The 57,671-nt window shown below is 50.6% G+C and carries 58 protein-coding genes and 7 pseudogenes (2 of these 65 cut by a window edge); 34 read left to right on the forward strand and 31 right to left on the reverse strand.

Annotated elements, in window-relative coordinates; translation table 11 throughout:
* The 27 genes and pseudogenes from mutS to RJD28_09565 form a co-directional block, all read left to right on the forward strand.
* Window positions 1-397 carry the 3' end of a DNA mismatch repair protein MutS gene (gene mutS / locus RJD28_09435; protein WNV59591.1) on the forward strand. It extends 2,234 nt beyond the left edge of the window, so the window shows 397 of its 2,631 coding nt (coding positions 2,235-2,631); its start codon lies beyond the left edge, outside the window; it ends in the stop codon at window positions 395-397.
* A gap of 95 nt (window positions 398-492) precedes the next feature.
* Window positions 493-2,854 (forward strand): annotated as a pseudogene (gene mutL / locus RJD28_09440) (DNA mismatch repair endonuclease MutL).
* Window positions 2,855-2,892: 38 nt separating this feature from the next.
* Entirely contained in the window at window positions 2,893-3,903 is a 1,011-nt protein-coding gene (miaA, locus tag RJD28_09445) for a tRNA (adenosine(37)-N6)-dimethylallyltransferase MiaA (GenBank protein WNV56586.1), read from the forward strand.
* A gap of 151 nt (window positions 3,904-4,054) precedes the next feature.
* Complete coding sequence (locus RJD28_09450; protein WNV59592.1) at window positions 4,055-5,341, forward strand: methionine gamma-lyase family protein; 1,287 nt, start codon at window positions 4,055-4,057, stop codon at window positions 5,339-5,341.
* 120 nt (window positions 5,342-5,461) lie between these two features.
* On the forward strand, window positions 5,462-6,676 hold the full coding sequence (locus tag RJD28_09455) for an NAD(P)/FAD-dependent oxidoreductase (GenBank protein ID WNV56587.1): 1,215 nt from the start codon (window positions 5,462-5,464) through the stop codon (window positions 6,674-6,676).
* A gap of 181 nt (window positions 6,677-6,857) precedes the next feature.
* Window positions 6,858-8,456, forward strand: a complete 1,599-nt coding sequence (locus tag RJD28_09460; protein ID WNV59593.1) for an FAD-dependent oxidoreductase — start codon at window positions 6,858-6,860, stop codon at window positions 8,454-8,456.
* 170 nt (window positions 8,457-8,626) lie between these two features.
* The gene (locus RJD28_09465) at window positions 8,627-8,875 is read left to right on the forward strand and encodes a DUF4321 domain-containing protein (protein WNV56588.1); all 249 of its coding nucleotides are present in this window, start codon (window positions 8,627-8,629) and stop codon (window positions 8,873-8,875) included.
* 120 nt (window positions 8,876-8,995) lie between these two features.
* Complete coding sequence (gene radC, locus RJD28_09470) at window positions 8,996-9,724, forward strand: DNA repair protein RadC (protein WNV56589.1); 729 nt, start codon at window positions 8,996-8,998, stop codon at window positions 9,722-9,724.
* A 15-nt stretch (window positions 9,725-9,739) separates the two neighbouring features.
* On the forward strand, window positions 9,740-10,741 hold the full coding sequence (locus RJD28_09475; protein WNV56590.1) for a rod shape-determining protein: 1,002 nt from the start codon (window positions 9,740-9,742) through the stop codon (window positions 10,739-10,741).
* Window positions 10,742-10,780: 39 nt separating this feature from the next.
* On the forward strand, window positions 10,781-11,638 hold the full coding sequence (gene mreC / locus RJD28_09480) for a rod shape-determining protein MreC (GenBank protein ID WNV56591.1): 858 nt from the start codon (window positions 10,781-10,783) through the stop codon (window positions 11,636-11,638).
* A gap of 50 nt (window positions 11,639-11,688) precedes the next feature.
* Window positions 11,689-12,171: a rod shape-determining protein MreD gene (gene mreD, locus RJD28_09485; protein WNV59594.1), complete on the forward strand. Its 483-nt coding sequence runs from the start codon at window positions 11,689-11,691 to the stop codon at window positions 12,169-12,171.
* Window positions 12,172-12,174: 3 nt separating this feature from the next.
* Window positions 12,175-13,047: a hypothetical protein gene (locus RJD28_09490; protein WNV56592.1), complete on the forward strand. Its 873-nt coding sequence runs from the start codon at window positions 12,175-12,177 to the stop codon at window positions 13,045-13,047.
* Window positions 12,959-15,073, forward strand: a complete 2,115-nt coding sequence (locus tag RJD28_09495) for a penicillin-binding transpeptidase domain-containing protein (protein WNV56593.1) — start codon at window positions 12,959-12,961, stop codon at window positions 15,071-15,073. Before RJD28_09490 ends, RJD28_09495 begins: the two co-directional genes overlap by 89 nt.
* A gap of 253 nt (window positions 15,074-15,326) precedes the next feature.
* Window positions 15,327-15,734: a septum site-determining protein MinC gene (locus tag RJD28_09500; protein ID WNV56594.1), complete on the forward strand. Its 408-nt coding sequence runs from the start codon at window positions 15,327-15,329 to the stop codon at window positions 15,732-15,734.
* 2 nt (window positions 15,735-15,736) lie between these two features.
* Window positions 15,737-16,547 (forward strand): annotated as a pseudogene (gene minD / locus RJD28_09505) (septum site-determining protein MinD).
* Window positions 16,544-16,813 (forward strand): cell division topological specificity factor MinE, encoded by a 270-nt coding sequence (gene minE, locus RJD28_09510; protein WNV56595.1) that lies wholly within the window; start codon window positions 16,544-16,546, stop codon window positions 16,811-16,813. Before minD ends, minE begins: the two are co-directional and overlap by 4 nt.
* A 9-nt stretch (window positions 16,814-16,822) precedes the next feature.
* Window positions 16,823-17,951 (forward strand): annotated as a pseudogene (locus tag RJD28_09515) (FtsW/RodA/SpoVE family cell cycle protein).
* 2 nt (window positions 17,952-17,953) lie between these two features.
* The gene (locus RJD28_09520; GenBank protein ID WNV56596.1) at window positions 17,954-18,349 is read left to right on the forward strand and encodes a methylglyoxal synthase; all 396 of its coding nucleotides are present in this window, start codon (window positions 17,954-17,956) and stop codon (window positions 18,347-18,349) included.
* 28 nt (window positions 18,350-18,377) lie between these two features.
* Window positions 18,378-19,319, forward strand: a complete 942-nt coding sequence (locus RJD28_09525) for a serine hydrolase (GenBank protein WNV56597.1) — start codon at window positions 18,378-18,380, stop codon at window positions 19,317-19,319.
* A gap of 100 nt (window positions 19,320-19,419) precedes the next feature.
* Complete coding sequence (locus RJD28_09530; protein WNV56598.1) at window positions 19,420-19,842, forward strand: twitching motility protein PilT; 423 nt, start codon at window positions 19,420-19,422, stop codon at window positions 19,840-19,842.
* 394 nt (window positions 19,843-20,236) lie between these two features.
* Window positions 20,237-22,009, forward strand: a complete 1,773-nt coding sequence (locus RJD28_09535; protein WNV56599.1) for an HlyD family efflux transporter periplasmic adaptor subunit — start codon at window positions 20,237-20,239, stop codon at window positions 22,007-22,009.
* 34 nt (window positions 22,010-22,043) lie between these two features.
* Window positions 22,044-22,718, forward strand: coding sequence for a YggS family pyridoxal phosphate-dependent enzyme (locus RJD28_09540; GenBank protein ID WNV56600.1), 675 nt, complete (start codon window positions 22,044-22,046; stop codon window positions 22,716-22,718).
* Between the two features lie 37 nt (window positions 22,719-22,755).
* The gene (locus RJD28_09545; GenBank protein ID WNV56601.1) at window positions 22,756-23,358 is read left to right on the forward strand and encodes a cell division protein SepF; all 603 of its coding nucleotides are present in this window, start codon (window positions 22,756-22,758) and stop codon (window positions 23,356-23,358) included.
* Window positions 23,359-23,469: 111 nt separating this feature from the next.
* Window positions 23,470-24,573 carry a 3-dehydroquinate synthase gene (aroB, locus tag RJD28_09550; protein ID WNV56602.1) on the forward strand — a complete coding sequence of 368 codons (1,104 nt, stop codon included), beginning with the start codon at window positions 23,470-23,472 and terminating at the stop codon, window positions 24,571-24,573.
* Window positions 24,574-24,579: 6 nt separating this feature from the next.
* Window positions 24,580-25,095 (forward strand): signal peptidase II, encoded by a 516-nt coding sequence (gene lspA, locus RJD28_09555; GenBank protein WNV56603.1) that lies wholly within the window; start codon window positions 24,580-24,582, stop codon window positions 25,093-25,095.
* Window positions 25,096-26,017: pseudogene (locus RJD28_09560) on the forward strand (RluA family pseudouridine synthase). It begins immediately after the preceding gene.
* Between the two features lie 74 nt (window positions 26,018-26,091).
* Window positions 26,092-26,724 carry a cytidylate kinase-like family protein gene (locus RJD28_09565; protein ID WNV56604.1) on the forward strand — a complete coding sequence of 211 codons (633 nt, stop codon included), beginning with the start codon at window positions 26,092-26,094 and terminating at the stop codon, window positions 26,722-26,724.
* 118 nt (window positions 26,725-26,842) lie between these two features.
* Here RJD28_09565 and RJD28_09570 read toward each other — a convergent pair whose 3' ends face one another.
* Window positions 26,843-27,598 carry an ATP-binding protein gene (locus RJD28_09570; GenBank protein ID WNV56605.1) on the reverse strand — a complete coding sequence of 252 codons (756 nt, stop codon included), beginning with the start codon at window positions 27,596-27,598 and terminating at the stop codon, window positions 26,843-26,845.
* Window positions 27,599-27,728: 130 nt separating this feature from the next.
* Here RJD28_09570 and RJD28_09575 point away from each other — a divergent pair, with 130 nt between their 5' ends.
* Window positions 27,729-29,039, forward strand: coding sequence for an AI-2E family transporter (locus RJD28_09575; GenBank protein ID WNV56606.1), 1,311 nt, complete (start codon window positions 27,729-27,731; stop codon window positions 29,037-29,039).
* A complete protein-coding gene (gene dtd / locus RJD28_09580) occupies window positions 29,036-29,491 on the forward strand; it encodes a D-aminoacyl-tRNA deacylase (protein ID WNV56607.1) in 456 nt (151 codons plus the stop codon). The genes RJD28_09575 and dtd overlap by 4 nt, the downstream gene beginning before the upstream one ends.
* 17 nt (window positions 29,492-29,508) lie before the next feature.
* Here the strand turns inward: dtd and RJD28_09585 are convergent, their stop codons facing one another.
* Window positions 29,509-30,330 (reverse strand): MerR family transcriptional regulator, encoded by an 822-nt coding sequence (locus tag RJD28_09585; protein ID WNV56608.1) that lies wholly within the window; start codon window positions 30,328-30,330, stop codon window positions 29,509-29,511.
* An 86-nt stretch (window positions 30,331-30,416) separates the two neighbouring features.
* On the opposite strand from RJD28_09585, the gene RJD28_09590 reads away from it, so the two are divergent.
* Window positions 30,417-31,322, forward strand: coding sequence for an MATE family efflux transporter (locus RJD28_09590; protein WNV56609.1), 906 nt, complete (start codon window positions 30,417-30,419; stop codon window positions 31,320-31,322).
* 102 nt (window positions 31,323-31,424) lie between these two features.
* Here RJD28_09590 and RJD28_09595 read toward each other — a convergent pair whose 3' ends face one another.
* From RJD28_09595 to RJD28_09605, 3 genes and pseudogenes are all read right to left on the reverse strand, one after another.
* Window positions 31,425-31,694, reverse strand: a complete 270-nt coding sequence (locus tag RJD28_09595) for a hypothetical protein (protein WNV56610.1) — start codon at window positions 31,692-31,694, stop codon at window positions 31,425-31,427.
* 67 nt (window positions 31,695-31,761) lie between these two features.
* Window positions 31,762-32,812 (reverse strand): annotated as a pseudogene (locus tag RJD28_09600) (tyrosine-type recombinase/integrase).
* 401 nt (window positions 32,813-33,213) lie between these two features.
* Entirely contained in the window at window positions 33,214-33,741 is a 528-nt protein-coding gene (locus tag RJD28_09605) for a LysM peptidoglycan-binding domain-containing protein (GenBank protein WNV56611.1), read from the reverse strand.
* Window positions 33,742-33,934: 193 nt separating this feature from the next.
* On the opposite strand from RJD28_09605, the gene lexA reads away from it, so the two are divergent.
* Window positions 33,935-34,552, forward strand: coding sequence for a transcriptional repressor LexA (lexA, locus tag RJD28_09610; GenBank protein ID WNV56612.1), 618 nt, complete (start codon window positions 33,935-33,937; stop codon window positions 34,550-34,552).
* Between the two features lie 177 nt (window positions 34,553-34,729).
* Here lexA and RJD28_09615 read toward each other — a convergent pair whose 3' ends face one another.
* Together RJD28_09615 and RJD28_09620 are read right to left on the reverse strand one after the other, a co-directional pair.
* Entirely contained in the window at window positions 34,730-35,623 is an 894-nt protein-coding gene (locus RJD28_09615; protein WNV56613.1) for an AraC family transcriptional regulator, read from the reverse strand.
* A 515-nt stretch (window positions 35,624-36,138) separates the two neighbouring features.
* Complete coding sequence (locus tag RJD28_09620) at window positions 36,139-37,575, reverse strand: glycoside hydrolase family 3 N-terminal domain-containing protein (protein WNV56614.1); 1,437 nt, start codon at window positions 37,573-37,575, stop codon at window positions 36,139-36,141.
* 95 nt (window positions 37,576-37,670) lie between these two features.
* Between RJD28_09620 and RJD28_09625 the strand changes: the two are divergent.
* The 3 genes and pseudogenes from RJD28_09625 (at window position 37,671) to RJD28_09635 (ending at window position 39,775) form a co-directional block, all read left to right on the forward strand.
* Window positions 37,671-38,501: pseudogene (locus RJD28_09625) on the forward strand (zinc ribbon domain-containing protein).
* A 369-nt stretch (window positions 38,502-38,870) separates the two neighbouring features.
* Window positions 38,871-39,548: a DMT family transporter gene (locus tag RJD28_09630; protein WNV56615.1), complete on the forward strand. Its 678-nt coding sequence runs from the start codon at window positions 38,871-38,873 to the stop codon at window positions 39,546-39,548.
* Entirely contained in the window at window positions 39,464-39,775 is a 312-nt protein-coding gene (locus tag RJD28_09635) for a DMT family transporter (GenBank protein WNV56616.1), read from the forward strand. The genes RJD28_09630 and RJD28_09635 overlap by 85 nt, the downstream gene beginning before the upstream one ends.
* On the opposite strand, the gene RJD28_09640 is transcribed toward RJD28_09635, so the two are convergent.
* From RJD28_09640 to hisZ, 24 genes and pseudogenes are all read right to left on the reverse strand, one after another.
* Window positions 39,776-40,111, reverse strand: a complete 336-nt coding sequence (locus tag RJD28_09640; protein ID WNV59595.1) for a PadR family transcriptional regulator — start codon at window positions 40,109-40,111, stop codon at window positions 39,776-39,778. It lies immediately after the preceding gene.
* A gap of 243 nt (window positions 40,112-40,354) precedes the next feature.
* Window positions 40,355-40,714 (reverse strand): ribosome silencing factor, encoded by a 360-nt coding sequence (rsfS, locus tag RJD28_09645; protein ID WNV56617.1) that lies wholly within the window; start codon window positions 40,712-40,714, stop codon window positions 40,355-40,357.
* Window positions 40,711-41,298, reverse strand: coding sequence for a bis(5'-nucleosyl)-tetraphosphatase (symmetrical) YqeK (gene yqeK, locus RJD28_09650; GenBank protein WNV56618.1), 588 nt, complete (start codon window positions 41,296-41,298; stop codon window positions 40,711-40,713). Before yqeK ends, rsfS begins: the two co-directional genes overlap by 4 nt.
* Window positions 41,291-41,959 carry a nicotinate (nicotinamide) nucleotide adenylyltransferase gene (gene nadD, locus RJD28_09655; protein WNV56619.1) on the reverse strand — a complete coding sequence of 223 codons (669 nt, stop codon included), beginning with the start codon at window positions 41,957-41,959 and terminating at the stop codon, window positions 41,291-41,293. The genes yqeK and nadD overlap by 8 nt, the downstream gene beginning before the upstream one ends.
* 40 nt (window positions 41,960-41,999) lie before the next feature.
* Complete coding sequence (gene yhbY, locus RJD28_09660; protein WNV56620.1) at window positions 42,000-42,290, reverse strand: ribosome assembly RNA-binding protein YhbY; 291 nt, start codon at window positions 42,288-42,290, stop codon at window positions 42,000-42,002.
* Window positions 42,291-42,302: 12 nt separating this feature from the next.
* Window positions 42,303-43,595, reverse strand: a complete 1,293-nt coding sequence (gene obgE, locus RJD28_09665; GenBank protein ID WNV56621.1) for a GTPase ObgE — start codon at window positions 43,593-43,595, stop codon at window positions 42,303-42,305.
* A gap of 115 nt (window positions 43,596-43,710) precedes the next feature.
* Entirely contained in the window at window positions 43,711-43,995 is a 285-nt protein-coding gene (rpmA, locus tag RJD28_09670; GenBank protein WNV56622.1) for a 50S ribosomal protein L27, read from the reverse strand.
* 4 nt (window positions 43,996-43,999) lie between these two features.
* Window positions 44,000-44,329: a ribosomal-processing cysteine protease Prp gene (locus RJD28_09675; GenBank protein WNV56623.1), complete on the reverse strand. Its 330-nt coding sequence runs from the start codon at window positions 44,327-44,329 to the stop codon at window positions 44,000-44,002.
* 13 nt (window positions 44,330-44,342) lie between these two features.
* Window positions 44,343-44,648: a 50S ribosomal protein L21 gene (rplU, locus tag RJD28_09680; GenBank protein WNV56624.1), complete on the reverse strand. Its 306-nt coding sequence runs from the start codon at window positions 44,646-44,648 to the stop codon at window positions 44,343-44,345.
* A gap of 153 nt (window positions 44,649-44,801) precedes the next feature.
* Window positions 44,802-45,062, reverse strand: a complete 261-nt coding sequence (locus tag RJD28_09685; protein ID WNV59596.1) for a ribonuclease E/G — start codon at window positions 45,060-45,062, stop codon at window positions 44,802-44,804.
* Window positions 45,052-46,005: a ribonuclease E/G gene (locus RJD28_09690; protein ID WNV56625.1), complete on the reverse strand. Its 954-nt coding sequence runs from the start codon at window positions 46,003-46,005 to the stop codon at window positions 45,052-45,054. Before RJD28_09690 ends, RJD28_09685 begins: the two co-directional genes overlap by 11 nt.
* 28 nt (window positions 46,006-46,033) lie before the next feature.
* A complete protein-coding gene (locus RJD28_09695) occupies window positions 46,034-46,744 on the reverse strand; it encodes a TIGR03936 family radical SAM-associated protein (protein WNV56626.1) in 711 nt (236 codons plus the stop codon).
* A pseudogene (locus RJD28_09700) lies at window positions 46,734-48,597 on the reverse strand (TIGR03960 family B12-binding radical SAM protein). Before RJD28_09700 ends, RJD28_09695 begins: the two are co-directional and overlap by 11 nt.
* A gap of 94 nt (window positions 48,598-48,691) precedes the next feature.
* Window positions 48,692-48,895 (reverse strand): hypothetical protein, encoded by a 204-nt coding sequence (locus RJD28_09705; protein WNV56627.1) that lies wholly within the window; start codon window positions 48,893-48,895, stop codon window positions 48,692-48,694.
* Window positions 48,896-49,062: 167 nt separating this feature from the next.
* Window positions 49,063-49,635 carry a phosphatase PAP2 family protein gene (locus tag RJD28_09710; protein ID WNV56628.1) on the reverse strand — a complete coding sequence of 191 codons (573 nt, stop codon included), beginning with the start codon at window positions 49,633-49,635 and terminating at the stop codon, window positions 49,063-49,065.
* Window positions 49,595-50,092 (reverse strand): DUF368 domain-containing protein, encoded by a 498-nt coding sequence (locus tag RJD28_09715; protein WNV56629.1) that lies wholly within the window; start codon window positions 50,090-50,092, stop codon window positions 49,595-49,597. Before RJD28_09715 ends, RJD28_09710 begins: the two co-directional genes overlap by 41 nt.
* 78 nt (window positions 50,093-50,170) lie before the next feature.
* Complete coding sequence (locus RJD28_09720; protein ID WNV56630.1) at window positions 50,171-50,482, reverse strand: hypothetical protein; 312 nt, start codon at window positions 50,480-50,482, stop codon at window positions 50,171-50,173.
* 173 nt (window positions 50,483-50,655) lie between these two features.
* A complete protein-coding gene (locus tag RJD28_09725; GenBank protein WNV56631.1) occupies window positions 50,656-51,831 on the reverse strand; it encodes an ABC transporter substrate-binding protein in 1,176 nt (391 codons plus the stop codon).
* A 246-nt stretch (window positions 51,832-52,077) separates the two neighbouring features.
* A complete protein-coding gene (locus RJD28_09730; protein WNV59597.1) occupies window positions 52,078-52,557 on the reverse strand; it encodes a small multi-drug export protein in 480 nt (159 codons plus the stop codon).
* 46 nt (window positions 52,558-52,603) lie between these two features.
* The gene (hisIE, locus tag RJD28_09735; protein WNV56632.1) at window positions 52,604-53,851 is read right to left on the reverse strand and encodes a bifunctional phosphoribosyl-AMP cyclohydrolase/phosphoribosyl-ATP diphosphatase HisIE; all 1,248 of its coding nucleotides are present in this window, start codon (window positions 53,849-53,851) and stop codon (window positions 52,604-52,606) included.
* A 4-nt stretch (window positions 53,852-53,855) separates the two neighbouring features.
* The gene (gene hisB / locus RJD28_09740; GenBank protein ID WNV56633.1) at window positions 53,856-54,467 is read right to left on the reverse strand and encodes an imidazoleglycerol-phosphate dehydratase HisB; all 612 of its coding nucleotides are present in this window, start codon (window positions 54,465-54,467) and stop codon (window positions 53,856-53,858) included.
* Entirely contained in the window at window positions 54,454-55,773 is a 1,320-nt protein-coding gene (gene hisD / locus RJD28_09745; GenBank protein WNV56634.1) for a histidinol dehydrogenase, read from the reverse strand. The genes hisB and hisD overlap by 14 nt, the downstream gene beginning before the upstream one ends.
* A gap of 79 nt (window positions 55,774-55,852) precedes the next feature.
* Window positions 55,853-56,488: an ATP phosphoribosyltransferase gene (hisG, locus tag RJD28_09750; protein WNV56635.1), complete on the reverse strand. Its 636-nt coding sequence runs from the start codon at window positions 56,486-56,488 to the stop codon at window positions 55,853-55,855.
* Window positions 56,485-57,671, reverse strand: the 3' portion of a protein-coding gene (gene hisZ, locus RJD28_09755; GenBank protein WNV56636.1) for an ATP phosphoribosyltransferase regulatory subunit. The gene runs 25 nt beyond the window's last position; the window shows 1,187 of its 1,212 coding nt (coding positions 26-1,212); its start codon lies beyond the right edge, outside the window; the stop codon is at window positions 56,485-56,487. The genes hisG and hisZ overlap by 4 nt, the downstream gene beginning before the upstream one ends.

Raw genomic sequence — 57,671 nt, forward strand, 5'->3', positions numbered from 1 at the left:
CAATTACTGTATCGCCGTAAAAGAAAAGGGCGACGATATCGTTTTCCTGCGAAAGATTGTCAAAGGCGGCGCAGATAAGAGCTACGGCATTCAGGTTGCCAAGCTGGCCGGGGTGCCCGACAACGTGATCCAGCGGGCCAAGGAGATCATCCATCAGCTGGTGGATGCGGACATCACCCAGCGGGTACACGAGATCGAAGTGGTACAGGGCAGCGCGGTGAAGAAAAAGCCCGTCACCTACGATGAGGTGGACATGGAGCAGATGTCCCTGTTTGATACGGTAAAAGATGACGATATTCTCAAGGAGTTAAAAGAACTGGATATTTCCAATCTGACGCCGCTGGATGCGCTGAACACGCTGAACCGGCTGCAGAGCAAGCTGCGCAACCGGTGGTAAAAAAGAATGAAAATGCCTGACAGGTACTGGTAAGAAATACTTGGCGAGCTGTAAAGGGAAAGATGGTTGAAAAAGGGAGAAAGGACGGGAAGTCTTTGGCAAAGATTCAGGTACTGGACAGAAATACGATTGACAAGATTGCGGCGGGCGAGGTCATTGAGCGCCCGTCGTCCGTCGTCAAAGAGCTGACGGAAAATGCAGTGGACGCAGGTGCCTCTTCTGTCACGGTGGAAATTCGGGACGGCGGCACCACCTTTTTACGTGTAACGGACAATGGCAGCGGGATTGCGGCCGACCAGGTGGCGGATGCGTTTCTGCGCCATTCCACCAGCAAGATCCGCAAAGTAGAAGATCTTGCCCATATTTCTTCCCTGGGGTTTCGAGGCGAGGCACTTTCCAGTATTGCCTCTGTGGCTCAGGTGGAGCTCATCACCAAGACGGCAGACAGCGACACCGGCGTCAGCTACCGCATTGAGGGCGGGGAGGAAAAGAGCCTGGAAGAGATCGGGGCGCCGGAAGGAACCACCTTCCTCATCCGCAACCTGTTTTATAATGTACCGGCCAGACGGAAATTTCTGAAGTCCCCCCATGACGGAGGCGGGATACATCGGTACCCTCATGGAGCGGCTGGCTCTTTCCCATCCGGACATTTCCTTTAAATTCATTGCCAACCATCAGACGAAGCTGCAGACGTCGGGCAACACCAACCTGAAGGATATCATTTACAATATCTACGGCCGGGAGGTGGCCTCCGAGCTGCTGCCGGTGAACCGGGAGGGCCGCTGTGTGTCCGTGACCGGGTATATCGGCAAGCCGGTGGTTTCCCGGGGCAACCGCAATTACGAGAATTATTTTGTCAATGGCCGCTACGTGAAGAATCCGACCATCACCAAGGCCATTGAGGACGCCTATAAATCCTTTATGATGCAGCACCGGTATCCGTTCACGGCGCTCCTGTTCCAGGTGGACGGGGAAAAGGTGGACGTCAACGTCCATCCCGCCAAGCTGGAAGTGCGGTTTTCTGATAATAATACGGTATATCAGGATATTTTCCAGGCGGTGCATGATGCCCTGGCCGGAAAAGAATTCATCCCGGAGATCGTGCTGACGCCGGAGGAAGAGCAGATGTTTGCGCCGGAGCAGAAGCGGACGCCTGCTGGACAGGCATTGAATGGTCAGGCTGTGAGTCAAACAGCCAGTGCATTGATAGCGGATACACAGATGCCGTCTCAGGTGCAGACGGGAGACCGGACTGTGATCGGACAGACATCGCAGACGTCTGTACCGCCGAATTCCTCCATGGTAAGAGAGACATCTGCTTATGGGACGGAACATTTCACGCAGCAAGGGCAGGCTGCCGATACATCGACGCTGTCGCAGCCCCAGTCACCCCAAAGTGCAATGACACCGGAAGAAGCCGCCCGGCAGCGGAACCTGCAGTACTTCATGGAGAAGATGAAAGAGCGGGTGACGAAGGAATTCGCCCAGCAGGCATCGAAGGATCAGGAATCCCAGACGGAGCAGACGGCAACTGGAATTCCATTGCCGGAAGATACGCAGATGGGAGCTGGATATCTTGGCCATTTGGAGAAATCACAGGAAAACGGTCATGGGCAGAGCGCTGTAACAAACGGGATGGAGTCAGGTTATGGAACGGCAGCCAGTCAAAGTTCGATCGTGCAGCCGGAAAATGTGTTAGGTACTGCGGATGGGCGATATGCAGGACAGGAAAAGTCTGGCGCTGGTGAACGGACAGTTTCATCCGGCGCAATAGTAGCGATAGATGAAGCGTCGCAAGGACAGTCACCCATCCAGTCACCGGAGAAACCCGAGCAGCTGGATCTGTTTGAGCACCGTTTTCTGGACCAGAAGTCCCGGGCCAATTATCGGATCATCGGCCAGCTGTTTGACACGTACTGGCTCATCCAGTTTGAGGATAAACTATATATCATCGACCAGCATGCCGCCCATGAAAAGGTGCTGTATGAACGCACCATGCGGGCGCTGCGGACAAAGGAATACACGTCCCAGCTGCTTAGCCCGCCCATCATCCTGACGCTGAATATGCAGGAGGAAGAGCTGCTGCACACGTATATGGACAATTTTACAGCGCTGGGTTTTGAGATCGAGGCGTTCGGCGGCAGGGAATATGCGGTGCGGGCAGTGCCGGACAATCTGTTTTCTGTGGCATCCCGGGAGGTGCTGACAGAGATGCTGGACGGCTTAAGCAGCGCAGGCGGCAACCGGGTGGAGGCAGAGAGCATCAACGACAGGATCGCCACCATGTCCTGTAAGGCGGCGGTGAAGGGCAACAACCGGCTGTCGGCCAGAGAAGCGGAAGCCCTCATTGACGAGCTTCTGAATCTGGAAAACCCATACAACTGTCCCCATGGACGGCCCACCATCGTGTCCATGTCCCAGTACGAACTGGAAAAGAAATTTAAACGGATCGTGTAAAGTCGATCGCAGGAAGCAACATATACAGGAGGAACCCCGTGAAACCACTTATTATCTTAACAGGCCCCACAGCCGTGGGAAAAACAGCCCTCTCCATTTCTCTGGCAAAAGCCGTGGGCGGAGAGATCATATCTGCGGATTCCATGCAGGTGTACCGGCACATGGACATCGGCTCGGCCAAGATCCGGCCGGAGGAAATGGACGGCGTTCCCCATCACCTCATTGACGTGCTGGAGCCCTGGGAGGAGTTTCATGTGGTGCGCTTCCAGCAGCTGGTGAAGGAGGCCATGGCAGGTATTTATGAACGGGGGCACATCCCCATCCTCACCGGCGGCACCGGTTTTTATATCCAGGCCATTGTCAAAGACATTGATTTCACGGAGAACGGAGAGGACAGCAGTTACCGGGAAAACTTGGAACGGCGGGCTCGGGAGGAAGGCTGCGAAGCCCTGCACCGGGAGCTGGCGGCGGTGGATCCGGAAAGCGCAGCCCAGATCCATCCCAACAATGTGAAACGGATCATCCGGGCGCTGGAATATTACGAACAGACGGGACAGCCCATCTTTGCTCATAACGAAGAGCAAAAGGAAAAGCCGTCTCCGTACAATTATGCTTACTTTGTGCTGACCGATGATCGGGAAGTGCTCTATGAGCGGATCGCCCGGCGGGTGGATCAGATGCTCTCCGACGGGCTGGTGGAGGAAGTAAAACGCCTGCGGGAAATGGGCTGCAGCCGGGAGCTGGTGTCCATGCAGGGACTGGGGTATAAAGAAATCCTTGCCTATCTGGAGGGAGAAATGTCCCTGGACGAAGCCGTCTATGTGCTGAAACGGGACACAAGACATTTTGCCAAGCGGCAGCTCACCTGGTTTCGCCGGGAAAAAGAAGTCATCTGGCTGGATAAACGGGAGTTTGACCGGCAGGAAGAACGAATTCTGGAAAAAATGCTGGATATCTGCCATGCGAAGAACATCCTTCCCATTTCCGAAATATCAAATTCTATGAATACAGACTGCATGACAGGTGACAAGCAGTCTTTCAAATCTTAAAAAGATTTGTTGATATGGAGCATGGAAGCGTGCGGGATGCTGCCAATACGTTTGTTAATCGTTGAAGTTAGGGGAAATCATTGCACATTGCGGATGTAGAGATAGAATGATTACTATAAATAAAACAAGAAAATACGAGGATAAAACAGAAATGAACGAAGAGATCAAAAATATGTACGCCGCCCTGGGTATCCAACCGGATGTGCTGGCGTTCGGCGAGGACATTTTGAAAAATCTGGAAAGCCGTTTTCAGGAGATCGATACGGTGGCGGAATACAATCAGTTAAAGGTGCTCAAAGCCATGCAGGACCATAAGGTCAGCGATATCCATTTCGCGGCCACCAGCGGTTACGGCTACAATGATATGGGCCGGGATACGCTGGAGGAGGTGTATGCATCTGCGTTTCATGCGGAGGCGGCACTGGTGCGTCCCCAGATCACCTGCGGCACCCATGCGCTGGCCATTGCGCTGCACGGCAATCTGCGCCCCGGGGATGAGCTGCTGAGCATTTCCGGCAAGCCCTATGATACGCTGGAGGAGGTCATCGGCATCCGGCCCTCCATCGGTTCTCTGGCAGAGTATGGCGTTACTTACCGCCAGGTAGACCTGCTGCCCGATGGCAATTTTGATTTCGAGGGCATCCGCGCAGCCATCGGTCCGAAGACGAAGCTGGTGGAGATCCAGCGCTCCAAGGGCTACCAGACCCGGCCGACGTTGAGTGTGAAAAAGATCGGAGAGGCCATTGCTTTTGTGAAAAGCATCCGCTCCGACATCATCTGTATGGTAGATAACTGTTACGGGGAATTTGTGGAAACCATCGAACCTACAGACGTGGGTGCGGATATGGCAGTCGGCTCCCTGATCAAAAATCCCGGCGGCGGCCTGGCCCCCATCGGCGGCTATATCGTGGGCAGCCGTGCCTGCGTGGAGCAGGCGGCATACCGGACAACCTGCCCGGGCCTGGGACAGGAGGTTGGCGCCAACTTAGGCATCATCCAGTCCTTTTATCAGGGCTTTTTCCTGGCACCTACCGTGGTGGCCAGTGCCCTGAAAGGCGCGATTTTTGCAGCCAATGTGTATGAGAAATTAGGTTTTCCTGTGGTGCCAAACGGCACGGAGAGCCGCCACGACATCATTCAGGCGGTGGAATTTGGCACACCGGAGGGCGTCATTGCTTTCTGTAAGGGCGTGCAGAGCGCCGCACCGGTGGATGCCCATGTGACGCCGGAGCCCTGGGCCATGCCCGGTTACGACAGCGATGTGATCATGGCCGCGGGCGCGTTTGTGCAGGGTTCCTCCATCGAATTGTCCGCAGATGGCCCCATCAAACCGCCCTATGCGGTTTATTTCCAGGGCGGCCTGACCTGGCCCCACGCTAAGCTGGGTATTCTCATGTCCCTGCAGAAATGTAAGGAAGCAGGCGTGGTAAAGCTGTAGGCAACGGTGGAAGTCTACTGTATTTCTATCAGATAAAATTTGCGGGAATGACAGGAAATTGATGTCAGAAAATTGATTTCAGAAAACAGGGATGGAAACTGTTGGAAAGGAGGAAAAGAAATGGATGTATTGGTGATCGGTGCGGGTGCATCGGGCCTGATGGCAGCCATCACGGCAGCCAAAAACGGGGCGAAGGTGACGCTTCTGGAAAAGGGCGCGAAAGCCGGGCGGAAGCTGGCGATAACCGGCAACGGCAGATGCAATCTGACGAACACGAAGATCGACGAAGAGAGCTTTCGGGGGGAACACCCGGACTTTGCTTTTGGTGCTTTCGGGCAGTTTGACGTGCAGGACACGGTCCGTTTCTTTTCCTCCATCGGTATCTATACGAAAAACCGGGATCACGGCCTGTATCCCTACTCTGACCAGGCGCCCCAGGTGGTGCAGCTTCTCATGGAGGAGGCACAGCGCCGGAAGGTAAAATGCAAATGTTCTACGGAGATCACGAAGCTGGAAAAGAAAGATGGCCGTTTTCTGGCCCACACAGACGGGTGGACGTACGAGGCGGACGCCTGCATTCTGGCCTGCGGTTCCAAAGCCGCGCCGGAGACCGGGGCGGACGGCAGCGGATATGACCTGGCAGCAGGATTTGGACATACGATGGTTCCTGTGCTCCCGGCACTCACCGGGCTGAAAGCGGAGAAAAGCCGGTATCCGAAGCTTGCCGGGCTTCGCTGTGACGGACGGGTGACGGTTCGCTGCGGGGACGTGTGCACCTCCTCCCGGGGCGAATTGCAGTTTACTTCCTATGGCATTTCCGGTATCCCCACCTTTCAGGTGAGCCATCAGGCGGTGCGATGCTGGGCCGAGGGAAAGCTGGTGGAGCTGTCCGTGAATTTCCTGCCGGATTTTACAGAAGCGCAGCAGCGAGCCTTTCTGGATGCAAGATTGCAGCAGGCTCCTGACCGGTCGGCAGGCAGTTTTCTGGCAGGCCTGTTTCATCAGAAGCTCATCGAGGTGCTGCTTCTGGAAGCCGGCATCAAGACGGGAACGGCAATGGCGGCTGTCCCTGCAGAGAAAAAAGAGAAGCTGTACGGACTGATCCAGGCGATGCCGGCAAAGATGACCGGATACATGGATTTTTCCCATGCCCAGGTGTGCAGCGGCGGTGTCAGCACGGAAGAAATCGACAGAGAGACGATGGAATCCAGGCTGGTGCCCGGACTTTATTTTGCCGGGGAACTGGTGGACATTGACGGCGCCTGCGGCGGCTACAATCTGCAGTGGGCCTGGTCCAGCGGGCACTGCGCAGGGCTTCACGCAGTAACGAAGTAATATTGATCAGAACAACACAATAGCAATATACAAGCTGCACATACAAATGCTGCTATAGAACAGAGACAGTCAGATATACGGGAAAAGAATCGTACAGAACATTCGCATGGTGATCTGTACGACATACATGAACGGCATATGACACGATGAAAGTAAGGAGAATCGAGGAAGCATGGGCCAGATTTATCAGATCAATCAGGTGAAGGTTCCTTATGGAGCCACCGGGGAACAACTGAAAAAAGCAGCGGCAAAGCAGGCGGGATTGGACGGGAGCGTTTTTTCTTCTTTTCGAATCGTGAAGGAATCACTGGATGCCAGAAAAAAGCCTCAGATTTTCCGGGTGTGCAACGTGCAGGTCACACTGACATCAGAGAAAAAAGCGGCAGCAGCCCTGAAAAAAGGGAAGCTCTTAAAGGTACAGGAGAAACCCTACACATTGCCTGCCGCCGGAACAGAAACCTTAAAGCACCGGCCGGTGATCATCGGCAGCGGCCCGGCAGGACTGTTCTGCGGCCTGCTGCTGGCAAAAGCCGGGTATGCGCCGTTGCTTCTGGAGCGGGGCGCATCGGCACCGGAGCGGAAGGAACGGCTGGAGCAGTTCTGGGCAGGTGGCATATTGGATGTGCGGGCCAATGCCCAGTTCGGAGAAGGCGGCGCCGGGACGTTTTCTGACGGAAAGCTGAACACACTGGTGAAGGATCCCTTTGGCCGGAACCGGGAAGTACTGCGGATCTTTGCCGAAGCGGGAGCGCCGGAGGAGATTCTGTACATGAACAAGCCCCATATCGGCACCGACATTCTCATCGAGGTGATCCAGAATCTGCGAAAAGAAATCTGCGCCCTGGGCGGTGAGGTGCGCTTTTTCAGCCAGGTGACAGATCTGGACATCACGGACGGGAAGTTGACCGGCCTTACGATTAACAATGAGGAAAAAACAGCGGCGGATGTGGTGGTGCTGGCCATCGGCCACAGTGCCCGGGATACCTTTGAAATGCTGCGGGAAAAGCCGCTGCATATGGAGGCCAAGGCGTTCGCCGTGGGCGTGCGCATCGAGCATCCCCAGGCCATGATCCAGGCATCCCAGTACGGGGCCAATTGCCCATACGAGCTTCCTGCGGCCAGCTACAAGCTGACCCATACGGCAGAAAACGGCAGGGGTGTGTATAGTTTTTGTATGTGTCCCGGCGGCTATGTGGTCAATGCGTCCTCGGAGGAAGGTCGGCTGGCCGTCAACGGTATGAGCTATCATGACCGGGATTCCGCCAACGCCAACAGCGCCATGATCGTCACGGTGACGCCGGAGGATTTTCCGTCGCAGGATCCGCTGGGCGGTGTGGCTTTTCAGCGGGCACTGGAAGAGAAAGCCTTTGCCTTAGGAGCGGGCCGGATCCCCCAGCAGCTGTTCGGGGATTTCTGTGCAGGAAAGGTGTCCGAAGCATACGGGGATTTTGCAAGCTGTACCAAGGGCGCGACTGCCTTTGCCAATCTGCGGGAGCTGTTTCCCGAGGCGGTCAATGCGGCACTGGAAGAGGGGATTCAGGCCAGTGGCCGGAAGATCAGAGGCTTTGACCGGGCTGATGCGATCCTATCTGGCGTGGAGAGCCGGACGTCATCGCCGGTGCGGATCAGCCGGGATGAGAGGTGCCAGTCACCGGTGCAGGGCATCTATCCCTGCGGGGAAGGCGCCGGATATGCCGGGGGAATCACGTCTGCAGCCATGGACGGCATGAAAGTGGCGGAGGAGATTATTAAGAGATATGCGCCTCCGCGCCATTGTTAAAGAAAAATTAAGAACAAAAATTCTATACAATGAAATAACTGTGTGGTAGAATAAACAATGTATGTAAGCAGAACTGATGTTTACATAATATTTTTATGACAACCACAGGAACCGGAATTCTGTTTTTGTGGGATTCCGGTTTTGTTACTTAGGATGGAGGTATGACACAAATGAAGAAGAACTCCTGGGCCCTGTTCCTGCTCATTCTTGCCGGCATTGTACTGGGTGGATTTATCGGCTCGCTGGCATCGGATGCAGGGGTGTTTGGCTGGCTTGGCTACGGCCAGAGCTTCGGGATGGACAGTCCGCTTGTGCTGAATCTGGGTGTGCTTGTCATAACGTTCGGACTGTCGATTCATATTACCATGGCCAGTATCATTGGCGTGGTCATTGCCATTATCATTTATCGGCTGCTGTAGGCAGACGGTGCAGCTGTTTTCGGCATTTAGTGAAAAGTGCCTGACAGCTGCAAGAAACGAAAGCTGGCGAACCTGTTGTGTGACGATAGAAGAGAGTCATGAGAAACAGGAGGAATCGCTATGAAAAGAATGGAACAACGAGAACAGACGGCATCGGAGGAACGAAAGGGCATCTTAAGCCTGCCTCCGGAGGAGCGCCCCTATGAGAAATGCCTGGAGCAGGGCTGCCAGGCGCTGTCGGATGCAGAGCTTCTGGCCGTGATCATCCGCACAGGGGCAGTGGGAGATACGTCTGTGGAGCTGGCCAGAAGGGTACTGGATCTGGGCGGCAGACAGGGGAATCTGGCAGGCCTTTGCGGGCTGTCCGTGCAGGAGCTGACTTCTGTGAAGGGCATCGGTAGGGTGAAAGCCATACAGATTCAGTGTATTGCGGAGCTTTCCAGGCGCATGGCCAAGAGCCGGGCGCGGGACGGCTTATGCTTTCATGATCCCGCCAGCATCGCGGATTTCTATATGGAAGATCTGCGGCACGAGGAGCGGGAGCAGTGCAGAGTGATGATGCTGAATACGAGAAGCATGCTGCTGGCAGAAAAGCAGCTGTCCGTGGGCACGGTCAATGCTTCTCTCATATCTGCCAGAGAAATTTTTCTCGAGGCACTCAAATGCCAGGCAGTATATATTATTCTGATACACAATCACCCCAGCGGAGATCCGCATCCCAGCAGGGAAGACATTCTGCTGACCAAGCGGGTATGGGAAGCCGGGGAGCTGATTGGGATTTCGCTTCTGGATCATATCATTATCGGAGACAGAAGCTATGTAAGTTTACGGGAAGAGAATTTAATGTAGGAAAGGAAGAACGATATGACCGCATTTGGTATCGATCTTGGAACAAGTAATATTAAAATTTATAATTCGGCGACAGATAAGATCATGAATCAGAAAAATATTGTTGCCATTGCCAACCGCAACCAGCTGTTTTCTTTGGGAAATGAGGCGTTTGAGGCGTATGAGAAGGCACCGGCCAACATCCGGGTGTCTTTTCCCATGAGCTACGGTGTGATCGCGGATTTCAACAACATGCAGACGATTTTGCAGGTGTTCATCGAGCACAGCGGCAAGGGCAACCTGCGCGGCTCGGAATATTACATGGCAGTTCCTACCGATATCACAGATGTGGAGAAGCGTGCGTTCTTTGACCTGGTGGAGAGCTCCGGCCTTCGGGCCAGAAGGGTATTTCTGGTGGAAAAAGCGCTGGCAGACGGACTGGGCGTAGGTCTTGACATCCGCAGTGCCAGAGGAACGATGATGGTCAACATGGGCGCGGATACGACAGAGATTTCCATCATCAATCTGGGCGGTATCGTTCTGAGCAAGCTCATCAAGATCGGCGGCAACAAGTTTGACGAGGCCATCCAGACGAACATCCGCCGGGAATATAATCTGGTCATCGGCAGCAAGACGTCTGAGGCCATCAAAAAACAGCTGGCCTATGCGACGGAGCCGGACGAGGGCAGCGGTTTTGTGTACGGCAGAGACATTGTGACCGGTCTGCCTGCGGAGCTGCAGGTGTCCTCTGACTTCATCTATGATGCCATCAAGGAGCATATCCACTCTATCATTGATACGATCCGCGTCATTCTAGAGCGGACACCGCCGGAACTGGCAGCAGATATCATCCGGGACGGCATTTACCTCACCGGTGGTTCCTCTAACATCCGCAACATCCCGGAGCTGATCACCAAGGAGACGAAGCTGAAGGTCAATACCTTCGACTCCCCGGCAGAGAGCGTGGCAAGAGGACTGTCCCGCCTGATCAAGGAAGGGCAGTACCGGAGCCTGGCCTACACCAACAACGGTAAATAATGAAAAAGCAAGTGCAGATAGGAAATGTGAGTATACAATATGAGACGAAAATCAAAATTTTCTCTTCCAAGTAAATATATGCTTCTTCTGCTGACCATTCTCTGTGTCGGCATGATGTTTGTCACCTTTGTGACCAACGTCAACCTGGAGCCGGTGCAGACCGTGTCCGGCTATGTGATCGTGCCGATCCAGAAGGGCATCAACAACATCGGCCTGTGGCTCAGCGACAAGGTGGATTACCGGCAGACGCTGCAGGAACTGCAGGCGGAGAACCAGCAGCTGAAGGAGAAGGTCAACGAGCTGACCATTGAAAACAGTGAGCTGGTACAGGACACGTACGAGCTGGGACGGCTGCGGGATATGTATCAGCTGGATGCCAAATATCCGGGCTATACGAAAGTGGCGGCCCGCGTCATCGGCAAGGATGCCGGCAACTGGTTTTCCACGTTTATGATCGACAAGGGCACCGATGACGGCATCAACATCGACTGCAACGTGATCGCAGACGGCGGCCTGGTGGGCATCGTCACCCGGGTGGGAAAGGACTGGGCATCTGTCCGTTCCATCATTGATGATTCCAGCAACGTGAGCGCCATGACGCTTTCCACGTCGGATACGTGTATTGTCAAGGGCGATCTGGAGCTGATGAGCGACGGCCATATCCAGCTGATGCAGCTTTTGGATGAGGCAGATAAGATCCAGGTGGGAGAGGAGATCGTCACCTCCAACATCAGCGTCAAGTATCTGGAGGGCATTCCCATCGGCTACGTCAGCGAGCTTTCCTATGATGCCAATAAGCTGACGAAATCCGGCACGATCACGCCCATCGCAGATTTTCAGCATCTGCAGGAGGTGCTGGTCATCACAGACCGCAAGGAAATGCCTGCGGCAGAATAAAGATACGGAAAGGCGGTACAAGGGTGCTTCGCGTTTTAGCTGATTTTTTGATGATCATCATATGTTTTATTCTGCAGAACACGGTGTTCCAGGCGCTGGCTCTGGCTTCCATCAGTCCGAACCTGCTGGTCATTCTCACGTCCAGCATGGGCCTGATGCGGGGCAAGAAGGAAGGCATGCTGGTGGGATTTTTCTGCGGATTTCTGGTGGATATTTTTTATGGGGATCTGTTCGGGTTCTATGCACTGGTGTACATGTATATCGGCTATGTGAACGGATTTTTCAATAAGATTTTTTATGACGACGATATCAAGCTTCCCATGCTGGTCATTTCTGCCAGTGAATTTCTGTACAGCCTGATCGTCTATGTCTTTTTGTTCCTGATCCGGACAAGATTTAATTTCGGGTATTATTTTATCCATATCATCATTCCGGAGCTTGTATATACGATTGTTGTGACGCTGTTCCTGTACCGTCTGATCAACGGTGTCAACCGGAAGCTGGAACAGCCGGAAAAAAGAAGGAGTGCTTAGCTTTTGCTTGAAAATATCAAAGAAGCCCTGAAATCTGTTTTTCAATCGAGAATGTTCGTCCTTGTCGTTGTGTTCGGCATCCTGCTGGCGGTGCTGATCCAGCGGATGTTTGCGCTGCAGATCGTCAAGGGTGAGGAATATATGGATACGTTTCAGCTGAAGATCGAGAAGCAGCGGACACTTCTGGGTACCCGCGGCACGATCTATGACCGGAACGGGGTGCCGCTGGCTTACAACAAGCTGGCGTATTCCGTGACCATTGAGGATAATGGCACGTATGAGACCACAAGGGAAAAGAATGAAACGCTGAACCAGACCATCTACGATCTGATCCAGATCATTGAAAATTACGGCGGCGAGATCGACAATGATTTCCAGATCATCCTAAATGCCAGCGGACAGTATGAATTTTCCGAGGAGGGAACGAGACTGTCCCGTTTCAAGGCGGATATTTACGGCCGGAAAACCATTGAGGATCTGAAACCGCTGGAAGGGACTGCCACGGCAGAGGACGTCATGGATTATCTGTGCGGCAGCAAGAAATATGGCCTTTATGACGCTTCCGTGTACAGCAAGGATCCCGAAAAGGCAAAGGCAGAATGCGTGTATACCGATGAGGAGAAGCTGAAGATCGTCACGGTGCGCTATGCCATGGACCAGAACCGGTACCAGAAGTATCTGCCCACTACCGTGGCCACCGATGTGTCGGAAGAGACCGTGGCTGCCATTCTGGAGAACAGCGACAGGCTCCAGGGCATCGAGGTGTCCGAGGATACGATGCGTGTCTATGCGGACAGCAAATATTTTTTCTCATATCCTGGGCTACACGGGCAAGGCTTCCCAGGAAGAGATCGACGAGCTGCAGAAGGAAAATGACGAGTATACGACAGCGGATGTCATCGGAAAATCCGGGATTGAGCAGTATATGGAGACGACGCTTCGGGGACACAACGGCAGCGAGACGCTGTTTGTCAACAACACCGGTAAAGTCATCGAGATTTCCGAGCGGACGGAGCCCACGGCGGGAAATGACGTCTATCTGTCCATTGATGGGGAATATCAGAAAGCGGCCTACGATATTCTGGAGCAGAAGATCGCCGGAATCCTTTATTCCAAGATCGAAAATATCCGGGAATATGTTGCTTCGGAGAAGTCGACAGCCTCTGACATAAAAATCCCGATCGTTGATGTATACTATGCATTGATCAATAATAATATCATTGACATCTCCCATTTCCAGGAGGATGATGCCACCGATCTGGAGCGGTCGGTGTATGCGAAATACCTGTCCCGGCAGGAAGGGGTTCTGTCTTCCATAGAGGCCATGCTGAACAATGCTAACGCACCGGCCTACAAGGATGCGTCTTCCGATATGAAGGAGTACATGAGCTATATCGTGAACACCTATCTGATGAAGACCACGGGAATCCTGAATGCGGACAAGGTGGATACGAAGGATGCAACGTATGTGGACTGGACAAAGAACGAGGTCATCAACCTGTCCACGTACTTGAATTACGCGATTTCCAAGGGCTGGATCGACGTATCCCGGCTGAATCTGGATACCAAGTATCTGAATTCCCAGGAGGCGTATACCACGCTGGTGGGTGCCATCGTTGACGGTCTGCGCACCGACAACGAATTCGGCAAGCTGGTGTACAAATATATGATCAAAAACGATCAGCTCACCGGCAGAGAGGTCTGCCTGCTGCTCTTTGATCAGAAGGTGCTTTCCTACGATGACCAGGCCATTTCCGGCCTGCAGAGCGGCACTGTGACAGCCTATGCTTTTATCAAGGAAAAGATCCGCAACCTGGAGATCACACCGGCCCAGCTGGCGCTGGACCCGTGCTCCGGCTCGGTGGTCATGGTAGATCCCAAGGACGGCACACTGCTGGCCCTGGTGAGCTACCCGGGCTATGACAATAACCGGCTGGCCAATACGGTAGATTCCGCCTACTATGCCCAGCTGAACCGGGATCTGTCCAGCCCCTTCTACAACCACGCCACTCAGGAGCGCACGGCGCCCGGTTCTACCTTTAAACCGGTGAGTGCCATTGCCGGACTGGAGGAGGGCGTGATCTCTCTGGGAGAGTACATCACAGACCGGGGCATTTTTGAGGACATTCAGCCGTCCTCCCCGCGCTGCTGGATCTACACGAGCAGCGGTGCCACCCACGGCTCCATCAATGTGGTGCAGGCACTGGAGCACTCCTGTAACTATTTCTTCTATGAGGTAGGCTATCGTCTGGGTATGACCAATTCCTCCAGAGACAGCTACAACAGTGATACCAGTCTTGCCAGACTGTCCAAGTACGCCAAAATGTTTGGCTTTGAGGACACCACAGGGCTGGAGATCCCGGAGACCACACCGCAGTTTTCTGATCAGGATGCGGTGCGTTCCGCCATCGGACAGGGCAGCCATGCATACTCCACGGCGCAGCTGGGCCGGTATGTGGCAGCCATCGCCAACAGCGGAACGGTTTATGATCTGACCTTACTTTCCAAGGTGACAGATTCGGCAGGAAATCTGGTACAAGATTACTCGCCTTCTATATATAATCAGGTCAATATTTCCAGCACATCCTGGAACGCAGTGCATCAGGGCATGCGTGCCGTGATCGAAAGCACGGCATCCTACAAGGACATGCAGATCGACGCTGCCGGCAAGACCGGTACGGCGCAGCAGTCCACCAGCCGCCCGAACCATGCGCTCTTTATCGGATATGCACCTTATAACGATCCGCAGCTTGCGCTGTCCTGCCGTATCGCCTTTGGCTATACGTCCAGTAATGCGGCTGAGGTATGCCGGGATATCATGAAGTATTACTTCAACCTGGAAAATAAGGACGATATATTGAACGGTACCGCTTCAGAGGCGGGCAGTGTGATTGGCGACTAGGTAAGGAGGGATACAGTTATCAGCCCGGTGGTCATTAAGAGCAGCTCACAGGGAATGGTGCTCCGGCTGGATCCGGCGCTTCCGTTCGAAGAACTGAAAGAGGCAGTGGCGGAGAAATTCCGGGAATCCGCTGACTTTTTCAAAGATGCAAAGGTGGCACTGGCCTTTGATGGCCGGGAACTTACAGAAGAACAGGAAATGGAACTATTGCAGGTCATCGATGAGAATACGAGACTGAAGGTATACTGCATCGTTGACCGGGAACATTTGGAGAAAAGAAAAAGAGGACAGGCAGGACGAAGAAGAACTGAAAAACATTGGGCAGTTCTTCCGGGGTACCTTACGTTTCGGACAGGTGCTGGAGTCGGAGACCGGCATTGTGATCATCGGCGATGTGGAGCCGGGGGCACAGGTCATCGCCAGAGGCAGCGTGGTTGTCATCGGCCATCTGAAAGGAACGGTATACGCGCAGAGCCCGGAGCCGGGAGAAGCCTTCGTGGCGGCTCTCTACATGGAACCGGAGCTGATCAGGATCGGAATGTACACAAGAAAAAGCAGAGTAAAGAGAAGCGGCGGCCCTATGCGGCCGAAAATGTGCCGCGTGAAAAATGACAGACTCTGTTTTGAGACCATTCATGGAACAAACCTTCTGGAGGAATGAGTATGAGTCAGGTAATTGTTGTTACATCCGGAAAAGGCGGTGTCGGGAAAACGACTTCCGCAGCGAACATAGGGACAGGTCTTGCCAGACTGGGATATAAAGTTGTATTGATCGATACAGATATCGGGCTTCGGAATCTGGACGTGGTCATGGGGCTGGAGAACCGCATCGTCTATAATCTGGTGGATGTGGTGGAGGGGAAACTGCCGGATCCGGCAGGCGCTCATCCGGGATCGGCGGTATTCCACGCTGTATCTCATGCCATCGGCCCAGACCAGGGACAAGACCGCGGTATCTCCTCAGCAGATGAAGAAGCTGGTGGAAGAGCTGCGGGATGAGTTTGATTTTGTGCTGCTGGACTGCCCGGCAGGCATCGAGCAGGGCTTTCAGAACGCCGTGGCCGCGGCTGACCGGGCCATTGTGGTCACCACACCGGAGGTATCGGCCATCCGGGATGCAGACCGGGTCATTGGCCTTCTGACAGCAGGAAATATGCCGAAGATCGATCTGGTCATCAATCGGATCCGCATCGATATGGTGCGAAGAGGGGACATGATGTCCATTGAAGATGTGGTGGGCCTGCTGGCCGTGGATCTTCTGGGCATTGTGCCGGATGACGAAAATATCGTTGTTTCCACGAATCAGGGGGAGCCGCTGGTGGGGACAGACTGCCCGGCAGGGGAAGCCTACCGGAATATCAGCTGTCGGCTTGCCGGGGAAGAGGTGCCGTTTATGGAGCTGGATCATACCGGCGGGCTGCTGGCCCGGTTCCGGCATCTGTTCCGGAAGAATAAGGAGGCGGCCGCCGGATGAGACTGATGGATTTTTTCAGGAAAAAGAATTCCAGGGACATTGCCCGGGACCGCTTGAAGCTGCTGCTTGTATCTGACCGGGCAAGCTGTTCTCCGGAGATCATGGAAGCGATCAAGAACGATATGATACAGGTCATTTCAAAGTACATGGTGATCGATACGGAAGGGATGGACATTCAGATCACCACCGCAGACGAAGGACATAAGAAAATGCCGGTGCTGTTTGCGAACATTCCCATCCGTGACATAAAAACTACAGAAAAATAAGGTGTTTGGATGTTTAAACAATATCAGTTGAAAAATTATAATTTCCGTCTGATTGTTCTGGTTTTAGCCTTAAGTATCATGGGAATACTCGTGATAGGAAGTGCCAAGGAAAGCTCCCAGATCAAACAGATCATCGGCCTGGGCCTAAGCCTTGTGGTTATGGTGGTGGCTTCTCTGGTGGATTATACGTGGCTTCTGAAGCTGCAGTGGCTCATGTATGCCGGCAGTATCGCCATCCTGGCGGCGGTCATCTTTTTCGGAAAAGAGGTCAACGGTTCCAGACGGTGGTTTGAGATCCCCCATATCGGGCTGACCTTCCAGCCGGCGGAGCTGGTGAAGATCCTGATGATCCTGTTTTTTGCAAAATTTTTCATGGATCATCAGGAAGAGCTGCAGCAGAAAAAACCGGACAGTGCTCATCGCAGTGGGACTGGCGGCGCCGCTTTTGCTTCTCGTGTACAAGCAGCCGGACCTTTCCACGACCATCTGCATGACGCTGATCTTCTGCACGATGATCTACATTTCCGGCATCAGCTATAAATGGGTCCTGGGGGTACTGGGCGTTGCGCTGCCGGTGGGCATTATCTTTTTCAGCATTATCCTGAACCCGGATCAGACGCTGATCCAGGGCTATCAGGCGGGACGTATTCTGGCCTGGCTGTATCCGGAAAAATACCCGGATCTGGCCTATCAGCAGCAGAATTCCATCATGGCCATCGGCTCCGGGCAGCTGTCCGGCAAGGGTCTGGCCAACAACGTCATCGCTTCCGTGAAGAACGGAAACTTCATTTCCGAGCCGCAGACGGATTTTATTTTCGCAGTGGCAGGAGAAGAATTGGGTTTTATCGGAAGTTGTGCTATAATTATCTTAATCTTCCTGATCGTTTTTGAACTTCTGCGCATGGCCGGGAAGGCCAGAGACTTTTCCGGAAGAGTGATCTGCTGTGGAATGGCTGCCCTGATCGGCTTTCAGAGCTTCCTGAACATCGCAGTTGCCACGGGACTGATCCCCAACACGGGTATCCCGCTTCCCTTTGTCAGCTACGGACTCACCTCGCTGGTCAGCCTGTATGCGGGAATCGGCATTGTCCTGAACGTGGGACTACAGACATCTTACAGTAATTACAGGAGAGACTGAATATGAATATCGGCTTAATCGCACATGATTCGAAGAAAATCCTGATGCAGAATTTCTGCATCGCCTACCGGAATATTCTCGTGAAGCATCATCTGTTTGCCACGGGAACGACCGGCCGCCTCATCGAGGAGGCAACCAATTTAAGCGTGCGCAAATATGCGCCGGGTATCACCGGCGGCGCGGTGCAGCTGTGTGCAGACATTGAGATGAACACCATTGACCTGGTGATCTTTCTGCGGGATCCGCTGACAAAGAAACCAAAGGAGCCAGAGATCAACGATATTGTACGGCTGTGCGATATGCACAATATCCCTCTGGCCACCAATCTGGCGTCTGCGGAGCTTCTGGTGAAAGCCATGAACCGCGGGGATATGGAGTGGCGGGATGTGTTCCGCTAGAAGGCGGGCGGCCGCTCTGGCCGGTAGCTTGGCAGTTCTGCTGTCCGTATCCGGCTGTTCTGCCCAGGAGGAGCTGGTGCTTTCCTATGACAACAGCTCTGCCCTGTACGGCATGGCTGCCCAGGATGAGACGGCTTCCGAGACGGTGGATTTCTTTGCTTCGGATCTGTGCGTGACTGATGCTGATGTAAACAATGAGGCTGGCAATGATTTTACGTCCGCTTCCTCCGGTGTCTTTGATACCACAACGGGCGAAGTGGTCTATGCCGATAACGTATTTGAACGGCTCTATCCGGCCAGCACCACCAAGATCATGACGGCGCTGGTGGCGCTGAAATATGGCAATCTTTCGGATACGGTGACCGTGAGCGCCGATGCACTGAACCTAGAAGAGGGTTCCTCTGTCTGTTATCTGAAGGAGGGGGATCAGCTGACGCTGGAGCAGTGTCTGTACGGCCTCCTGATCAAGTCCGGCAATGACGCCGCCAATGCCATTGCGGAGACAGTGAGCGGAAGCAGTGATGCCTTTGTGGCGCTGATGAACCAGGAAGCAGCCGCCCTGGGGGCGGTGGACACTCATTTCGTCAATCCCAGCGGCCTTCACGACGAGAATCACTACACGACGGCTTACGACCTGTACCTGATCTTCCAGGAAGCACTGAAAAATGAGACCTTCCGCACCATCATTCATACAGACCGGTATCTGACGGCCTATACGAGTGCGGCGGGAGAGCGGATCAGTGTGACGTGGAGTACCACGAACCAGTATCTGACAAAAGAAGCGGACGCACCGAAGACCATCACCGTTGTGGGCGGCAAGACAGGCACCACACTGGCGGCAGGCTCCTGCCTGATCCTGCTCAGCGAGAACGCGGCAGGCGAGGAAAACATCACCGTTGTGATGAAATCCAAGGATAAAACGACCCTTTACACAGAAATGACAGAATTATTGAATAAAACAGTGAAATAATGGTTGTAAATTCGTCTGATGTGTACTATAATAAGGGAAAGAAAGTTGTATTTTTTATACAATTTAGATAAAAAATACATAACGCAAGGAGGAGATGTCAATGATACAGTTAATCGTCGGCAAAAAAGGAAAAGGGAAAACAAAACATCTTTTAGCAAAGGTAAACGATGCGATCAAGGGAGCCAAGGGAAATATCGTTTATCTGGACAAGAGCTCCAAGCATATGTATGAGCTGAACAACAAGATTCGTCTCATCAACGTGAAAGACTATGGCATTGAGAACTGCGATGAATTCGTTGGTTTCATCTGCGGCATCATTTCCCAGGACCATGACCTGGAAGAATTGTATTTTGACAGTTTCCTTAAGATCGCAGGTCTGGAAGAATGTGAAGATCTTGCTCCGGTATTCGCAAAGCTTGACAAGATCAGCGAGACCTATCATATTAACATCACAATCAGCGTTTCGAAGGATGAATCAGAGCTTCCGGAGGAAGTAAAGTCGAAGATTATTGTTTCCTTATAAGAGAAAAGGAGACATCCGATCAGATACATAGGAGACAGGGCGGGAATACACAGAAGGCGTGTGTTTTTGCCCTGTCTTTTCATCCGTGGAAATTGTGTGAACAGGTCTTTTTTTATAGGAAAATTGTGTTATAATAAGATGCGTTGGAAAAATGAGCGACGCCGCAGGCGGCATTTATTTTTCCTGCATCGTCATCAAAATGAACAGCCTGCGGTCAGCAGGCGATAAAGTGCGTAAGCACGGGTTCATGAGATAGGGGAGCGAGGAATCGGCGACCCTCGAACGAACAGCCTGCGTTAGCAGGCAGGTATGCGTGAAGCGCATATTCGTGAGATGGGAAGAAGCGAGGATTTATCAATTTATATTATAAAAAAGTAACAGGGAGGCATCTATTTTGGCAGCGAACCAGCGTCAGCGAAGAACATACAGCCAGGCAAGATCCAGGGATGGACGCCGGAATCGCCGCAGCCGGAATCGGTCGGAGCGGGAACGCCGGGACCGATCCAGGCAGATTGCCTACGATGACAGATATGAAGACCGATACAGGCAGCCGCGCCGTAGACGGGAAAGCGAGGAAGGCAGAGCCGACCGACGGCGGAATCGGGATGCTTATGATGAACGATATGTCCGGAGCCGTCGAGGCCGAAATACGTATGATGAACAGTATCGCCGGGAGCGCCGAGAAGAGGGCCGTTACCGTGACAGATACGACCGGAACCGATATGAGAACAGTTATGACAGACGTCAAAGATCAGACGATTATGGCAATGGTTCCGGCCAGCGCCGCAGGCCCCGGCCGCGAAAGGTGGCAAAATACCGCCGCCCGCTGCCGGTCAAAACAGGCATGCTCATATTCAGCCTGATCTTTTTGTGCATGCTGTACTACGTCTATGCCTATTTCAGTTCCACCCGCATTTCTCCCTATGAGGTACAGGCAGGCTCTATTGTGGTAGATAACACCTGCGAAGGGCTGGCCATCCGGCAGGAGGATATCGTGTATGCGGACGGCTCCGGGTACATCAGCTATTACGCCAGAGCCGGAGAACGGGTGGCCGGTTCCAGCAACGTCTACACGCTGGATGAGACCGGACAGGTGATCAATACGCTGACGGCCAGTCTGGACGGGGAAGCGCTGGATGCAGACAGCCTGAATTCACTGAAAACAAGCATGGAAGCATACGAGTCATCCATTTCCAGGACGAGCTTCAGCCAGGTATATGATTTCAAGAGCCGTATGGAAAATCAGATCCTTTCGGTGATGAATGACCGTCTGATCGCTCAGGCGGATGCGCTGGAGGAAGAGACCGGCGGCACCTTTAATTTTGTGAAGGCCACGGAAGCCGGAATCATCGAATTTTACACGGATGGTTATGAAGGGGTGACCAAGGACACCTTCACCAACGATATGCTGGATTCCACCTCCTACGAAAAACGGGATCTGTCCCAGGCGGATATCGTCAATGCCGGTGATCCGGTGTACAAGCTGGTGACGGATGAGACATGGAATATCATTATCCCGCTGGATGATGAGAAGCTGGAAGCGCTGGCGGACAAGTCCTCGGTGTCTATCCGTTTTCTGAAAAACAATCTGGAGACGACAGCGGGCATTGAGATCATGCGGCGGGACGGCCTGGCATATGGCGTGCTGAGCCTGTCCAATTATATGGTAGATTTCGCGGAAGACCGGTATGTGCAGGTAGAGCTGAAGCTCAGCCAGATCGAAGGCCTGAAGATTCCTGCCACGGCCATCATCGAGAAGCAGTTTTACACGATCCCGGTGGGCTATGTGACAACCGGCGGCGATGACGATTCCGATGGTTTTCTGCGGGAGACATACATGGAGGATGGCAGCACCAGCACGGTATTTGTGCCCACCACGATTTACGAGACGACGGATGAGGTGTATTACGTGGACTGCAACGATTTCAGTCCGGGGGATTACATTGTAAAGCCGGATTCCGAGGAGCGTTACCAGATCGGTACCACCGCATCCCTGAAGGGCGTCTACAATATCAACCGCGGCTATGCCGTATTCCGGAAGGTAAACATTCTGTACGAATCCGGGGAATACTGCATTGTGGAGCAGGGAAGCACCTACGGCCTGTCTATTTACGATCATATCGTGCTGGACAGCAAGGCAGTAAAAGAAGAAGAGATTATTTATTAACCATATATCCATACAGAGGAAGGAGTGATTTCCCATGGTACGGGAAAATCTGGAAACAGTAGAAGCAAATATCCGAAAAGCCTGCGCGAACGCCGGACGCAGCCGGGATGAGGTGACACTGATCGCGGTGAGCAAGACAAAGCCGGTATCCATGCTCATGGAGGCTTATGACAGCGGCATCCGCATTTTCGGTGAAAATAAAGTACAGGAGATGTGCGATAAATACGAGCAGATGCCGAAGGATATCCAGTGGCATATGATCGGCCATCTGCAGCGCAACAAGGTGAAATATATCATTGACAAGGCGGCGCTCATCCATTCGGTGGATTCTCTGCGGCTGGCAGAGACGATCCAGGAGGAGGCAGCCAAGCATCAGGTGGTGATGCCGATCCTCGTGGAGGTCAACGTCGCTATGGAGGAGACCAAGTTCGGGACGAGCCTGGCGGAAGCCATGGAACTGGTGGAGCAGATCTCCCATTTTCCCAACATCCGCATCGAAGGACTGATGACCATCGCGCCTTTCGTGGAAGATCCGGAAGAAAATCGCAAATATTTTAGGGCTTTGAAGAAATTAGCTGTTGACATAAACAACAAAAACATTGATAATGTACATGTGCGCATTCTGTCCATGGGTATGACGAATGATTATATGGTGGCGATAGAAGAGGGTGCGACGATGGTGCGTGTTGGCACCGGCATTTTTTGGTGAAAGAAATTATAATATTTAGATAGGAGATAATACAGGTATGGGTTTCATTGATAAGTTCTTAAATTCCATGAACTTGGGTAATGACGATGACGATTATTACGATGACGAGGACGATTACTTTGATGATGAGGACGATTTCGAGGATGAGAAGCCGCGAAGAGGAGGCCTCTTCGGACGGAAGTCTTCCCGTTATGATGACGAAGATGAGGATGATTATGACGATGAGCCTGCACCGAGAAACAGCCGGAGCAGCAGACGCCAGCCGGAGGAGAAGCCTGCACCGGTAGCCGTTTCTTCCTCTAATAAAGTAACGCCCATGCGCAGCCCCAGCAGAAGAGCGGGCGGCAACATGGAAGTCTGTGTGATCAAGCCGACCTCTATGGAGGATGCCAGAGAGATCACAGAGACTCTGCTTTCCAACCGGACGGTAGTCCTGAATATGGAAGGCCTGGATATGGATATCGCACAGCGGATCATTGACTTTGCATCAGGTTCCTGCTTTGCCATCAACGGAAATCTGCAGAAGATCGCGAATTACATATTCATCATCACCCCTGCAACCGTAGATATTTCCGGTGATTTCCAGAATCTGCTTTCCGGAGCACTGGGCGGCATGCCGTCGATCACCAGCAATTTCTAATGGTGTGTCCGGACAGGAAATAGAAGAAGAGAATTGAAGAGCGTCGGAAGGATGGAAGTCCCTCGGATGCTCTTTGTGTTGTATTGCATTTGATCAGAAGGAGGACACGATATGGCAGCAACAAAGGACCGGATCCTTCCGGTACATGAAGATGGAAAGAAAATATATGACATCAGGATCAGCAACGATTTTTCCGCACTTCCTGCGGCTTTGCGGGAGGCCGGCATTGAAGGGCACCGGATCTGCATTGTGGCGGACAGCCAGGTGGCGCCGCTGTATGCCGATGAGGTGAAGGCGCTCTGTAGCCAGGTGGCATCTGCCGTCTGCGTCTGGGAGTTTCCGGCAGGCGAGGAGAACAAAAATCTGGATACGGTGCGCCATCTGTATGAATACCTGATCCGGCAGCATTTTGACCGGAAGGATACGCTGGTTGCCCTGGGCGGCGGCGTGACCGGAGACCTAACCGGATTTACGGCAGCCACCTATCTGCGGGGCATTTCCTTTGTACAGATTCCTACCTCCCTTCTGGCCCAGGTAGACAGCAGTATCGGCGGAAAGACCGGCGTGGATTTCGACGCGTACAAAAATATGGTAGGCGCATTTCACATGCCAAAGCTTGTCTATATCAACCTGCGTACCCTGAAAACGCTGCCGGATCAGCAGTTTTATGCTGGTATGGGCGAGGTGATCAAACATGGCTTTATCAAAGACCGGGCGTATCTGGATCAGCTGATCGCCCAGGCAGATCAGATCCTGGCCAGAGAGCCGGACATCCTCTCCGCGGTCATCGGCCGAAGCTGTGAGATTAAGCGGGAAGTGGTGGAGAACGATCCCTTCGAGCAGGGCGACCGGGCGCTTCTGAATTTCGGACATACGCTGGGCCATGCCATCGAAAAGCTGAAGGACTTCCAGATGCTCCACGGCGAATGTGTGTCGGTGGGCTCTGTGGCGGCAGCCTGGCTTTCCTGGCAGCGGGGCAACATTTCCGAAGCAGATTATGAGACGGTGCGGGAGGCAACGAGACGATATCATCTGCCTTTGACTATCTCAGGGCTGGCGCCGGAGGCTATTTTGCAGGCAACCAAATCGGACAAGAAAATGGAGAGCGGGACGATCCGTTTTGTGCTGCTTCGTTCTTTGGGGGATGCCTATACCGACAAAACCGTGACAGATGAACAGCTGCTGCAGGCCATTGCGGTCATTGAGGAGGCATAAGGAAACATGAAACAGGGAACAAGAAGACTGGGCGCATTGCTTCTGTGCGTGCTGCTCATTGCGGCGGATCAGGCCACCAAGCTGCTGGCGGTTGCCCGGCTGAAGGATCAAGCGCCGTTTGTTTTGCTGCCGGGTGTGTTGGAGCTTCGCTATCTGGAAAACAGGGGAGCCGCCTTTGGTATCCTGCAGGGGCAGAAGATCTTTCTCGTGCTGTTTACCGGCCTGTTATCCGCACTGATCATTTATTTTTATTTCCGTGTGCCGGAAGGAAAACGGCACCTGCCGGTCCGGATTTTTCTGATCATGCTGTTTTCCGGCGCCATCGGCAATTTTATTGACCGCTGCCGTCTGGATTATGTCATTGATTTTATTTATTTCAAATTAATCGATTTTCCGATTTTTAATGTGGCGGACTGTTACGTGACCATTGCGGTCATCCTGTTTGCCATTGCCATTCTGTTTGTTTACAAGGAAGAAGAGATGGATTTTCTGTTCCATCCTTTTTCGCGGGAGAAGAAATAAATGACAGCGTATACATTGACCACGGAGCTGTGTGATGAGGGCCTCCGACTGGATCGTTTTTTGAGCGAGGAGCTGGAAGACCATTCCCGTTCTTTTCTGCAGAAGCTGATCAAGGAAGGGCTGGTAACGGTGGACGGGAAGCCTGTCAAGGCCAATTACCGGCTGTCTGCCGGTCAGCAGGTGTCCGTACAGGTGCGGGAACCGGAAGAGGTGAATATTGAGCCGCAGGAAATGCCGTTGGATATTTTATATGAGGACGGGGATGTGTGCATCGTCAACAAGCCCAAGGGGATGGTGGTGCATCCGGCGGCCGGACATTATCGGGATACGCTGGTGAACGGCATCATGTACCACTGCCAGGACAGCCTGTCCGGCATCAACGGAAAGCCTGCGGCCGGGCATTGTGCACCGCATCGACAAAGACACCACCGGGGCTCTGATCATCTGTAAGAACGACAAGGCACACAGCTGCATTGCAGAGCAGTTAAAAGAGCATTCCATCACCCGGCGGTACCGGGCTATCATCATCGGCAATCTTTCTGAGGATGAGGGCACGGTGGATGCGCCCATTGGCCGTCATCCCACCCAGCGCAAAAAAATGGCCGTCAACCGGAACAATGGCAAGCGGGCAGTGACACATTACCGGGTGCTGGCGCGTTTTCGGGGATACACCTATATCGAATGCCGTCTGGAGACCGGGCGGACCCATCAGATCCGGGTGCACATGGCCAGTATCGGACATCCGCTTCTGGGAGATACGGTGTACGGCCCTGCAAAACAGGCCTATCCTTCGCTGGAAGGGCAGACACTGCATGCCATGGTCATCGGCTTTGTCCATCCGACCACCGGCGCATACATGGAATTTGAGGCACCGTTACCCGCGTATTTTGCAGAATTATTGCAAAAATTACCGAAAATATGAGTTTCTATTGAATTTTGTCACGCAATTTGTTATGATAGAAACAAGAAAAAAGCGTGTAAAAAGGAGGAGATCCTATGACAACGAATACCATTATTACCATCGGAAGACAGCTCGGCAGTGGTGGAAGAGAGATCGGGCAGATGCTGGCGAAGGATCTCGGCATCAAATATTATGACAAGGAGCTGCTTACTGCAGCTGCCAAGGAGAGCGGAATGGCGCAGGAGCTTTTCGAAAATCATGACGAGAAGCCGACCAACAGTTTCCTCTACTCTCTGGTTATGGATACGTATTCTCTGGGGTATTCCTCGGGAACGTTTAACGAAATGCCGCTGAATCATAAGATTTTCCTGGCACAGTTTGATACCATCAAGAAGATCGCAGACAAGGAACCCTGTGTCATCGTCGGCAGATGTGCTGATTATGCTCTGGCGGATTATCCCAACTGCGTGAAGGTGTTCATCCATGCGGATATTGATTACCGGATCCACCGGGTAGCCAAACGGCACGATCTGACGCTGGCCAAGGCCAAGGACGAGGTGACCAAGACCGATAAGAAGCGTGCCAGCTACTATAATTACTACACGAGCAAGCGCTGGGGCGAGGCGGCAGGCTACGATCTGTGCCTGGACAGCAGCGTTATCGGCAATGAGAATGCAGTAAAAATGATCAAACAGTTTATAGAGATGAAAAAAGCTTTTGAAGCTTAGATACTCCTTTTGATTTTGTCGGTTGGAAGATGAGAAAGCTCTCTTTTGCAGTTGTTCCGATGGAAACGGCTGTAAGAGAGAGCTTTTTGTAGCGGATGAATGCTGATTTTCTGCCGCATCAGATAACAGAGGATTTTTTGTTACGGGGATTGAGGATTCGCTGTGGCCAGTCTTCAAAATTGCCGTTCAGAATAGCGGTAAACATCCGATCCCTGGCACCCGGATGCTCTGTATTCAGCTGCCGCACCAGATCTTTTGCATATTGCCGCTTCGTATAGCCGTCAGCAGGACAGGGATTCTTCACAACAGGAAGCTGCATGCTCCGGGCAAATCCGCGGATCTCTTCCTCCGGTGTAAATATCAGCGGGCGGATTACCGTCAAATCCATGCGGTCCAGATAAGTCTTCGGTGAAAAACTATGAAGGCGCCCTTCAAAGAGCAGTGACATAAGCAACGTTTCGATCAGGTCATCCATGTGATGGGCATAGGCTACTTTGTTACAGCCAAGCTCTTTGATTGCATGGTTCAGCGCACCTTTGCGCAGCTTGGCACAGAGAGAGCAAGGATTCTCTTCTTTCCTTTCCTCAAAAACGATCTGATAGATCTGGGAAGGGACGATCGTATAATGTACGCCCAACTGCTCACACAGTGCTGCTACAGAGGTGAAATCCAGATTTTCGTGTCCCAGGTGGACAGTAACTGCTTCTACCTCAAAATGCTTCGGATAGAAGCGGGAGAGCGCCTGTAGGGCATATAGCATGGTCAGACTGTCTTTTCCTCCGGAAATCCCTACGGCAATTCTGTCACCTTCCTCGATCAGCTGGTATTCATCCACAGCTTTTCTTGTATAACTGAGCAGTTTCTGCATTTTCATAACGTAAAATCCTTCCTGAATTCTTGACAAAGTTTTACACTCTGACAGTATATCACAGAAAGGAGATTCATGCTATAATAGCTCTGTTGGATTATAATAATTGCAATAATCCCAGGAGAGGAGTTCTTTCATGAAATATAAATGGGACCGTCAGTATCTGCATCTGGGTGTCACGTTGTTTATCGTCATCATCTGCAGTATCTTATTTTATTATGTATTGTTTGAGAATCATTCCCTGCTCAGCGGGCTGAATACCATTATCGGGATCGTCATGCCTATCATTGATGGCTGCGTCATTGCTTATCTGTTAAAACCAATTGTTAATTTTATCGAACGGAAACCGGCCGCTATGCTTATGAAGCATTACCATGTGCAAACCAGCCGCAGGAAAAAGAAGATTCTCCGGCTCATTTCCACGGGTATTGCATTTGTTTTTGCGATATTAATTGTATACAGTCTTCTTCATCTGATCGTACCTCAGCTTTTTTTCAGTATAGAAAGTCTGCTTTCCCGGCTTCCGTTCTATGTCGATAATTTTCAGAAATGGATCCTGGGACTTTTAAAAGATAATCCCAGTATTGAAGAAACGGCAGAGGAGTTTTTTACAAAATATATTCCTTCTGTCAAAGACTGGATTAACGAACGGTTTGTTCCGGGGGTTAACGAAGCAGTGACACAGGTATCAGGGCAGATTATCAATGTGGTACAGGTTGTGAAGAATATTTTCCTCGGATGCTTTGTGGCGCTGTATATTCTGAACAGTAAGGATGTGCTGGCGGGGCAGTTCAAGAAGCTTTTTCATGCAATCCTGCCGGAGAAATATGCAGTTCGTCTCATAGATTTCTTTGCGCTGACGGATCAGACATTCAGTGGATTCCTGAGCGGCAAGCTGTTGGATTCCCTGATCATCGGTATTATTTGTTTTGTGTATACCAGCATTGCCAGGACACCATATTATATGCTGATCAGCGTTGTGATCGGGGTAACGAATATTATTCCGTTCTTTGGCCCATATATTGGGGCAGTTCCCTGTACCCTGCTGATTCTCATTGTGGATCCTCTGCAGGCACTGTATTTTGTTATTTTCATTATTTTACTGCAGACATTTGACGGGAATTATCTGGGACCGAAGATTCTGGGCAATAAGACCGGTATCGGCGGATTCTTTGTCCTTTGCGCAATTCTGATCTTTGGCGGACTGTTTGGTGTGGTGGGAATGGTCATCGGTGTACCGACCACCGCTGTGATCTATGCCGGAATCCGCTCATTTTCTGACCGCTCCCTGGAGCGGAAGAAACTGCCCACAGAAGTATATCATTATATGAGTGAAAATGACGATATTTTCTATCGACCGGAGGCAGAAGCACCTGAATCGTCGATGAGAAGTGTACCGGAAGAGAATTGTGAGAATCATATAGAAAACGGAGGAACTGACAAATGAAACTTGTAATACAGCGTGTGAAGCATGCATCAGTAACTGTAGAAGGGAATGTGACCGGAAAGATCGGGAAAGGATTTCTGGTATTCATTGGTATCGCCGATTCTGATACGAAAGAAATCGCTGATCAGTATGTGAAAAAACTGCTGAATTTGCGCATTTTTGAAGATGAGAACGGCAAGACAAACCTTTCGCTGAAAGACGTAAACGGAGAGCTTCTTTTAATATCCCAATTTACGCTGTATGCGGATTGCCGGAAGGGAAATCGACCATCTTTTATAAATGCGGGTGCGCCGGATATGGCGAAAGCGTTATATGAATATATGATAGAAGCCTGCAGAAAAGAAATCCCGGTGGTACAGACCGGGATCTTTGGAGCAGATATGCAGGTAGAACTTCTGAATGACGGACCGTTTACCGTTGTTCTGGATGATCGGCTTTTCCAGAAAGCATAAGCGGATCGTACCTTCGTTTATTTGCGGATATAAAAAAACAGTTCAGTAATATATTCATTTTCATCTCCGGAAGATATATAGTCGTTGATGCAAAATTCATACGCATCTGAAATAATCTGCAGACGGTGTTCATTACAAAATTTCAACAGCTTCTTGTAAGAGCGTTCAACAGCTTCATAAGTGCCACAATGATAAATGCTTGCCACGGTTCCTTTTGGCAGGGTTTTGATATTTGTTGCCTTATTTGTTTCTTCGATAGGTAAGAACGCAACGTTAGCTTCTGTATATCTTCCTTCTAAAATGTGTTTATAGGGAACGATCACACCTGTTTGAAAATAAATCGGCAGTTCATCTTTTAATGCCTGCGAAAAACACTTTTTTGTTGCAATACTGATTTCCCGGAAAGATTGGGGTGGTGATACTTCTGCATATAAAAGATGTTTTTGTTCTGTTTCTTTGACAGTTACTTCCTGATTCCGTTCGTGAAATTCTTTCACATTTTCCATCTGCTCACATCTGTGAGCGAGGCGGTTCCTTATTAATTGTAAATGTGTAATCTGCCGGTCGATCACGCGCAGTTGTTTTCTCAACGTAATCAATGACGTATCAATGGTATAATTCTTCATATGTTCCTGAATTTCACCAAGCGAAAATCCCATTTCTTTCATGATCAAAATGGTATCCAGATAATCAACTTGTTTCGCGGTATAATAGCGATATTTATTATTCGGATCCACGTATGCCGGTTGAAATAAACCGATCTTGTCATAAAAAATCAATGTTTGCTTTGAGATATTCTGATACCCCGCAAGTTCACCGATGGAAAACATGTCTTTCATAAAAAAATCCTCTTGAGACTATAGTTACTATATTCTTTATTATATAACTATAAGATAGAATGAGCAAGCAGGAGGATTTTTCATTAATGAAATATTTTGAAAGCAAAATGACTTATATACAATTCTTAAGATATCTGGTTCCTTCCGTATTGACGATGATTTTTTTGTCCTTTTACACAACCATTGATGGGTTTTTTGTATCTAAATATGCAGACTCTGATGCTTTGGCAGGAATTAATATTGTTATTCCGATTACATGTATCATCTTCGGCATTGCAGTTATGCTTGCTACAGGGGCTGGCGCAATTATAGGTGAAAAGCTGGGACAAAAAAAGGAGCGGGAAGCAAATGAAATTTTTACTTTTATTACAATCGTGCTGCTTATATTCTCGATAATTTTTACAATTATCGGTATCCTTTTTCTGGAACAGATCTGTATCTTTCTGGGAAGCAGTCCAAGATTGTTAAAACATGTGCTGCCATATGCGTTTGTCATATTTCTGGGAACGATTCCCATGTCTTTTAAGCTGTTTTTTGAATACATGGTAAGGACTGACGGAAAACCGAACATCGGAATGGTGATGTCTTTGACCGGATTGATTCTTAACGTTATTCTTGACTATACTTTTGTGGCTGTATTTCACATGGGTACAGGCGGAGCTGCATGGGGAACCTTTCTGTCCATTACAGCAAGTATGCTGATCGGTCTGGTCTATTTTCTGAAATACAGTCATATTCGGTTCTGCAAGCCGGAAGTAAACTGGATGGTTCTCTTTAAATCCTGTACAAATGGAAGCAGTGAAATGCTGACAGAAATGTCTACAGGAATTACGACATTTTTATTTAATCTTATCATTATGAAATATTTTTGGAGAAGATGGGGTCGCAGCAGTAACGATCATTATGTATGTCTATTATTTCTTCATTGCCATCTATATGGGGATCGCTGTGGCAACTGCGCCGATTGTCAGCTACAATGTTGGTTCCCGTAATTATGAGAAAATAAAAGAAACAACGCGATATAGCTTTGTTACCATTGCTGTCAGTTCTGCGCTGATACTCGGATTTTCCCTTCTCTGTGGAAAACAGATCATTCATTTGTTCGTGGAAGAGGGGAATGTTTTTACAGTAACGTGGGATGGATTAAAATTATTCAGTCCGGTTTTTCTGTTTATTGGTTTGAATGTATTTCTGTCCGGATACTTTACCGCCTTGGGGAATGGATTTATCTCTGCATTGATTTCCTCTTTGCGGTCTCTGATTTTCGTGGTTGTATTTATTCTGATCCTGCCGAATCTGATCGGGGTATCCGGCGTCTGGATCACCATGCCCCTGGCAGAGGCGGCAACTATTTTCATAGCCATCTATTTATACCGTACCCATGGTGATCCTGCTACCTGTTCTGGTATATAACATAAACAGTGCTCTGCGTTATTTTTCCCGCAGATGTACCTGCGAAGCTGCTTTGCGTTTCTTGTTTTCATTCATGGCAGCGTAATGCTTTCGTGTGGTATCAACATTCTTATGTCCCAGTGTATCTGCGACCAGATAAATATCGCCGGTTTCCTGATAAAGGTTCGTGCCGAAGGTACTGCGCAGCTTATGGGGAGTGATTTTCTTTACTGTCGTTACAAGTGAAGCGTATTTTTTCACCAGACGTTCTACGGATCGGGTGGTAAGCCGGGTGTTCTTCAGGGAAATGAACAGGGCGTTCTCATGGCCGGGAGCGGGAGAGAGCAGTTCCCGTTCTGCCATATATTGCAGGAGCGCTTCTTCGACTTCTTCTCCAAAATATACCAGGTCTTCATTTCCGCCTTTCCGGATGACCCGCAGGGCGCCATTGTCAAAGTCAATGTCTGTAAGATCCAGTCCCACACATTCAGATACCCGGATGCCGGTGCCGAGAAGAAGAGTGATGATTGCCGCATCGCGAATTTTGGTTTTCTCATGGCTTTCCAGCTGTTTCCTTGTCAGATTCTCTCCGGATTCCACCTGATCCAGCAATTCGACAACTTCATTCGGTTCCAGACGGATAATATTCTTTTCTTTGATTTTGGGCACATCAACCAGTGCGGTGGGGTTGGTCCTGATCAGTTCTTTTTTTATAATAATAGGTGTAGAAGGTGGAGAGGGCAGAGAGTTTCCTGGCTTTTCCTTCTTCTCTGTTGCGATAAATAACACCATCTCTTTCATAATACTCCAGAAAAGAGAGGTATTCTTCTATATCGGTTGCCTGAATACTGTCCAGAACAGATAAGGGCAGTTTCTGAAGTTCGAGTTTCTCCAGAGAAGGATTATTGTGCTGCAGAAAATAGAAAAAGGTACCAAGATCATAAGCATAATTTTTCCTTGTGTTCGTGCTTTTGCGAATCTCCATTGCTCGGAAAAACTCTGCGGTAAACGCAGGAAGCGTTTTCTGCAGTTCCCGGATCTTTGCAATATTATTACGATCAATCTGTTCTTTATAGCTTAACTGTTTCATATAGAACCTCCTGTAAATCAACGATGCTGTATAAATAGGCCAGCAAAAAGAGCGAAAAGTGAGAAGTATACCATGTCGCAAAATGACGATTTTACGACGTGGTGATACAATAAAACAATCATAACGCATCTGGAGGAACCTGTAAAGCTTTTTCGTTAATTATCTATAAGTGTTATAATACACGTATTTATTAGTATCTGCTGTATATAAACGTTATCCAGCAATCGAACACTTTGTTCGATTATAGATTATTTCAATATTATATAATTATATATCTCTAATGATATAATACCAAAGGCATCAGTGCTTTTAATTATGATTCTCTAGCTATATTAATGTATGGTAAAGTAACGATATTGGCATCTATCGAACAGAGCGTTCGATTCTATGCTTTCTTTCTCTTATTTGAATTCTGCGGAATAATAAGGAATGGTCAGGTTCTTTCCGGCATGAATACATGTATTGCTCAGGGAATTGATAAAGCATACCTCATCGATGTAGTCCTGTATGGAATCATATTCTTCGGACATGTTGTCTGCCGCAATACTCCAGAGAGAATCACCCGGCTGCACGGTAACGCTCTTATAATATTTGAACGTTTCAGAAGCCTTGGCATCGATTGTCTCAGCCTTGGACAAAATACTGCCGAAGGAAATACTGCACAGAAAAGCAATGAGCAGTGTAAACGCAAGGAAAAGCAAAATCCTGTGCAGCTGGAAGGAACGCTCTCTTCTCTTCCCGGATACATTGTTCCCATGCGTTCTGTGCAATCTGAGGGCAGAGGAAACTTGCTGACGGTTCGACACGTTTCTCTGCGCATCATACTGCCTTCTGGCGGCATTGTAACCATTCCGGCCAGGCGTATGGGTCTGTGGATCATAATCAATGTGCTTCTCCTGGCAGAGATCTGAAACAAAATACGTATTCATGCAGGGCTTCCTCCTTATAGTATCAAAAACTTTTTTTCGAACAGTTGTTCTATTTCTAAAGTGATTATATAATACCGAACGTGTGTTTGTCAACCAAAATCGAACAAATATTCCGAATATCTGTTTGCAATCCGGGGGCTTTTATGCTAAGATGGAAGAAATAAACAGAGAAAGAACCGGGAGGTTTTGTTATATGGGATACGGAAAGATCAGCACGAAGCAACAGGAAATACTGGAATTCATCAAGAATGAGATTTTGAATAAGGGATATCCTCCGTCGGTGCGTGATATATGCGAAGCTGTTCATCTGAAGTCTACCTCTTCTGTCCACTCTCATCTGGAGACGCTGGAGAAGAACGGTTATATCCGCAGAGATCCCACGAAGCCCCGGGCTATCGAGATCATTGATGATAATTTCAATCTGGTGCGCCGCGAGGTGGTCAATGTGCCGCTGCTTGGTACGGTGGCTGCCGGTGTGCCGTTGCTGGCTGTCGAGAATGTGGAGAACTATTTCCCGGTGCCTTCGGAATATATGCCCAATCAGGACTGTTTCATGCTGAAAGTAAAGGGTGACAGCATGGTGAATGCCGGTATTCTGAATGGAGATTATGTGCTCGTTCAGAAACAGGAAACTGCGAACAATGGAGATATGGTTGTTGCACTGGTGGAGGATTCTGCCACAGTGAAGACCTTTTATAAGGAAGACGGCTACTATCGTCTGCAGCCGGAAAATGAATTTATGGAGCCCATCATCGTACAGGATGTGATGATTCTGGGAAAAGTGTTCGGAGCCATTCGATTTTTCAAATAAGATTTATTTCATAGGAAAGTCCTGATCTGTCATTATAATCATTTCGATTTATGTATGGCAGATCAGGACTTTCTCTTGTTTTTTGAAACATTCCCGTTCACACACGCCATCCGCGAAAACGTATCTTTGACACTTTCTGTATGTACAGCAACAAAATGTTCGGTTTTCTGTCTTTTGTTATGATAAATTAGCTTTCATGCGCTCCCGATATTGCCCGGGCGTCATGCCGGTCTGCTCCCGGAATTTTTTGGCATAATAGCTTTGCTGGGAAAATCCGCAGTCCTGAGCAATCTGTGCAATGGTTCTGTCTGTTTCTGTCAGCAGATACATGCTCTCGTCAATGCGATACTGGAGCAGATAAGCGGAAATGGTTTGCCCGGCATGTTTCTTAAAATAGCGGCAGCACTCGCTTCTGCTGAGCCCGATGTGCGTTGCCATTTCATCCAAGCGCATGGCTGAACCATAATTTTTCTGCAAATACAGAAGTAAGTCCCGAAACCGTTCGTCTGTAGAACCTTGGGTACTGCCAATCTCTTCCGCAAGAAGCTCTCGCAGAGACTTCCATATCTGAAATACATGCCCTGCCAGTACAAATTCATAGCCTTCTGTTTTTTCATCGAAAACAGCCGCCATCTCGTTTAAGAGCCGGTGAATTTCTCTGCCCTTTTCTGTTTGCGGCGTGATGAGTTTCCGGTGAAGAGCCGATGCCTGGAGTACGGGAAGAACACTGTGTTCGTAGAGACCGCCATCTCTGGTTGGACAGATAAAATCCGGCGGAATATCCAGATAGAAAAAAGAAGCTTCTTTTCTGACCGGTCTGACCATATGAACCCGCTGAGAATTAATAAAAATGCCCTGGCCTGCAGGTACTTCCGTCTGTTCAGCCTCAGTATGCCACAGAACAGAACCACTGACAGTCAGGCACAGCTGAAATTCCACATGCCAGTGCCAGTCAATATAATCGTAGGTATCGGATCGGAATGTGGTGTGGTAACAGGACACGGGAAAGCCAGGAATTTTCCTTGTGATCTCCTGTCTGTGGGCATCCAGATGGATATTTTTTGCTCTCATCTCCAGTGCTCATCTCCTTTTATATGCTTATAATCCCAGAAAAAATTTTAGAAAACCATCGATACTTTCACCGCTGTTTTTCACGATATTTATGGATTTATGGCACTCCTTAGGTCAGTTTACAAGGAACTACACGCAGACCACGAAACGGGGGCTGCTGACAACAAATAAAGGCTGAGTATCAAGCACCGGGAAAGTGCGAGATATTCAGCCTGTTTTGTTGTCCGGGGTTTCCAAAGGGGCTTGCCCCTTGGCACACGACTTTGCTTGCAAAGTGTAGTGTGTTATACGCTCTGTCGGCGTTGCTGCGAAAATAAGGTTGCCGCCGGGGAGGGCAAAGGCGTTTGAAGCAGCAGGAAAACAGGGTTGTGATTGCGTGACGTGGAGCCGCAAGCGCAGGACTGGTTTCATCAGCAGACAGGGCGTATATGAAAGTCCCCGTTCCTCGTTCTACACCGAACTTGTGGACACACTCCCGTAAAAACTGAAATTTTAGACTATTTGTAAATAAACCTTTATATCCCAAGTGAAATTTTTAATTCTAATATGCGTAAAACAGATTCATCGATTTGTTCCTCTGTAATTTCTCCCTGTTTGACTGCTTCAAGTATGTCTGGAATTTGCACCTCAAAATCTGTGCAGCATAACATATCATTTCCTGCCTTCACAGCTTGAACTGCAATTTTTGTGTCTTCTGCAAAATTGCGCACACCATCCATAGCTAAGTCATCTGTAATAATAACTCCAGTAAATTTTAATTCTTCCCGCAGGATTTTGTGTACCTGTGAAGACAGCGAAGCAGGGGTTTGACTATCCATGCAGGATACCACATTATGAGAAACTAATACCATATTGGCTCCAGAATCAATTCCTGCTTGAAACGGCAAGAAATCTGAGTTCAAAAATGTTTCATAGGTGCGATTATCATAAGCAATACCTGTATGTGTATCCACATTATTTCCGTACCCGGGGAAATGCTTTAGGACGCTCCCCATACCTTCTTGAAACATGGTTTGCACAACTAAGTGGACATAAGCGGCAGTTTGCTCTGCGTTCTGTCCAAAACTCCGGTCATAAATAAAATCCTCTGGATTTTGCGAAACATCGCAGATTGGGGCAAAGTTCAAATTAATCCCCAAACTATTCAATAATTCACATTTTTCTTGTGTGTCACTTTGAATCAAATCAAAGCCACCTTCAGCATAGAGTTCTTGAGGGGACCAGAAAGGCACAGCTCGCAAATTAGGGTTTGTGCTAATACGGTTGACAGTGCCTCCTTCTTCATCTACTCCGATAAACATGGGGATTTTTGCTGCACTTTGGTAACTTTGAATATTCTGGATAATTTCATCTCTTGTTTTTCCAGAAAAGTCTCGGCTAAAAAGAATATAACCTCCAAGATTATACTCCTTTATCTTCTGTACGCTATTTATTTCGGGACAGCGTGCAATAAACATCTGTCCAACTTTTTCTTCCAGCGTCATTGCATTTAGAATTTCTTGTGCTTTCTGTGTCACGGAAGCAGAAGGGGGACTTGGCTCTGTTTCACCAGTTGTTGGTTCAGGATTTTCGGTATTCAAACTGGAATCCGTAACCGTAATGGAAAGTAATTCAACCTCTTGTACAGATGCATTCAAATCCAATTTGCCATGATATGAAACTGTCACTGGATTCCCAATCACTATTCCTGTCTCACCAGTTGAAATATTTACACCTTCTGTTCCAAAATAATATTCACGATTATCCTCACCTTGAACAGTTAGAGTATTCATTGTTGCATCTTTTACAGTTCCTCGAAGCTCTTGTGCAGGTTCAGTTGTACTTGAATTTCCAATAATTTCTATTGTTGCCTCAGACGAGTTTTCCAACAAAATATTATTTACTTTATGCAAACTGGCTATCGCAATGCCTGCACATACAAGAAGCAAGATAATCACACTAAAAATAAGCACTTTATTCCTTTTTTCTTTTTTTTACCCGTCTCATGTAATCCTCCTGATTGTTTTATAAAACTACATATATTTTTCTGCAATTATTTTCCTACCTGCCTGTCTATGTGCAGGCAGACCTTGATGTGTACGAGTTTTTCAAAAGTCAAGGAACAGTCATTGTCAATGACGCTGCCGATTTTACAGGTATGAACGGCTGCTATCTGTATCAAGGGCGGGATGTGAAGCCCAGCAAAAAGAACAACTTGAAAGACCAAATGCTGGTGCTGGCTCCCCATGAGGGCATTGTCCCCTCCGACATCTGGCTGACCTGCCGCAAGAAGTTGATGAACAACATGAAAATCCAGTCTGCCCGAAAAGCCACCCACACATGGCTGGCGGGAAAAATCAAATGCGGGAATTGCGGGTATGCTCTTATGAGCATTAACAATCCTGTGGGAAAGCAATATCTCCGCTGCACAAAACGGCTGGACAATAAAAGCTGTGCCGGGTGCGGGAAAATCATTACTTCGGAACTGGAAGCGGTTGTTTATCAGCAGATGGTAAAGAAACTGGCAAGCTACAAGACGCTGACAGGCAGAAAGAAAGCGGCAAAGGCAAACCCGAAAATTGCAGCACTGCAAGTGGAGCTTGCCCATGTGGACAGCGAGATTGAAAAGCTGGTGGACAGTCTGACGGGTGCAAACAATGTCCTGCTCTCCTATGTGAATGTGAAGATAGCAGAACTGGACGGGCGCAAGCAGGAACTTCTGGCGAGGATAGCGGAACTGACGGTGGAAGCCATTAGCCCGGAACAGGTCAGCCAGATTTCCGGCTACCTCGACACTTGGGAGAATGTATCCTTTGACGACAAGCGGCGGGTGGTGGATTTGATGATTACCACCATAGCCGCCACAAGCGACAGCTTGAATATCACATGGAAAATCTGACGGGTGAAACCCCTCCCGTCAGATACCTACCCTGTGTAGTCCCTTGTAAACTGTACTTTTACACAACACAAAAAAAATCTAAGTTATAAACCATGCTGTACGCCTGACATTCGTTATTTATCATCTTATATCATCTTTGAAAATCATCCACATCATCTGCGCAATAAAATAATAATAACAGCGAAATATATGTCTATTATACAGCTTTCCATCTCAATATAATACTATTATAAACATAATACCATAGAAAAATCTGAATTTACATGACACAAAACCAAAAACAATCCGCAGCTATAACAGTCGCTGTACTCCTGATCTTCGTTATATCTGAAAATAAAGAAAAAATAAAATAAAAGGGGGATTCCTTCAATGAAAAAAACAAATACGGGAAATATAAGGAGAGGGTTTCTGTTCGCGTCGCTTGGCAGTGTTGGCTGGGGCATATCTGGCGTGTGCAGCCAGTATCTTTTCACCAAATATGATCTGCGTGCCGATTGGCTGACGGCGGTACGGATGCTGCTCTCAGGGCTGGTATTATTGCTCCTCGTTTTTCGAAAAGAAAAAATAAGAACTTTCACCATATGGAAGAATCGAAAAGATGTGGGACAGCTTCTTGCTTTTGCCCTGTTTGGACTTCTGATGTGCCAGTATACGTTTCTGGGCGCCATCAAATACTCCAACTCTGCTACTGCCACGGTGCTGCAAAGCCTGAACGTCATTTTCATGGCCGTTATCGTCGCAATCCAGAGTAGAACGCGCATGGGCATACAGCAGACGCTGGCCATCCTTCTCGCGCTTGTGGGTACCTTTCTCATTGCGACAAAAGGCAATCCGACCCGGATGCAGCTTTCAGCAGCCGGTCTGGTGCTCGGCCTTCTCGCCGCCGCAGGCGTGGTGATCTATACACTTCTGTCAAGGCACATCATTCCTGTCTGGGGAAACCTGCCGTCACCGGATGGGGCATGCTCATCGGTGGCCTCGTCCTGTTTCTGGGCACAAGGGCATGGATCTTACCGGCCAATCTTGACTCTGCAGCATGGCTCATGATCGCAGTCATTGTCCTCATTGGCACGGCTGTTGGCTTCTCTGCTTTTCTGGAAGGCGTCAGGTATATCGGGCCGGTGAAGGCAACTCTGATCGGCTGCCTGGAACCGGTATCCGCAACCGTCCTCTCGGCATTGTTTCTGGGGACGAGATTTTCCATGGCAGAACTGCTGGGATTCGGCCTGATTCTTCTGACCGTGTTTCTCTCGGTTCTGGAAAGAAAGGGCTGATTACAGCTCTTTGGCAAACCGGTTGATGACGTCCCGGGTCAGTTCCCACTCTTTACATTTGTCATAATAGTAGACAAAGCCCTTTTTCGTAATGTGATAATAAACGCGCTTCCGCATGGAAATATCGTCCAGCCGATAAGACTCGATATAGCCGTTTTTCAGGAGACGGTTGATGCAGGAATACAGCGTTGTCTCCTTGATCTGGTATTTTCCCTCGGAGATTTCAGCAATGGTCTGGGAGATCTCATAACCATAGGAATCTTCGGAAAGAAGGGTGCTGAGAATAATCGTGTCGTTGTAGCCTCGGATGATGTCGCTGCTGATGGTCAATGAAATCCCTCCATTCTGTTTTGGTGAAACAATAAATCGCTGCAATATACTTTATCTGACGTAACATATCTGAAATAGATATTAATACATATACCACGACAGGTCAAGTATTTTGACGAAATTAAACAGAAAAATCCACAAAACAGGTGTGTATAGGGATGACAGTAAAAAAGAGAAGGCAAAGAAAGCACTTCCAACAGAAGCTTCCTTTGACTTCTCTTTTTGTGTTCATGAATAATGGTTATACCGCTACCGCTCTTCCTTAAAACTGTCCACCGGAATATTTTTTCCATCTCTCCAGATTCTTTCGATATCATAGAACAGACGGTTTTCCTTATCAAACACGTGAACAATGATATCCCGGTAATCCATGAGCACCCAGTTGGCAGCGTCGTAGCCCTCGATCTGCTTCGGGGAGACACCGGCGCGTCCCAGCTGCTCTTCTACGTTGTCGATGAGTGCCTGTACCTGATTGCGGTTATTGCCGCTGGCGATGATAAAGTAATCGGCAATCACAGATACCTCGGAGATATCGATCACCTGGATATCTTCTGCCTTTTTGTCTTCTAACGCTTCTATCGCCATTTTGGCCATTTCTTTTGATGTCATGATGCTTGTTCCCTCCGTAAATAATAGTCCAGTACGTTCTGGGTGGCGGGGTCAATAGGATCATTGCTGGAAGCCAGATAATCCAGTGTGTCTGACAGGATCCGGATCAGTGCCTGGTCAATGTCTGTAAAGGAAAGCCGGCGTATCTCGGGAAGTCCCGGCGCCTTGTTCCGTCCCGGTTCAATGTAATCCGCGATAAAAACAATTTTATCCAGCAGGGACATGTCCGGTTTTCCGGTGGTGTGACACGCAATGGCGCTTAAAATGGCCGGGTCTGATACATGGTACTCATGTTCTGCCATCCAGGCGCCAAGCTTGGCATGAAGCAGGAACGGCGCCTTCTCCTCGAAGGGCGTTACTTCGATCCCGTTCTTTTTGCACAGCTTGAGTTTCTTGTCGTTGGGAATGCATTTCGCACAGTCATGAAGCAGGCCTGCAACCAGTGCCTGGGTCAGGTCTGCACCGTATCGCATGGCGAGGCAGGCCGCAGTGTCCATAACGCCGATGGTATGCTCATATCTGGATTCGTCCAGCTCGTTTTTCAGTTTCTTTTTTATCTTTTTCAGATCATAGGCTTCACTCATTTGCCTGTACTCCTTCTTCGTATAAATGGTGGTCGCATATATATTGAAGTACGCTCCTGGGAACGAGATGCTGCCCGGCCAGTGCCTTCGGATCCATTTGCCGGATCTGTGTGGAAGAAATATTGTAAAAAGGTGTCTGCAGGAAATGGATATCCGCACCCAGCGATTGCCACAGGATATCTGCCTGCCGCTGCAGTTCGTCGCTTTTGCCCGGCCGGTGCCGGACAGCGGCGAGAATGGAGGCACAGGCACAGATTTTCTCCGGGTGGTACCAGGTACCGAAGGTATCCAGAGAGTCCGCGCCCATAATGAAATACAGATGGGTGTCCGGCATGGCTGCTTTCAGCGCCTGGATGGTATCACACGTATAGCTGATGCCTTTTTTCTCCAGCTCATAGTCACAGATCCGAAAATCAGGGTAAGGTTCCAGTGCCAATTCCAGCATCTGTCGGCGATGACTGGCGCTGACCACCTGCATGCCCTGCTTGAATGGCTGGATCCAGGCAGGAACGAACCAGACCTGATCCAGACCAAACTGCTCTCTGGCAGCCTCGGCAATCTGCAGATGTCCGCAGTGCACCGGGTTATAGCTGCCGCCGAATACACCGATTTTCTGAAAGCCACACGGAGATGCGGTCATTGTTTTCACTGTCTGTTCCATGGTAGAGAATCCTCCTTCCACACGGAAAACGGTACGGCGATCAGGGAAGAACGATCTTCTTTTTCTCGTCCTTTCCTTCCCGGTACAGCACAATTTTCTTACCGATGACCTGTACAACCTGTGCATGGGTGCGTTCTGCCACCATCTGGGCCAGCTCTCTCGGATCATCCATGCAGTTGTTCAGCACACTGATCTTGATTAGCTCCCGGGCCGCCAGTGCCTCGGAAATGGCCTGGGTGTTTTCCGGTGTCAGGCTGGATTTCCCGATCTGAAAGATGGGTTCCATGGTCATTGCAAGCCCTTTTAAATAAGCTCTCTGTTTGCTTGTCATATCTTTATCCTCTTATTTGTAATAATCAAATTCCAGTCCGTACATTCTGACGGTGTCACCCTCCTGAATACCGGCTGCCTCCAGTTCCTCCAGGATACCGGTATTTTTCAGGAAATTCTGGAAGAAACGGAAGCCCTTCTCGGAATCCAGATTGGTGTAACCCAGCATTTTCTCAATCTTGGGGCCTTCCACAACGAAGACATGCTCGTCCTCTTCATCCCGGCCAACCGTATACGGAAGATCCTCCACAGCCAGCATCTCCTCGGGGAAATATTCCTGAGCAAAGGTTACCGGCGTATCGTCCAGCTGATCCAGCATGGTGCGTACATGGTAGAGAAGCTCGTCCAGTCCCTTGCCGCTCACTGCGGAAATCGGAAATACCCGGATGCCCTTGGGCTCAAATTCCGCTTTCAGGCGATCCAGCGTCTCCGCCTCGCCCTCGTAAAGGGCATCGATCTTATTGGCGGCAATGACCTGGGGCCGTGCGGCAATATCCGGATTGTAAGCTCCCAGCTCTGCGTTGATCTTGTAAATATCATCCACGGGATCCCGTCCCTCGGTGGATGCGGCATCTACCATATGGATGAGCACCTTTGTCCGCTCAATGTGGCGGAGAAACTCATGGCCCAGGCCGACACCCTCAGATGCGCCCTCGATCAGGCCGGGAATGTCCGCGATGACAAACCCTTTGGAACCTTTCAGGTCTACCACGCCCAGATTGGGATTCAGGGTCGTGAAATGGTAATTGGCAATCTTTGGACGGGCGTTTGTTACCCGGGAAAGCAGGGTGGATTTTCCGACGTTCGGGAAGCCCACCAGGCCCACATCCGCGATGACCTTCAGCTCCAGTGTCACGTTCAGCTCCTGGGCCGGCTGGCCGGGCTGTGCATACTTGGGTACCTGCATGGTGGCTGTGGCAAAATGCTGATTGCCCAGACCGCCTTTTCCGCCCTTCAGGATGATCTGGCGCCGGTTATCGCCGGACATGTCCGCAACCACCTTGCCGCTTGCCTCTTCCCGGATGATGGTTCCCTCCGGTACTTTTAAAATGATGTCTTCCCCGTCTTTACCGTGACAGCGTCTCTTGCCGCCTTCTTCCCCGTTTTGGGCACTGTATTTGGTCTTGTGTCGGTAGTCATACAGCGTGTTCAGTCCTTCATCCACCTCAAAGATGACATCTCCGCCGCGGCCGCCGTCTCCGCCGTCCGGGCCGCCGTTTGGTACATAGAGCTCTCTGCGAAAGCTTACATGTCCATCTCCGCCTTTGCCGGAACGGATGTAAATTTTTGCTCTGTCAGCAAACATTCTGCCGCCTCCTCTCTGCAGCTATATAAGAAAAGAATAGTATTTTAAGGTAAAAAAGGCTTCAAACCATATTGATTTGAAGCCTCACGTACAGTCTTACCTGACAGTTATGTGCTTATTCAGCTACCGGGTAGATAGAAACCTGTTTCTTATCTCTGCCTTTTCTCTCGAATTTTACAACACCGTCAACCAGTGCGAATAAAGTATCATCGCCGCCGCGGCCAACGTTCACGCCGGGATGGATCTTTGTTCCGCGCTGTCTGTAAAGGATATTGCCTGCTTTTACAAACTGTCCGTCTGCTCTTTTCGCTCCCAGTCTCTTGGACTCGGAATCTCTGCCGTTCTTAGTAGAACCAACTCCTTTTTTGTGAGCGAAAAACTGAAGGTTCATATTTAACATCGTTCTACACCTCCTTGAATAGAAGTCGAATATAATCACTGTGTTCCTGCTGGATTGCTTCCAGCCCCATAATACATGCCTGCATCAGTAATGTGGCATCATGCCCCGCCTGTTGACAGAACTTAAATTCGATCAAGCCCTGTGCCTCATCTGTCTGAACAACGATCGGATCATCCGTCAGCTGCTCGATGGCATTCACAAGATTCACTACCAATACGGATACCCCGGCGCAGACGATGTCTTTGCCGTACTGTTCATATCCTGCATGTCCAAGAATCCGAAGACCCTTGAAGGACTGATCCGCAGTCCGTCTGTAAACTGTTGCCCGAATCATGACCTGTGTACAATTAAGCGTTGATCTTTTCGATCTTCACCTGTGTGTACTGCTGTCTGTGACCGTTCTTCTTGTGATATCCAGATTTTCTCTTGTACTTGTAAACGATAACTTTCTTTGCCTTACCGTTTGCAACGACTGATGCGGTAACGGTTGCGTTTGCTACGTCAGCGCCGACTTTCAGTCCGTCATTGCTTACTGCAAGAACCTGGTCAAAGGTGTATGTCTCGCCAGCCTCTGCACCGAGCTTCTCAACTTTAATGATATCGCCTTCCGCTACTTTGTACTGTTTACCACCTGTTGCAATAATTGCGTACATATGGCACCTCCTATAATCATTACTCGCCAATTTCGGTGGGCTTTGTGGGCCTCTTAAAACCTCGTTGTGCGGCATCCGTTATATATTAGCATCCGTTTGTCGAATTGTCAACTCTTTTTTTTGCGAATGGCGCGTCTGAACTGTCATAGGCTGTCATGCATTCGTTTTCCGGAGTTGCTCCACCAGTGGCCGTGCCTCTTTCTTTCTCGTCAGCTCCGCCAGCCCCAGCTTTGTGAAATCCACGAAATCAGCCTTAACGGGATCCTCCCGCAGGCAGGCGCGTAAAGCCTCCGCCACCTGGGCCGTATGTTCGCGTTTCTTCATATCGATAAAATCTATGAGGATCATGCCGGAAATGTTGCGCAGCCGCAGTTGTCGGGCCGCTTCCTTTGCCGCTTCCAGATTAATTTTCAGGAAAGCCTCCTCCGGCTTTTTTTTTGCCGTCGTATTTGCCGGTGTTCACATCGATGACCGTCAGTGCCTCCGTAGGCTGAATGACCAGATAGCCGCCGGACTTTAACCACACCCGCTCTCTGAGGGATTCTCCGAGAACGGAGGAAAAAGAATACAGCTTGGGAAGCGGCAGCTGCGGATCGTCATAACGGCGCAGCGTGATCTGGCTGTCCAGACCGTTCTGTATCAGAAAAGCCTGGATTTCTTCATACACCGAAGGTACATCGGTGACGATCTCCGTCAGGCGGGAAAGACCGGCGCCCTGGATGCTTTTGAGGAGCGGCCCGGCCGGACGGTACAGGCAGGAAAAACAGGTACGGCTGCCTGCGATCTTTCGGATCTTCTCATAGGATGCTGCCAGTGCCGCTGCTTCCTGGCGGATCACGTCCTCAGATGCCTGCTGGGCATTGGTGCGGATGATAAAGCCATAGGAATCGGTGACCAGATCTGCCAGCTGCTCCTTCAGCGCCTCTTTTCTGGCGGGAGAAAGCTTGCCGGACAGACCAAGCATGCGTTTTCCAGAGGTCAGTACCACATACGTGCCGGTCAGAGACAGGTTGCCGGTACCGCCCGGAAGCTTGGTCTTCAGCGCTTCCTTCGAAATCTGGACGATCACCTCATCCCCGGCACAGGGCTTTTTCCTGGCGGCAGCCACCGGATCGGGGAAACTCTCTGCAGGGAGCTCCGAGAGCGGCACATAGCACAGCTGACCGTCTGCGATCTCCACGAAGGCAGCCGCCAGATTGGATGCGATATTTTTGATTTTTCCGATGTAGATCCGGCCAAGTAGGGAAGTTTCTTCCTCATCCTGCACCGTAATCTGATCTGCCTTTTGTTCCTGTATGCGCATGGCAATGATCTTTCCTGGATATTCCGGCATACGGGAAGCAATCCACTGGCTCATAGCTTTTCCTCCAACTGCTTACTTATTTTTATAAAATATCTGTCCCGTAGTCTTCCAGGGAACGGAAACGGGGCGGCAGGTTCTCGTCAGTCTCATCGTTGGCCAGCAGATCCAGCCGGTGCAGCTGCAGTGCATAAGGGGACAGTTCTTTTCCCTGACTTTTGAAAAAAACGTCCATCAGGAATTCCGGCTTGATATTCTCCACGCTTCCTGCCGTCAGTCGTAGTATGATCTTGCCATCTTGCTCTGACAGTCGGTGTATATGTGGCCGCAGATCGATTTCTCTGCTGCCCTTCTTTGTCTCTTTCTCATAGAGAATGGCAGGATTGCCGCAAAACGCCAGAAAATCCTGCTGCCAGTCTCCCTCCGGCCGGTATTCCTCCCGGAAATCCACAACATAATCCGCTGCTGCCACACTGGCCATGGCATTGGTGCTCTTCTCCGGCAGCTGCCGGTAGCTGAGAATCTCGATGCCTTCCGCCATCTGGGCATTCAGACGGCGGATGCTTTCCACAGAGGAATCGGTCTGCCCCACCGCAATGTCCATATACTCGCCTTCGCTGGTAATGCCAAGCCCCAGCGGAGAAGCGAAGGACATGATCTGATGCGGGCTGTACCCTTCTGAATAAAGAATATCAATATCCGCCCGACGGATGGCCTTCTGGAAATAGCGCATCACATCCAGGTGGCCGATAAATTTTAAAAATCCATATTTGGAAAAACGTACTCTAATGTTCAACGCATACACCTCCCTGATAGGATGCAATGCCGCAGCCGGAGCAGGCTTCCCGGCAATTGGGGGTTACTTCTCCCCGCTGTGCCCTCTCCCACTCCCGTTTCAGGAAGTTCTTGGAAACGCCGCAGGAAATGAAATCCCAGGGGAAGATCTCGTCTAGGCTTCGCTCTCTGGATGTATAGAAATCCATAGACAGTTCACATTCATCAAAAGCTTCAATCCACCGGTCATAATGGAAATACTCCGACCAGGAATCGAATATGCAGCCCTTCTCATAGGCTCGCAGCAATACCCGGGACAGCCGTCTGTCCCCTCTGGCAAAGACGCCCTCCAGAATACTCAGATCAGAGTCATGCCAGTTGTAGCGGATGCTCTTGCGGTTCAACTCTTCCTTCATGGTCTGGTTGACGAGACGGGCTTTTCCCAGAAACTCGGATGCGGTGTTCATCCGCGCCCACTGGAACGGTGTAAACGGCTTGGGCACAAAAAAGGAAGTGCTGGCCGTGATCTGACATTTGCCATGGCGCTCTGCCTTGGGGATCAGATCGTAGTAAAGTCTTGCCACCCGGTCGCACAGATGCATGATCTCGCAGATATCCTCTTCTGTTTCCCCCGGCAGGCCCAGCATAAAGTAAAACTTCACCTTATTCCAGCCACCTAAGAACGCCTGGGTAGCACCATCCATGATATCGTCCTCGGTCAGTCCCTTGTTGATGACATTTCGCATCCGCTGGGAACCGGCCTCCGGTGCGAAGGTCAGACTGCTCTTCTTGATATCCTGCACCTTCCCCATCACATCCAGGGAGAAGGCGTCGATCCGCAGGGAGGGCAGGCTGATGTTCAGTCCCTTCTGGTTGAATTTTTCCAGCAGGAAGGTGATCAGCTCTTCCAGATCTTTGTAGTCACTGGAGCTCAGGGAGCTTAGAGAAATCTCGTCGTAACCGGTATTCTTCATCATCTCGTAGGCCAGCCGCTTCAATTCGCTGACGTCCTTCTGGCGTGTGGGACGATAGATCATCCCGGCCTGACAGAACCGGCAGCCACGGATACAGCCCCGCATGATCTCCAGCACCACCCGATCCTGGGTGGCTTTCAGGTAAGGGACAATGGGCCGTTCCGGGTAAGGCGCATCGGCAAAATCCATGACCATCTCTTTTTTTACCGTGGGAGGCACGTCCTCTGCCAGTGTGCGAAGCGCGGCGATGGTGCCATCCTCATGATACTCCGGCTCATACAGGGACGGCACGTAAATGCCCGGAATATGACAGGCCGCGTGGAGAAATTCCTCCCCGGGAAGCGCCTTTTTGCCGCATTTCCTTGTACAGCTCCAGCAACGGGCCGTACTGTGTCTCGCCCTCGCCGATGTAAAACAGGTCAAAAAAATCCGCCAGCGGTTCCGGGTTGTAGCTGCAGGGGCCGCCGCCGATGACAATGGGGTGTGCCCATGTCCGCTCCTTTGCCAGAAGCGGGATCTGGCTCAGATCCAGGATCTGTAAAATATTTGTATAACACATTTCGTACTGCAGGGTAATGCCGAGAAAGTCAAAATCTTTCACCGGGTCCTGGGATTCCAAGGCAAACAGCGGGATATGGTTGTCCCGCAGAAGTCTGTCCATGTCCGGCCAGGGAGAATATACCCGCTCACACCAGGTATCCTCCCGCCGGTTGAACATATCATAGAGGATCTGGATGCCCAGATGGGACATGCCGATCTCATACAGATCGGGAAAACACATACAGAAACGGACGTCCACAGCGTCCTTATCTTTCATGACTGAATTGATCTCCCCGCCAATATAGCGGGATGCTTTATCTGCTTTTAACAAGAGCTCGTCGCTCAGGGCTAATTTTCTCATGAAATTCCTTTCGATCATGCCTGTAACAGGGTATTTTTCATTACATAACATTTCTATTATAATACAGATCGATACAGAAGTTCAAGCACTCGTTTTACCGGTCACGCAGCATACCCGGACGCTCCCGTTTTCGCAGCAGTGCCAGCAAGATGACCGACACGTACAGCATGATCCGCAGTGGGACAATATGTTCGAAAAAAGCCATATAGGGGTTATACCAGTCCAGTATGGCAGTGATGATACAGGCAAAACAGCAGATAGCGCTGACATGCAGCAATATTTTTCTCAGAAAGTCCATGGAAATTCCTCCTTTGGTGTACAGCCAGAATCTGTTTAACGGGTCTGATCCATGATAAAAATACCATCCGGGATCTCATGCTCCGGCTTGTAGATATCCATGGTGCCATCCCAGTTTAGCACACACATTTCCGCATCCGAGGCGTTGTTCCGGTAAATGACGCCGTCTCATTTTCTGCCCTCTTTTCCGTCAGGTCTTTCTGGGGCACACATGCGGGCAAGCGCCGGGGAGCATTTCAGCAGCTTTGCCGCGATCCGGCTGCCTACCCATCCGGCAAAGAGACCGACGAGCACCCCGCCCAGGATATCCGACGGGTAATGGACGTACAGATACAGCCTGGAAAAAGCAATGAGCATTCCCAGCACCAGGGCGGGCTTCCACAGGCGGCGTGCGCCTGCCAGGTACAGGGCTGCCACTGCGGCAAAGGAGGCTGCCGTATGCCCGGAGGGGAAGGAATAATCCGTGGGCCGGGAAACGAGCAGCGATACCGCCGTGTTGACGTCACAGGGGCGGACCCGGTGAAACAGATGTTTTAACAGCCCATTGCACAAAAGGACATCCACCACCAGGGCTGCCGCCAGGATATCGCCGGTTTTCCGCGTTTTGCGCCGTAAGAGCAGGACGGCTGCCAGAAGGATCCAGATCATGCCGACATTTCCCAGGCGGGTGATCCAGACGAACAGCACATCCGTAACCGGATTATGAAGCGCTTGTATCCAGTCCAGTATTTTTAATTCCATGAGTATTTTCCTTTCTCTTCTCTTTCTTGTCCCGGATCAGCTGCAGGGAAAGTAGTCCCTTGATGGCTGTGATCACCGGCAGATACGCGCCCAGGATCAGTAACAGGGTGGAATCGGAGATGCCCGGCAGGAACATAGCCGAAATGGCGATCATACCGGTGAAAAACAACCGGATCGCCAGCGGAAGGGAAAAGGTTCCCAGATCAACGGCTGCCGTCGGCGACTGGCTGTTGAGCCAGGTGATACCTACCACCAGAAGGATCCCGATCAGTCCAAAGGGCAGTCCTTTTCGCATCTGCCGGAATGCCGGGCGCTCATCTGTCAGGATCAGCGGAATGGAACCGGCGATAAAGCCGATGAACAGGGAACTGACCACATAAATGTGGCTCTCAAAAAGGGAGGAAAGAATGAGCACTGCCAGCGCCATGCAGAACCCATGAAATCCTTCTTTTAGCATAACAAAAACCTCCTGTCTGTTGATAAAAATATGGTAGGATTTTTCGTTAAACAAACAGAAGGGAAATTTCATAACAATTTATAAACGGTCTTTAAATACTTTTGAAAAATCGGTATCCTCCTGAATGATCCGGCAGATGGCGCTGCTGTCGTAATCTCCCAGATATCGACCTTCTCTTTCCAAAAAACAAAAGCCTGCAAACAGTAAAATGGCCAGAAAAAATCGAAGCATCACAGAAGAACGAAAGGTGCCTCGGGACATGCTGTCCGGCCCCCGGCGGACAGAAAATCGATAACGGTTCTGGTCAAGGCTTTCATTCACCGTGCGCCGGTTTTCTTCGGCGGCCAGGCGGATCTGCTGGATCGGGGTGGGATATCGGGGATCTTCCATCAGGCGGACACCTTCCTCTCTTCTTTTTCTGTTTTAAGACCTGTTTTCTTGCAAAAGTAAAGAAGAGTTTACATAATTATCTTATGTAAACTCTTCTAGGATAGCATCAAGCATGCGCTTGTTGGTGATGTAATACTACCATATGTATCTGTCTTTCTTTTCAGAACCGGTTATCATTCATCGAGAACAAATTCCCCGTTCTCTACTTTCAATGTCAGGTACGGACGCTCCCAGTCATTCACATCGTTGAAGGTTACCGTTCCTGTCACACCATCATAGTTGATGGCTTTCAGCGCATCCTTCAGCGTTTCCCGGGTAACGGTTCCGTCGTTGGCATCCATGGCAGCTTTTGCGGCGTCTGCGATGACGTACATCTGGTCATAAGAAAGGGCTGCGAAGCCGTCCGGGATCTCACCGTAAGCGGCATTGTACTTCTCTACCAGCGTCTGCACCTTCTCATCCGGGTTGGATGCCACATACACGCCGACACAGAGGAAGCCTTCCGATGCGGAGCCCGCGATCTCCACGGTCTTGGCATTGTAACCACCGGTACCTCCTACCAGAAGAGCATCAATGCCCAGCTGCTGGATCTGTTTCACAAGAAGTCCGGTGTCTGTTGTCGTGCCGCACAGGGCGATGGCCTCCGGCTGCAGGGTTTTTACCGTTGTCAGGATGGCGGTGTAGTCCTGGTCCGTGGTCAGATACGGGATGCTCTGCATGATATTGAGCCCCTGCTCTGCGCCGTATTTGGTCAGGTTTTCATTTAAGTTGATGCCGTAATCATTGTCCGGATACAGGACAACCACGTTTTTCAGACCTTTCTTCAGAATCACATCTGCGATCTGCGGGCCGACAGCCGCATCCTGTACGGACATGCGGAAAAAGTAATCGCTGGAACCGGTCAGGCTGGGGGAACTGGAGCTGACAACCAGATCGGGAAGCCCGGCGTCATCGATGATGGGCACCATGGCCAGCGTGCAGGAAGAAAGACAGGAACCGCCAACAGCAAGAATGCTGTCATCATCGGCAAACTTTTGGGCTCCGGCTGCTGCCTTCTGGGCATCGCCCTGGTCGTCATAGGTTTCCAGCTCCAGCATCTTGCCGTTTACGCCGCCGGCCTCATTGATCTCCTTGATGGCCAGCTCATAGCCCTGCTTCTGGCTCGTTCCGTACTGGCCGTTGTCACCGGAAATGGGGGCCACCAGACCAATTTTCAGGGTATCTCCCGACGTGGCCGCATCTGCCGTACTGCCGTCGGATGACGCGCTGTCCGAAGAACCACAGGCAGTCAGGGAAGAGACTGCAAGCACACCTGCCAGGAATAATGCTGTGATCTGTCTTTTTTTCATAAGAACTCCTCCTTTTCATGTCCCGTGTGGATACGGGATTTTCAACCATGCAAAATCTCAAACAAAACTTTCAACTAAAAAAGAGGAAAAGTCAAAATGCCTTTCCTCTTCGAATGCTTTTTGCCTGCCTGATTGAATTTTCTTTAGTATAGGATGTGACCTCACGTTTGTCAATCATCCTTTTTTCTGATCTTTTCCATGAAAAAAAGTAGTATTTTCCGGGAAAACTTCCCGTTTGGGGTGATTTTATCCTAAAATTGCCCCAAGCGCCCCGAAGGCACCGGCACTGGCAAACCACATGATGATGCCTGCCAGCAGCACACCGCCCATAACGGCAATGACGCTGGATTTGAAATCCATATCCAGCAGACTGGCCGCCAGCGTTCCCGTCCAGGCACCTGTACCCGGCAGCGGAATGCCCACGAATAAGAGCAGCGCCACGAATAAGCCTTTGCCTGCGGAAGCCTGCAGCTTCTGGCCGCCCTTCTCTCCTTTCTGCATACACCAGGTGAAAAAGCCGCCGATCACGGGCTTGTCAGAACCCCATTCCAGCACCTTTCTTGCGAAAAAGTAAATAAAAGGCACCGGGATCATGTTGCCGATGATGGCCACGATATAGGCGTTCAGCATGGGCATATTCATGAACTTCGCATAGGGGATTGCCCCTCGAAGCTCGATGAGCGGAACCATTGAGATGAAAAAAATCCACAGATATTTGCGCAGCATAATGAAATCCTTTCTGTTTGTAAAATTTGCTTTCGGCACAAAGGATCTATCTCTGCGCCAGCTCCCGGGTGATATCGTCCCATGTCACGCCGCGCTCCACCATGAGCACGCTGACATGATACAGAAAATCGGAAATCTCGTACTTGATCTCCTCGGGATCCGGATTCTTGGCGGCAATGACAATCTCTGTTGCCTCTTCTCCTACTTTTTTCAGGATCTTGTCAATGCCCTTGTCGAACAGGTAGTTCGTATAAGATCCTTCCTTCGGGTGTTCCTTGCGGTCCGTGATGGTAGCGTACACTTCTTCCAGTACCTTCAGCGGATTGTGTCCGCTCTGGCCTTCCGCCTTCGCTGCTTCATTGAAAAAGCAGGAATAGCTTCCTGTATGGCAGGCTGCACCGATCTGGTGTACCTTTGCCAGGATCGTATCCATATCGCAGTCCAGCGTCAGAGACTTCACATACTGATAGTGGCCGCTGGTATCGCCCTTCACCCACAGCTCGTTCCGGCTGCGGCTCCAGTAGGTCATTTTTCCGGTAGCAATGGTATGATTATACGCCTCTTCGTTCATATAGGCAACCATCAAAACTTCCCCGGAGCGGTAATCCTGTACCACCACCGGCACCATGCCGTCAGAATTGGTCTTGAAATCCGCCCAGGTATAGGCAGAATGCAGCGCATACATGGGAATATCTGCCTTTCTGCAGGCATCCTTGAAGCCATAGAGATCCGCCGTTTTCTCACTGAGCAGGGAACCCGTCACTCCGCATACCGTTTCTTTTTCCAACAGCGCCATGTAGTCCTTCGGTTCCCGGGATTCCAGAACGGCCAGTACCGGCAGGGATACTGCATCTGTCAGGGTGTCTGTTTCCTCTGCGCTGCAGATCAGCAGGGATGCAGCCGCTTCCAGCTGCTCGGATGTGAGCTCCTCCAGCGCTTCTGCGGATACATAGACCGCAATTTTCTCTCTGCCGAAACGGGCGGAGGCCTCTGTCAGAAGCTCCCGGTTGCTCTCCCGGTTCAGATCCAGCACCGCCTTCGCCGCACCGGCATACAGGTATTTTTTCACGTCCTCCAGCCGGCGGATACCGCCATAGACATAGACGGGCACATCCACGGTGCGGACGATCTGTTTGATGCTGCCGATGTTGTGGTCATGCTCTGCATCAGACGTATAGCTGTCCTCCAAAAGCAGGCCGTCAGCTCCGTTGTTGGCGAAATATTCCGCTGCCTGCGCCGAAAGTTCCCTTTCCGTGTGCAGGGAAAGCTGCGCAAAAATTCGTTTTTTATCCATTGTCTTATAAACTCCCCTTTGTAGATAGCACATCGCTGATCCGCGGATCATAAGCCACAGCGGCGTCCAGTGCCTTGGCAAAGGCTTTGAACATAGCTTCTGCCATATGATGATTATTGCCCGACGTCAGCATTTTAAAATGCAGGTTCATGCCCGCCGCATAGGAAATCGCATAGAAAAACTCCCGCACCATTTCGGTGTCCATGTCTCCCAGCCGGTCTACCGTAAACTGGGTATCCATCTGCAGATAGGGCCGCCCGGACAGATCCACGGCGCAGAGCACCAGTGTCTCGTCCATGGGAAGGATGGCACTGCCAAACCGGCGGATGCCCTTCTTATCCCCCACCGCTGCACCGATGGCCTGGCCCAGCACAATGCCGGTGTCCTCAATGGTGTGATGACTGTCCACCTGCAGATCGCCCTCGGCGTGTACCGTCAGGTCAAAGAGGCCGTGGCGGGAAAATCCGTCCAGCATGTGGTCGAAGAAGCCGATACCGGTGTGGATGTCTGCTTTTCCGGTACCGTCCAAAGACAATGTCAGGCGGATGTCGGTCTCCGCCGTTGCCCGGGTGATCTCAGCCGTTCTGGAACTGGTGGTATCGTTATTTTGCATCATTTCCGGTGCCCTCTTCTTTCTCAAAACGCACGCGGATGGAGTTGGCATGCGCGGTCAGCTGCTCTGCCTCGGCGAAACGGATGATATCCTCATGTACCGGGCGCAGGGCGTCTTTGGAATAGTAAATGATGCTGGATTTCTTGATGAAATCGTCCACCGACAGAGGGGAGAAGAACTTGGCCGTGCCGTTGGTGGGCAGCACATGGTTGGGGCCTGCGAAATAATCGCCCAGGGGCTCGGAGCTGTACTCTCCGATGAAGATAGCGCCCGCATTGCGCACCTTCATCATCACCTCAAAGGCGTTGGCAGTCACGATCTCCAGATGCTCGGAAGCGATCTCATTGGCTGCGTCAATGGCATCGTCCAGCGTCTCTGCGATGAGGATGTAGCCGTAATTGTCCAGAGATTTCTGTAAAATCTCCTTCCGGGACAGCTGTGCCACGAACTGTTCTGCCTCTTTAGACACTTCCTCTGCCAGACGGCGGCTGGTGGTGACAAGAATGGCGGAGGCCATCTCATCGTGCTCGGCCTGGGACAGCAGATCCGCTGCCACATACCGGGGATTGGCCGTGTCGTCGGCGATGATCAGGATCTCGCTGGGGCCGGCGATGGAGTCGATGCTCACGTGGCCGTAGACAGCTTTCTTTGCCAGCGCCACATAGATGTTGCCCGGGCCCACGATCTTGTCAACCTTGGGGATGGACTCTGTGCCGTAAGCCAGTGCGGCAATGGCCTGGGCGCCGCCCACCTTGTAGATCACATCGGCGCCTGCCTCTTTGGCAGCCACCAGTGTGGTGGGGTTTACCTTACCGTCTTTTCCCGGCGGTGTGGTCATAACGATCTCCTCCACCCCTGCCACCTTGGCCGGAACAATGTTCATGAGCACGGAAGACGGATAAACGGCCTTGCCGCCGGGTACATAGACGCCCACCCGGCGCAGCGGCGTGATCTTCTGGCCCAGCATGGAGCCGTTGGGCTTGGAGTCAAACCAGCTGTAGCGGCGCTGCTTCTCATGATAGGCGCGGATATTCACCAGCGCCTTACGGATGATCTCCACCAGAGACGGATCCACCGTTTCATAGGCTTCTCTGATCTCCTCCTCTGTGACAACCAGATTGTCGGCGCTGATATCGGCACCGTCAAATTTCTTCGTATATTCGAATAAAGCGGCATCCCGGCGTTCCTTCACATCCGCAAGGATCGCTGCTACCCGTCCCTCAAATTCGCCATAGCTGTTGGGGCTGCGTTTTAACAGATCCTCCAGCAGACGGTCTCTGGACTCGCTGCTCAGTTCCACAATTTTCATTGGTATACTCCTTTCCCATGATGACTTTGAAAATTCCTATGACAGATAATGATTTTATATGATAGCATAAAAAGAACGATCACACAACCTCCCGCAGTTTGCCGATGAGCTCCGAGATCCGTTCATTTTCCATCTTCATGCTCACCGGATTGACCACCATCCGCGCGGACAGCGGGCACACCTCTTCCAGGACACCCAGGCCGTTTTCCCGCAGAGTGGAACCGGTCTCCACGATATCTACGATGACCTCGGAAAGGCCCACGATGGGCGCCAGCTCGATGGAACCGTTGAGCTTGATAATCTCCACCGTCTGATGCTTCCGGTTATAAAAATAATCTTTGGCGATCTTCGGGTATTTGGTGGCTACGCGGATGCGCTCATGGTGTTTGAGAAGTTCTGCCGCCTCTGCCGGGCCGCAGACGCACATGCGGCAGCAGCCAAAGCCCAGATCCAGCACCTCGTAGATCCGTCTGCCCTCTTCCAGGATCGTGTCTTTTCCTACGATGCCGATGTCAGCGGCACCGTATTCCACGTAGGTGGGCACGTCTGGCCCTTTCGCCAGGAAAAATTTCAGTTTCAGTTCTTCGTTGGTAAAAATCAGCTTCCGGGAGTCGGGATCCTTCATCTCCTCGCAGATGATGCCGATCTTTTCAAAAATCTCCAGTGTTTTTTTCGCCAGACGGCCTTTTGTCAGCGCAATGGTCAGGTATCTCATACGTCAGCCTCCTTTACCCCCTCTGCAGTCAGGTCATAAATTTTTCCGTGGCCGTTTTCTGCGGCGAAATCCCGGTAATCCTCTGCAGTCTCCCCGGCGGTCTTGCGCACCAGCTCCACCGGTCTGCCATCCTTTCGCATGGATACGGCCAGATGGATGGCTGCATCCCGAGAGGACGCATCATAGAGCACCAGACGGCCGTCGGCTTCCACCGGAATGGCGATCTTCTGCCGGGACAGGGCGCTCATGAGCTGGTCGATGACAACGGCAAAACCGGTGGCTGCAAAATCCTTGCCAAACCGGGCCAGCAGGTTGTCGTAGCGGCCGCCCTTGACGATGGGCTCACCAGTGCCGTAGGTGTACGCCTGGAAAATCACGCCGGTGTAATATTTATATTTGCTGACCAGACCCAGATCAAAGGAAATGTAATCCGTCAGGTCATACAGCTTCAATGCATGATAAACCGCCTCCAGCCGCTCAATGGCACCGATGGAACGGGAATTGTCCGCCAGACGGCGGGCCTCCTTTAACACCTCCGCGTTGCCGAACAGCTGGGGCATGCGGATGAATGCCTCCCGGCACGTCTTGGGCATGCGGATATCGTCCAGGAACTCCTCAATGCCAAAATTATTTTTATTGGAAATGAGCTCCCGCAGGGTAAACTCCTGCTCTTCATCCAGCCCCGCGGCCAGCAGAAATCCCTTAAAGAAATCAATCTGCCCGATGCTCACCTGGAACTCCTTCAGTCCCGCATCCAGCAGAAGCTCGATGACCATGGCGATCATCTCCGCATCGGCCTCGGGACTGGCATCTCCCAGCAGTTCTGCGCCAAGCTGGGTGCTCTCTTTTAAGCGGCCCTGATAGCTGGAATTGTTCACAAAGGTGTTGCCCATATAGCACATGCGGATGGGCCGGGTCTCATCCATATAATACTTGGCGGCGGAACGCGCGATGGACGGAGTAAAATCCGGGCGCAGCACCAGCGTGTCGCCCTCCCGGTCAAAGAATTTGAACAGCTCTCGGGACGGGATAGTACCCACCTCCTGGCTGAACACGTCAAAATATTCAAAAGAAGGTGTCTGGATATCATGATAGCCGTAGGTTTTCAGACGTTGATGGAGCCGCTGCTCCAACACATTTTTCTTTTCACATTCCAGGCTGTAAATGTCCCTGACACCGTCCG

This window comes from Oscillospiraceae bacterium NTUH-002-81, assembly GCA_032620915.1.
Lineage (GTDB): Bacteria > Bacillota > Clostridia > Lachnospirales > Lachnospiraceae > JAGTTR01.

Coding starts and splice junctions, on each gene's coding strand:
- RJD28_09450 (WNV59592.1), top strand. CDS start 4,055: ATGAACGAAGAGATCAAAAATATGTACGCCGCCCTGGGTATCCAACCG.
- RJD28_09455 (WNV56587.1), top strand. CDS start 5,462: ATGGATGTATTGGTGATCGGTGCGGGTGCATCGGGCCTGATGGCAGCC.
- RJD28_09465 (WNV56588.1), top strand. CDS start 8,627: ATGAAGAAGAACTCCTGGGCCCTGTTCCTGCTCATTCTTGCCGGCATT.
- radC (WNV56589.1), top strand. CDS start 8,996: ATGAAAAGAATGGAACAACGAGAACAGACGGCATCGGAGGAACGAAAG.
- RJD28_09475 (WNV56590.1), top strand. CDS start 9,740: ATGACCGCATTTGGTATCGATCTTGGAACAAGTAATATTAAAATTTAT.
- mreC (WNV56591.1), top strand. CDS start 10,781: ATGAGACGAAAATCAAAATTTTCTCTTCCAAGTAAATATATGCTTCTT.
- mreD (WNV59594.1), top strand. CDS start 11,689: ATGATCATCATATGTTTTATTCTGCAGAACACGGTGTTCCAGGCGCTG.
- RJD28_09495 (WNV56593.1), top strand. CDS start 12,959: ATGCGGACAGCAAATATTTTTTCTCATATCCTGGGCTACACGGGCAAG.
- minE (WNV56595.1), top strand. CDS start 16,544: ATGAGACTGATGGATTTTTTCAGGAAAAAGAATTCCAGGGACATTGCC.
- RJD28_09520 (WNV56596.1), top strand. CDS start 17,954: ATGAATATCGGCTTAATCGCACATGATTCGAAGAAAATCCTGATGCAG.
- RJD28_09530 (WNV56598.1), top strand. CDS start 19,420: ATGATACAGTTAATCGTCGGCAAAAAAGGAAAAGGGAAAACAAAACAT.
- RJD28_09540 (WNV56600.1), top strand. CDS start 22,044: ATGGTACGGGAAAATCTGGAAACAGTAGAAGCAAATATCCGAAAAGCC.
- RJD28_09545 (WNV56601.1), top strand. CDS start 22,756: ATGGGTTTCATTGATAAGTTCTTAAATTCCATGAACTTGGGTAATGAC.
- aroB (WNV56602.1), top strand. CDS start 23,470: ATGGCAGCAACAAAGGACCGGATCCTTCCGGTACATGAAGATGGAAAG.
- lspA (WNV56603.1), top strand. CDS start 24,580: ATGAAACAGGGAACAAGAAGACTGGGCGCATTGCTTCTGTGCGTGCTG.
- RJD28_09565 (WNV56604.1), top strand. CDS start 26,092: ATGACAACGAATACCATTATTACCATCGGAAGACAGCTCGGCAGTGGT.
- RJD28_09570 (WNV56605.1), bottom strand. CDS start 27,598: ATGAAAATGCAGAAACTGCTCAGTTATACAAGAAAAGCTGTGGATGAA.
- RJD28_09575 (WNV56606.1), top strand. CDS start 27,729: ATGAAATATAAATGGGACCGTCAGTATCTGCATCTGGGTGTCACGTTG.
- dtd (WNV56607.1), top strand. CDS start 29,036: ATGAAACTTGTAATACAGCGTGTGAAGCATGCATCAGTAACTGTAGAA.
- RJD28_09585 (WNV56608.1), bottom strand. CDS start 30,330: ATGAAAGACATGTTTTCCATCGGTGAACTTGCGGGGTATCAGAATATC.
- RJD28_09590 (WNV56609.1), top strand. CDS start 30,417: ATGAAATATTTTGAAAGCAAAATGACTTATATACAATTCTTAAGATAT.
- RJD28_09595 (WNV56610.1), bottom strand. CDS start 31,694: ATGGCTATGAAAATAGTTGCCGCCTCTGCCAGGGGCATGGTGATCCAG.
- RJD28_09605 (WNV56611.1), bottom strand. CDS start 33,741: ATGAATACGTATTTTGTTTCAGATCTCTGCCAGGAGAAGCACATTGAT.
- lexA (WNV56612.1), top strand. CDS start 33,935: ATGGGATACGGAAAGATCAGCACGAAGCAACAGGAAATACTGGAATTC.
- RJD28_09615 (WNV56613.1), bottom strand. CDS start 35,623: ATGAGAGCAAAAAATATCCATCTGGATGCCCACAGACAGGAGATCACA.
- RJD28_09630 (WNV56615.1), top strand. CDS start 38,871: ATGAAAAAAACAAATACGGGAAATATAAGGAGAGGGTTTCTGTTCGCG.
- RJD28_09635 (WNV56616.1), top strand. CDS start 39,464: ATGCTCATCGGTGGCCTCGTCCTGTTTCTGGGCACAAGGGCATGGATC.
- rsfS (WNV56617.1), bottom strand. CDS start 40,714: ATGACATCAAAAGAAATGGCCAAAATGGCGATAGAAGCGTTAGAAGAC.
- yqeK (WNV56618.1), bottom strand. CDS start 41,298: ATGAGTGAAGCCTATGATCTGAAAAAGATAAAAAAGAAACTGAAAAAC.
- nadD (WNV56619.1), bottom strand. CDS start 41,959: ATGGAACAGACAGTGAAAACAATGACCGCATCTCCGTGTGGCTTTCAG.
- yhbY (WNV56620.1), bottom strand. CDS start 42,290: ATGACAAGCAAACAGAGAGCTTATTTAAAAGGGCTTGCAATGACCATG.
- obgE (WNV56621.1), bottom strand. CDS start 43,595: ATGTTTGCTGACAGAGCAAAAATTTACATCCGTTCCGGCAAAGGCGGA.
- rpmA (WNV56622.1), bottom strand. CDS start 43,995: ATGTTAAATATGAACCTTCAGTTTTTCGCTCACAAAAAAGGAGTTGGT.
- RJD28_09675 (WNV56623.1), bottom strand. CDS start 44,329: ATGATTCGGGCAACAGTTTACAGACGGACTGCGGATCAGTCCTTCAAG.
- rplU (WNV56624.1), bottom strand. CDS start 44,648: ATGTACGCAATTATTGCAACAGGTGGTAAACAGTACAAAGTAGCGGAA.
- RJD28_09690 (WNV56625.1), bottom strand. CDS start 46,005: ATGAGCCAGTGGATTGCTTCCCGTATGCCGGAATATCCAGGAAAGATC.
- RJD28_09705 (WNV56627.1), bottom strand. CDS start 48,895: ATGGACTTTCTGAGAAAAATATTGCTGCATGTCAGCGCTATCTGCTGT.
- RJD28_09710 (WNV56628.1), bottom strand. CDS start 49,635: ATGGAATTAAAAATACTGGACTGGATACAAGCGCTTCATAATCCGGTT.
- RJD28_09715 (WNV56629.1), bottom strand. CDS start 50,092: ATGCTAAAAGAAGGATTTCATGGGTTCTGCATGGCGCTGGCAGTGCTC.
- RJD28_09720 (WNV56630.1), bottom strand. CDS start 50,482: ATGGAAGATCCCCGATATCCCACCCCGATCCAGCAGATCCGCCTGGCC.
- RJD28_09725 (WNV56631.1), bottom strand. CDS start 51,831: ATGAAAAAAAGACAGATCACAGCATTATTCCTGGCAGGTGTGCTTGCA.
- RJD28_09730 (WNV59597.1), bottom strand. CDS start 52,557: ATGCTGCGCAAATATCTGTGGATTTTTTTCATCTCAATGGTTCCGCTC.
- hisIE (WNV56632.1), bottom strand. CDS start 53,851: ATGGATAAAAAACGAATTTTTGCGCAGCTTTCCCTGCACACGGAAAGG.
- hisB (WNV56633.1), bottom strand. CDS start 54,467: ATGATGCAAAATAACGATACCACCAGTTCCAGAACGGCTGAGATCACC.
- hisD (WNV56634.1), bottom strand. CDS start 55,773: ATGAAAATTGTGGAACTGAGCAGCGAGTCCAGAGACCGTCTGCTGGAG.
- hisG (WNV56635.1), bottom strand. CDS start 56,488: ATGAGATACCTGACCATTGCGCTGACAAAAGGCCGTCTGGCGAAAAAA.